At 52.7% G+C, this 57671-nt stretch carries 50 protein-coding genes (1 of these 50 running past the window's edge); 36 read left to right on the top strand and 14 right to left on the bottom strand.

The window, feature by feature from the left end; all coding sequences use genetic code 11:
• Positions 1-65: 65 nt before the first annotated feature.
• From guaD to xdhA, 4 genes are read right to left on the bottom strand one after another with little or no spacing between them, the layout of a single operon-like run.
• On the bottom strand, positions 66-1382 hold the full coding sequence (guaD, locus tag ACT3RP_RS07575) for a guanine deaminase (protein WP_483393566.1): 1317 nt from the start codon (positions 1380-1382) through the stop codon (positions 66-68).
• 1 nt (position 1383) lies between these two features.
• Positions 1384-2265, bottom strand: coding sequence for a xanthine dehydrogenase accessory protein XdhC (gene xdhC / locus ACT3RP_RS07580; RefSeq protein WP_096279821.1), 882 nt, complete (start codon positions 2263-2265; stop codon positions 1384-1386).
• Positions 2262-4700, bottom strand: a complete 2439-nt coding sequence (gene xdhB, locus ACT3RP_RS07585; RefSeq protein WP_483393567.1) for a xanthine dehydrogenase molybdopterin binding subunit — start codon at positions 4698-4700, stop codon at positions 2262-2264. Before xdhB ends, xdhC begins: the two co-directional genes overlap by 4 nt.
• On the bottom strand, positions 4684-6213 hold the full coding sequence (xdhA, locus tag ACT3RP_RS07590) for a xanthine dehydrogenase small subunit (RefSeq protein WP_483393568.1): 1530 nt from the start codon (positions 6211-6213) through the stop codon (positions 4684-4686). Before xdhA ends, xdhB begins: the two co-directional genes overlap by 17 nt.
• A 214-nt stretch (positions 6214-6427) precedes the next feature.
• Between xdhA and ACT3RP_RS07595 the strand changes: the two genes are divergently transcribed.
• Together ACT3RP_RS07595 and hrpB are read left to right on the top strand one after the other, a co-directional pair.
• The gene (locus tag ACT3RP_RS07595) at positions 6428-7090 is read left to right on the top strand and encodes a TetR family transcriptional regulator C-terminal domain-containing protein (protein WP_483393569.1); all 663 of its coding nucleotides are present in this window, start codon (positions 6428-6430) and stop codon (positions 7088-7090) included.
• Between the two features lie 7 nt (positions 7091-7097).
• Positions 7098-9542 (top strand): ATP-dependent helicase HrpB, encoded by a 2445-nt coding sequence (gene hrpB / locus ACT3RP_RS07600; protein ID WP_444672616.1) that lies wholly within the window; start codon positions 7098-7100, stop codon positions 9540-9542.
• Positions 9543-9588: 46 nt separating this feature from the next.
• Here hrpB and ACT3RP_RS07605 read toward each other — a convergent pair whose 3' ends face one another.
• The gene (locus ACT3RP_RS07605) at positions 9589-9807 is read right to left on the bottom strand and encodes a hypothetical protein (protein WP_096279829.1); all 219 of its coding nucleotides are present in this window, start codon (positions 9805-9807) and stop codon (positions 9589-9591) included.
• Positions 9808-10120: 313 nt separating this feature from the next.
• Here ACT3RP_RS07605 and ACT3RP_RS07610 point away from each other — a divergent pair, with 313 nt between their 5' ends.
• The 17 genes from ACT3RP_RS07610 to ACT3RP_RS07690 all read left to right on the top strand — a co-directional run bounded on the left by ACT3RP_RS07610 (position 10121) and on the right by ACT3RP_RS07690 (position 28923).
• A complete protein-coding gene (locus ACT3RP_RS07610; protein ID WP_096279831.1) occupies positions 10121-10588 on the top strand; it encodes a DUF2489 domain-containing protein in 468 nt (155 codons plus the stop codon).
• Positions 10589-10894: 306 nt separating this feature from the next.
• Complete coding sequence (locus tag ACT3RP_RS07615) at positions 10895-11764, top strand: OmpA family protein (protein ID WP_096279833.1); 870 nt, start codon at positions 10895-10897, stop codon at positions 11762-11764.
• A 220-nt stretch (positions 11765-11984) separates the two neighbouring features.
• Positions 11985-13907 carry a threonine--tRNA ligase gene (gene thrS, locus ACT3RP_RS07620; RefSeq protein ID WP_441685560.1) on the top strand — a complete coding sequence of 641 codons (1923 nt, stop codon included), beginning with the start codon at positions 11985-11987 and terminating at the stop codon, positions 13905-13907.
• Between the two features lie 60 nt (positions 13908-13967).
• Entirely contained in the window at positions 13968-14459 is a 492-nt protein-coding gene (gene infC, locus ACT3RP_RS07625; protein WP_141393037.1) for a translation initiation factor IF-3, read from the top strand.
• An 82-nt stretch (positions 14460-14541) separates the two neighbouring features.
• Positions 14542-14736, top strand: a complete 195-nt coding sequence (rpmI, locus tag ACT3RP_RS07630; RefSeq protein WP_009724291.1) for a 50S ribosomal protein L35 — start codon at positions 14542-14544, stop codon at positions 14734-14736.
• A gap of 64 nt (positions 14737-14800) precedes the next feature.
• The gene (gene rplT, locus ACT3RP_RS07635) at positions 14801-15154 is read left to right on the top strand and encodes a 50S ribosomal protein L20 (RefSeq protein ID WP_078087679.1); all 354 of its coding nucleotides are present in this window, start codon (positions 14801-14803) and stop codon (positions 15152-15154) included.
• Between the two features lie 159 nt (positions 15155-15313).
• Positions 15314-16333, top strand: a complete 1020-nt coding sequence (gene pheS, locus ACT3RP_RS07640; RefSeq protein WP_096279839.1) for a phenylalanine--tRNA ligase subunit alpha — start codon at positions 15314-15316, stop codon at positions 16331-16333.
• A gap of 26 nt (positions 16334-16359) precedes the next feature.
• Positions 16360-18741: a phenylalanine--tRNA ligase subunit beta gene (gene pheT, locus ACT3RP_RS07645; protein WP_096279842.1), complete on the top strand. Its 2382-nt coding sequence runs from the start codon at positions 16360-16362 to the stop codon at positions 18739-18741.
• 87 nt (positions 18742-18828) lie between these two features.
• On the top strand, positions 18829-19128 hold the full coding sequence (locus ACT3RP_RS07650) for an integration host factor subunit alpha (RefSeq protein WP_096279844.1): 300 nt from the start codon (positions 18829-18831) through the stop codon (positions 19126-19128).
• 243 nt (positions 19129-19371) lie between these two features.
• Positions 19372-19836: a flavodoxin gene (locus ACT3RP_RS07655; protein ID WP_096279846.1), complete on the top strand. Its 465-nt coding sequence runs from the start codon at positions 19372-19374 to the stop codon at positions 19834-19836.
• A 3-nt stretch (positions 19837-19839) separates the two neighbouring features.
• A complete protein-coding gene (locus tag ACT3RP_RS07660) occupies positions 19840-20217 on the top strand; it encodes a hypothetical protein (protein ID WP_483393570.1) in 378 nt (125 codons plus the stop codon).
• Between the two features lie 257 nt (positions 20218-20474).
• Positions 20475-21830 carry a trigger factor gene (gene tig / locus ACT3RP_RS07665; protein WP_096279850.1) on the top strand — a complete coding sequence of 452 codons (1356 nt, stop codon included), beginning with the start codon at positions 20475-20477 and terminating at the stop codon, positions 21828-21830.
• 66 nt (positions 21831-21896) lie between these two features.
• Positions 21897-22514 carry an ATP-dependent Clp endopeptidase proteolytic subunit ClpP gene (gene clpP / locus ACT3RP_RS07670; RefSeq protein ID WP_096279853.1) on the top strand — a complete coding sequence of 206 codons (618 nt, stop codon included), beginning with the start codon at positions 21897-21899 and terminating at the stop codon, positions 22512-22514.
• A 74-nt stretch (positions 22515-22588) separates the two neighbouring features.
• Entirely contained in the window at positions 22589-23869 is a 1281-nt protein-coding gene (clpX, locus tag ACT3RP_RS07675) for an ATP-dependent Clp protease ATP-binding subunit ClpX (RefSeq protein ID WP_096279855.1), read from the top strand.
• Positions 23870-24082: 213 nt separating this feature from the next.
• Positions 24083-26494, top strand: coding sequence for an endopeptidase La (gene lon, locus ACT3RP_RS07680; RefSeq protein ID WP_441685546.1), 2412 nt, complete (start codon positions 24083-24085; stop codon positions 26492-26494).
• Between the two features lie 211 nt (positions 26495-26705).
• Positions 26706-26978, top strand: coding sequence for an HU family DNA-binding protein (locus ACT3RP_RS07685; RefSeq protein ID WP_096279859.1), 273 nt, complete (start codon positions 26706-26708; stop codon positions 26976-26978).
• Between the two features lie 124 nt (positions 26979-27102).
• Positions 27103-28923: a SurA N-terminal domain-containing protein gene (locus tag ACT3RP_RS07690; protein WP_096279861.1), complete on the top strand. Its 1821-nt coding sequence runs from the start codon at positions 27103-27105 to the stop codon at positions 28921-28923.
• 70 nt (positions 28924-28993) lie between these two features.
• Here ACT3RP_RS07690 and ACT3RP_RS07695 read toward each other — a convergent pair whose 3' ends face one another.
• Together ACT3RP_RS07695 and ACT3RP_RS07700 are read right to left on the bottom strand one after the other, a co-directional pair.
• Positions 28994-29767, bottom strand: a complete 774-nt coding sequence (locus ACT3RP_RS07695) for a UDP-2,3-diacylglucosamine diphosphatase (protein WP_096279863.1) — start codon at positions 29765-29767, stop codon at positions 28994-28996.
• A 17-nt stretch (positions 29768-29784) separates the two neighbouring features.
• Entirely contained in the window at positions 29785-30285 is a 501-nt protein-coding gene (locus ACT3RP_RS07700; protein WP_096279865.1) for a peptidylprolyl isomerase, read from the bottom strand.
• A gap of 193 nt (positions 30286-30478) precedes the next feature.
• Here ACT3RP_RS07700 and ACT3RP_RS07705 point away from each other — a divergent pair, with 193 nt between their 5' ends.
• The 10 genes from ACT3RP_RS07705 to ACT3RP_RS07750 all read left to right on the top strand — a co-directional run bounded on the left by ACT3RP_RS07705 (position 30479) and on the right by ACT3RP_RS07750 (position 43110).
• On the top strand, positions 30479-32158 hold the full coding sequence (locus tag ACT3RP_RS07705; RefSeq protein WP_483393571.1) for a glutamine--tRNA ligase/YqeY domain fusion protein: 1680 nt from the start codon (positions 30479-30481) through the stop codon (positions 32156-32158).
• A 24-nt stretch (positions 32159-32182) separates the two neighbouring features.
• Complete coding sequence (gene cysS / locus ACT3RP_RS07710) at positions 32183-33571, top strand: cysteine--tRNA ligase (RefSeq protein WP_441685537.1); 1389 nt, start codon at positions 32183-32185, stop codon at positions 33569-33571.
• A gap of 162 nt (positions 33572-33733) precedes the next feature.
• Entirely contained in the window at positions 33734-34675 is a 942-nt protein-coding gene (gene osmF, locus ACT3RP_RS07715) for a glycine betaine ABC transporter substrate-binding protein OsmF (protein WP_483393572.1), read from the top strand.
• Positions 34676-34724: 49 nt separating this feature from the next.
• Positions 34725-35924: an ABC transporter permease gene (locus tag ACT3RP_RS07720; protein ID WP_441685535.1), complete on the top strand. Its 1200-nt coding sequence runs from the start codon at positions 34725-34727 to the stop codon at positions 35922-35924.
• Positions 35921-36883, top strand: coding sequence for an ABC transporter ATP-binding protein (locus ACT3RP_RS07725; protein WP_441685533.1), 963 nt, complete (start codon positions 35921-35923; stop codon positions 36881-36883). Before ACT3RP_RS07720 ends, ACT3RP_RS07725 begins: the two co-directional genes overlap by 4 nt.
• The gene (locus tag ACT3RP_RS07730; protein ID WP_441685531.1) at positions 36876-37616 is read left to right on the top strand and encodes an ABC transporter permease; all 741 of its coding nucleotides are present in this window, start codon (positions 36876-36878) and stop codon (positions 37614-37616) included. The genes ACT3RP_RS07725 and ACT3RP_RS07730 overlap by 8 nt, the downstream gene beginning before the upstream one ends.
• A 134-nt stretch (positions 37617-37750) precedes the next feature.
• Positions 37751-38953, top strand: a complete 1203-nt coding sequence (locus ACT3RP_RS07735) for a thiamine pyrophosphate-dependent dehydrogenase E1 component subunit alpha (protein WP_096279877.1) — start codon at positions 37751-37753, stop codon at positions 38951-38953.
• Position 38954: 1 nt separating this feature from the next.
• Positions 38955-39932, top strand: coding sequence for an alpha-ketoacid dehydrogenase subunit beta (locus tag ACT3RP_RS07740; RefSeq protein ID WP_441685529.1), 978 nt, complete (start codon positions 38955-38957; stop codon positions 39930-39932).
• Between the two features lie 38 nt (positions 39933-39970).
• On the top strand, positions 39971-41257 hold the full coding sequence (locus ACT3RP_RS07745) for a 2-oxo acid dehydrogenase subunit E2 (RefSeq protein WP_441685527.1): 1287 nt from the start codon (positions 39971-39973) through the stop codon (positions 41255-41257).
• 5 nt (positions 41258-41262) lie between these two features.
• The gene (locus ACT3RP_RS07750; RefSeq protein WP_483393573.1) at positions 41263-43110 is read left to right on the top strand and encodes a protein kinase domain-containing protein; all 1848 of its coding nucleotides are present in this window, start codon (positions 41263-41265) and stop codon (positions 43108-43110) included.
• A gap of 10 nt (positions 43111-43120) precedes the next feature.
• On the opposite strand, the gene ACT3RP_RS07755 is transcribed toward ACT3RP_RS07750, so the two are convergent.
• The 7 genes from ACT3RP_RS07755 to ACT3RP_RS07785 all read right to left on the bottom strand — a co-directional run bounded on the left by ACT3RP_RS07755 (position 43121) and on the right by ACT3RP_RS07785 (position 50418).
• Positions 43121-43750, bottom strand: a complete 630-nt coding sequence (locus tag ACT3RP_RS07755) for an ABC-type transport auxiliary lipoprotein family protein (RefSeq protein WP_444672606.1) — start codon at positions 43748-43750, stop codon at positions 43121-43123.
• Positions 43747-44688 (bottom strand): MlaD family protein, encoded by a 942-nt coding sequence (locus ACT3RP_RS07760; protein WP_096279888.1) that lies wholly within the window; start codon positions 44686-44688, stop codon positions 43747-43749. The genes ACT3RP_RS07755 and ACT3RP_RS07760 overlap by 4 nt, the downstream gene beginning before the upstream one ends.
• A gap of 6 nt (positions 44689-44694) precedes the next feature.
• On the bottom strand, positions 44695-45519 hold the full coding sequence (locus ACT3RP_RS07765; protein WP_444625886.1) for an ABC transporter ATP-binding protein: 825 nt from the start codon (positions 45517-45519) through the stop codon (positions 44695-44697).
• Positions 45519-46637, bottom strand: a complete 1119-nt coding sequence (locus ACT3RP_RS07770; RefSeq protein ID WP_444625885.1) for an MlaE family ABC transporter permease — start codon at positions 46635-46637, stop codon at positions 45519-45521. The genes ACT3RP_RS07765 and ACT3RP_RS07770 overlap by 1 nt, the downstream gene beginning before the upstream one ends.
• Before the next feature lie 92 nt (positions 46638-46729).
• Positions 46730-47551 (bottom strand): IclR family transcriptional regulator, encoded by an 822-nt coding sequence (locus ACT3RP_RS07775; protein WP_444625884.1) that lies wholly within the window; start codon positions 47549-47551, stop codon positions 46730-46732.
• Positions 47552-47654: 103 nt separating this feature from the next.
• On the bottom strand, positions 47655-48863 hold the full coding sequence (locus ACT3RP_RS07780; protein ID WP_444672603.1) for a 3-oxoadipyl-CoA thiolase: 1209 nt from the start codon (positions 48861-48863) through the stop codon (positions 47655-47657).
• A gap of 31 nt (positions 48864-48894) precedes the next feature.
• Complete coding sequence (locus ACT3RP_RS07785; RefSeq protein ID WP_483393574.1) at positions 48895-50418, bottom strand: 3-hydroxyacyl-CoA dehydrogenase; 1524 nt, start codon at positions 50416-50418, stop codon at positions 48895-48897.
• Between the two features lie 226 nt (positions 50419-50644).
• Here ACT3RP_RS07785 and ACT3RP_RS07790 point away from each other — a divergent pair, with 226 nt between their 5' ends.
• The 7 genes from ACT3RP_RS07790 to ACT3RP_RS07820 all read left to right on the top strand — a co-directional run.
• On the top strand, positions 50645-51796 hold the full coding sequence (locus ACT3RP_RS07790; RefSeq protein ID WP_096279900.1) for an acyl-CoA dehydrogenase family protein: 1152 nt from the start codon (positions 50645-50647) through the stop codon (positions 51794-51796).
• Complete coding sequence (locus ACT3RP_RS07795; RefSeq protein ID WP_444625881.1) at positions 51796-53397, top strand: class I adenylate-forming enzyme family protein; 1602 nt, start codon at positions 51796-51798, stop codon at positions 53395-53397. The genes ACT3RP_RS07790 and ACT3RP_RS07795 overlap by 1 nt, the downstream gene beginning before the upstream one ends.
• On the top strand, positions 53394-53870 hold the full coding sequence (locus ACT3RP_RS07800; RefSeq protein WP_483393575.1) for a PaaI family thioesterase: 477 nt from the start codon (positions 53394-53396) through the stop codon (positions 53868-53870). Before ACT3RP_RS07795 ends, ACT3RP_RS07800 begins: the two co-directional genes overlap by 4 nt.
• Entirely contained in the window at positions 53867-55255 is a 1389-nt protein-coding gene (locus ACT3RP_RS07805) for a hypothetical protein (protein WP_096279906.1), read from the top strand. Before ACT3RP_RS07800 ends, ACT3RP_RS07805 begins: the two co-directional genes overlap by 4 nt.
• 153 nt (positions 55256-55408) lie before the next feature.
• The gene (locus ACT3RP_RS07810) at positions 55409-56158 is read left to right on the top strand and encodes an electron transfer flavoprotein subunit beta/FixA family protein (RefSeq protein ID WP_483393576.1); all 750 of its coding nucleotides are present in this window, start codon (positions 55409-55411) and stop codon (positions 56156-56158) included.
• Between the two features lie 32 nt (positions 56159-56190).
• Positions 56191-57117: an electron transfer flavoprotein subunit alpha/FixB family protein gene (locus tag ACT3RP_RS07815; protein ID WP_483393577.1), complete on the top strand. Its 927-nt coding sequence runs from the start codon at positions 56191-56193 to the stop codon at positions 57115-57117.
• An 83-nt stretch (positions 57118-57200) separates the two neighbouring features.
• Positions 57201-57671: the 5' end (the start) of an NAD(P)H-dependent flavin oxidoreductase gene (locus tag ACT3RP_RS07820; protein WP_483393578.1), read on the top strand. Its footprint extends 489 nt past the window's final position; 471 of the gene's 960 nt are visible here — the first part of the coding sequence; the start codon lies at positions 57201-57203; its stop codon lies beyond the right edge, outside the window.

Below are 57671 nucleotides of genomic sequence, written 5' to 3' on the forward strand. Positions count from 1 at the left end.
TAGAGATTCATTTGCGAGATACACAAAGTCTTAAAGCCGCTTATGAAGCGGCTTTAAGCATGCTGTTATAGGTCTCTGCGATGCTGGCATTGACCACCGGCCCAGGTTTCATAAATAGCTCGATCATCGGCCAGCATCATCAAGGCAAAAAGCCGCTCCCCAAGCGTTGTGCAATGGCTTGCTCGTCGAGACAGTAATGGTGTCGCCCGAGTGTCGATGACGATGAAGTCGGCCTCCAGAGTAGGAGCCAGACGCCCAATATAGCTGTCCAAAGAGAGAGCTTTAGCGTTACCCAACGTTAAGCCATAAAATCCTTGCCATGCGGTAAGTGGTTGCCCGCCTAGTTGGCCCACCTGGTAGGCAGCTTTGAGCGTTGCAAAGCCTGATAGATCCGTTCCTGCGCCGATGTCACTGGCAAATGTAAATGCCATACCTGTTTGGTCGGCTGCTTCTCGGTCAAATAAACCGCTGCCAAGGAAAAGGTTGGAGCTAGGGCAAAAAGCAATGTTAGCGCCTCTATCCGCTAAGCGTTGACGCATGCCGTTAGTCAGATGAATGCCGTGTGCAAAAGTACTGCGAGGGCCTACTAAGCCTGCCTCTTCATAAACTGCTAGGTAGTCACGGCTGCCTGGGAAAAGTTCAGCTACCCAATCTAGTTCACCGCTATTTTCGGCTAAGTGTGTTTGTAGCCAAAGGCTTGAATCATTGCGTAGAAGAGCGCCGGCAGCATCCATTTGTGTCTTGGTCGATGTCGGCGCAAAACGTGGTGTTACGCTGTATCCCAACCGGCCATTGCCGTGCCAATCTTCAATGAGGCGCTCGCTATCTGCAATGCCAGATGCGCCGTCCATCAGCGCCTCTGGGCCATTGCGATCCATCAGCACCTTGCCAACGAGCATACGCAGCTGTCGTTTTTGGCAGGCTGTGAAAAAGGCATCTACCGAGCCAGGATGGCTAGAGCCAAAGACTTGGGCTGATGTAGTACCTGCTCGCAGCATTTCATCTAAAAACGCATTAGATAAAGCTTCAGCATGCGCATGATTGGCAAAGCGACACTCTTCCGGAAATGTGTAATCGTTTAGCCAGTCCAGTAGCTGTCGACCATATGATGCCATAATGTCGAGCTGGACATAGTGCACATGGGTGTCAATAAACCCAGGCATGATTAATTTATCGCGATAGTCCAGCACATGGCTACCCTCTGGCAGCGAGGGTGCTATCTCCGAAAAATGTCCTACGGCATGAATATGCTGGCCTTTTAACCAAAGTAATCCATCGCCATAGTGCTCGAGGCTACCCGGTTGTGGTGTGTCGCCGTTTCCAGGATCGCGTGCAAAGCTAATCAATTCGGCGCGAATAAGCGTATCGGTAGAGGAAATCATATCAACTCGTGGTAGTAGAGGATTCGTCAAATAGTGCTCGCAGCGCCTGAGGATCGAGGCCACGAGTGTCCTGTGGGGCAGGCGTGTCAGCCAGCCAGAGCAGCTCAGTGATCACAGTCAAAGCAATCGCATAGGGCGTCTTATTGCTCAACTTTTTACCATGAAGACAGCCGATGGGGCTGCGTACCCGCTGAATTTGTTCAGCGGTGTAATCATCACGTTGAAGGCGCCCACGGAAGCTTGCCCATTTGCTTTCAGAGCCAATTAACCCAATGGAACCTAGGTCATCTCGCTGAATAAGCGCTGCAATCAGTGCGTAATCTTCATCATGTTGATGCGTGAGTACCAGCGCATGTGCGCATGACGGCAGTTCGGCCACGCATTGCTGAGCATCATGTAGCGCTTGATAGGTCAGGCGAGGGTGACGTTGTGTGTTTTCACAAATATTATCAAAGGCATCACTGCGGCTGTCGTACCAATATAGCTGCCAAGGTAAGGGGGCGCTTAGCTTAACGATTTCACGGCCAACATGGCCTGCACCAAACACGGCAAGCATTGCTGATGACCCTGAAAAGGCTTCTAACAGTATGTTGACGAAACCGCCGCAGCACTGGCCGCTGCGTCCGCCTAATGAAAAGGCTTCTAAGCTGAGTCCGTAACACTGTTCTGCCAAGCGCGCACGTGCGGCAGCAATGGTTTGCCACTCAAACGTACCGCCGCCTAGCGTATCGAAGATAGCATCTTCGGTAATGATCATTCGAGCGCCAGGCTCACGGGGAGTCGATCCTGCACTGGTGATCTGGGTCGCGAGAACATGTGGTGTGCCTGTGCGCTGAAAGTAATCAAGCGCCGCATGCCATGTGTTGGCGATTTGTAGAGTCACAGCGCTTTCTTCCTAATCAAATTTGCCGCGAGCATGACGCGTTCAGGGGTTGCTGGAGTATCTAAATGAGGCGATAACTGGTAGTCCGTTAAGCTAGAAAGCGCATCGCGCAGCGCCGACCATACACAAATACCCAGCATAAAAGGGGGCTCACCGACGGCTTTGGAACGATAAAGGCTTGCCATGGAGTTAGGGTGGCCTTCCAGCAGGGCAACGTTAAAAACAGCGGGTAGGTCGCCAAAGGTAGGGATTTTATAGGTCGCAGGGCCATCTGTAACGAGCACACCTTTGTCGTTCCATTTTAGCTCTTCACTGGTTAGCCAGCCCATCCCTTGTATAAAGCCACCCTCTACTTGCCCCATATCAATAGCTGGATTCAGTGCTTCGCCCACGTCATGCAAGATGTCGACACGATCGACCTGATACTCGCCGCTGAGCGTATCCACGCTGACCTCGGCTACCGCCGCGCCAAACGCATAGTAGTAAAAGGGGCGACCCTGGCCGACTGAGCGATCATAGTGAATCAGCGGAGTGGCATAGAAGCCTTTTTCTGATAGTGAAATGCGATGGAGATAAGCCGTTTGAATCAGTTCACCCCATGGAATGCTGCGCTTACTTTCCCCGAAACCCGCGATCAGCATACCATCTGCCAGGCGCATGCCTTCACGGTCTAGTCCCTCAGAAAAGTGCTCGGTCGCAAAGTCAAAAAGGCGTTCACGCAGCTTGCTCGCCGCATCGCGTGCCGCCATGCCATTCAAATCAGCGCCGCTAGACGCAGCGGTGGGTGAGGTGTTGGGTACCTTGTCGGTACGTGTTGCGCTAATGCGCACATTGTCTAAATCAAGACCCAGTTCCCGGGCGACCACTTGGCAGATTTTAGTATGCAGTCCCTGGCCCATTTCGGTGCCGCCATGATTAATCATGACGCTACCGTCGGTGTATACGTGTAGTAGTGCACCGGCCTGGTTGAGGTGCTGGGCAGTGAATGAAATGCCAAACTTAACCGGAGTGAGCGCGAGGCCCTTTTTAATCACTGGGCTATTAACATTAAATGCGCTAATCGCTTTTCGGCGTGCCCAGTAGTCGCTGTCTTTTTCCAGCGTCTCGACCAGCGTATGCAAAAGCTGCTGCTGGTCGACTTGCTGGCCATAGTGGGTAACGTCACGACCTTTACGATAAAAATTGCGCTTGCGGATGGTTAGAGGGTCTTCGCCCACTTGGCGAGCGATATCATCCATGGCTGCTTCAATGATCATCATGCCTTGGGGGCCACCAAAGCCTCGAAACGCCGTGTTGGACGCCGTATGTGTTTTGGCGCGGTGTCCGGTTACTTTCACATCGCCAAGCGAGTAGGCATTGTCAGCATGAAACATCGCACGATCAACGATAGCGTCGGAAAGATCCGGTGAATACCCGCAGTCGCCAATAACGGTAATTTCACCGCCTTGGATAACCCCTTCCGCGTCAATCGCAAGCTTATAGCGATTATGGAAGGGGTGGCGTTTTCCCGTGGCGTGCATATCCTCGCGACGGGGCAGCCGTAAGCGAGTTGCTTTGCCAGTACGACGGGCGATGATGGCGGCAATGCAAGCCCATGGTGATGCCTGGGTTTCTTTTCCTCCAAAGCCCCCACCCATGCGGCGAACTTCGACCGTTACCGCATGAAAGGGAATGCCAAGCACTTCCGCAACGAGCTTTTGTGTTTCACTCGGGTGCTGGTTAGAGGTCTGGACAATCACGCCCTCATCTTCGGTTGGCAGCACAACGCAAGCTTGCCCTTCCAAATAAAAGTGCTCTTGCCCGCCGATGAACAGGTTGCCTTCGATGAGTTGCTCGGCATGATGTAAGGCTTGCTGCCAGTCCCCGCGCTCTTGTACGTGGGTTGGGCGCACAAATTCTTCGCGCTCGGTAGCCTCGACCGGATCTAGACGGGCAGGTTGTTCGTCAATATCAATCTTTGCGAGGATTACCGCTCGTCGGGCTGCTTGTAGTGACGTCGCTGCAACGGCAAACAGGCATTGGCCTGCGTAGCTAATGTTGGTATCAACAAAAATGGGGTCGCCAGGAAACACTGGCCCTATGTCAGTATGGCCAGGTACGTCGTGGAAGGTAATGACATCAATAACGCCTGCCGCTTGCTTCACTGCGTCGAGATTTAGCTTGGTCAAAGTGCCGTGCGCAATGGGGGACAAACCAAGAGCAATATGCAGCGCATCGGCAGGCGTTTTTAAGTCGTCGATATACGCCGCTTTTCCAGTCACGTGCTTCTCGGCACTTTCATGATAGCTAGGGTTGCCCGCTTGGCGTGAGCCCGTGTTGTCAACGGCATGGTTCTCAATGGTATGGCGGGCTAGCGGACCCGACCCTTGAATGTGGTCATGCAGTCCGCGGCGGGCGCGGCTGCTATCGCCATCCAGTTTAGTGAGCGTACGCATGGAGCATGACCTCCTGGTTGGGCGCTGAAAGCGTCAGGTAAAGCCGTTCCAGCAGGTTGGCAGCGGCCTGTTGACGGTAATGTTCGCTGCCGCGCACATCTCCCATCGGTTGAAAGTCGCTGGCGAGGGCTTGCTGGGCCGCTCTAAAGCCGCCTGGTGAAAGCGTTTGACCTTCTAATGCCGCTTCGCTGTTCAAGGCTCTCTTGGGCGTTGCGGCCATACCGCCAAAGGCAATGCGCACATCTCGCATAACGTCCTGTTCCAAGCGGTAGCTAAAAGCGCCAAGTACTGCAGATATATCATCTTCGCGGCGTTTGGATAGCTTCCACACCCGTAGTTGTTGGTTTTTAGCAGGTTGGGGAATGAAAATGCGAGAGATAACTTCATCTGCGGCTAATGCGGTTTTTTTATAGTCGAGAAAGAAATTCTCTAACGACAGACAGCGATGTCTTTTTGTACTGGCGAGCTCTACCTGGGCGCCTAATACCAGCAACACTGGCGGTGTATCACCGATGGGCGAGGCATTAGCAATGTTGCCACCGAGGGTTCCTCGGTTGCGAATCTGCTCAGAACCCAGCCGGTGTAGAAGATGAGCAAAGGCGGGGAAGTACTCTTTAAATAACGGATAAAGTCTGGAATAAGTGACCCCTGCGCCTATCCACCAGCCGGGCTGGCCCTCAAACGTTGTCTCTTCAATGATGAGAAGCTCGCTAACCCGGGAAATATCGATTAATTGATTAAGAGTTGCCAAGCGTTGAGTGGTTTCCAGCCACAGATCGGTACCACCCGCCACAAGACGTGCGTCAGGTGCTCGATGCCGTAGTTGTGTTAGTTCGACAAGAGACTCTGGCTGGGCAAAAAAAGAAGCGTTACCTTCTGAATCTATTGATAGCGTTTCACCTTTTTCTACAGGCAGCGCCGCGTCAAACCATTTGGGGCGCTCATAGGATATGTCATTCATACGTAACGCCGCATCGCGGATAGGGCGATAGCCTGTACAGCGGCACAAATTGCCACCCAGCGTTGCTTCAAGGCGCTCTTGAGATAGTCCTTGAGATAGTTCTTGAGATAGTTCTTGAAATAGCTCTTCAGATCTTCCTTGTGCTAGCTCCGGTGATAGCGGAGCAGAGCGTTGATGAATATCGTCATGCAGGGTAAAAAGAGACATGACAATGCCCGGCGTACAAAAACCGCATTGGCTGCCATGGCACTCAATCATTGTTTGTTGCGCCGGGTGTAGGTGCTTCTCTTTCGCCAATCCCTCAACGGTTACTAAATGCCGCCCCTGTAGTTGATGGGCTGGTGTAATACATGCATTAGCGCTATTAAACGTTTGCGTTCCAGTCGTTGATTCACCGATCGCCACGGTACAGGCACCACAATCGCCCGATGCACAGCCTTCTTTAGTGCCTGTTTGAGCCAAATGCTCGCGTAATAAGGTTAAAATACTCGTATCGGGTGAAACGTCACACCGCTGAAGGGTGCCATTGAGTAGGAACGCAATCGTTGCCATGACAAACTCCACTGTGATCGTATAGACCAGGATTGTGCTGACCGATCGGTCAATATGTATTGAGCTTGGGATAAAACATCTCACCTTGCAAGTGTTTGCTCACCGCACCACCTTGGGGCAGGCTGGTGTAAGATGTGACGTTTAAGTGCAGCCAATAACCCTGCCGAACAATGTGTTCCAGGTACGTTAGGCAATCATTTAAGGAACACGTTTGATGACCGCTGTATCTACCAGCTATGAAACTCCGAGTCGTGAAAAAATAGAGGCCAGTATTCTTACTGCCGCTGAGCTGGTCTTTTCTCAACACGGCTTTCGTGGCGCGAGTTTGCAAGTAATTGCTGATCAAGCCGGGCTTCCTAAAGCGAATGTCTTGTACTACATGGGAAGTAAGCAGGCACTTTATATGCGATTGCTTGACCGCATGATGCGCCGCTGGAACGAAGTCCTTGAAGACATTACTCCGGATAGTGATCCATCAACGGTACTCTCTGACTTTATTCGTACAAAAATGATACTTGGCCAGCGCTATCCAGCGGGATCAAAATTATTTGCGGCGGAAATTTTAGCGGGCGCGCCTTTTCTAAGTGATTATTTAGCCGGCGAGTTACGCGATTGGGTCGAGGCGCGCGCTGCTATCATTCGTCAGTGGTCTGCGCAGGGTAAAATGGATGCTGTGGATCCCCGGTGGTTAATTTTCTTAATCTGGTCAGCTACTCAGCACTACACTGAATATAGCGCCCAAGTTAGCGGCGTTCTAGGGCGAGATGCATTGACACCAGAGGACCTTGAGTCTATTTCCTGCTTTCTTGAGCACGTTATCTTAAAAGGGTGCGGCGTTATACAGGCCGGCTCTGGCGTCTCTTTGATGGATAAATGAACCTATCATGAGCGCCTTACCTATTGATCAGCATCTAGATTCTATTAAAACTGTTTTAGCCTCCAGTAATAGGCTAATGCTGATTGCTCAGCCGGGAGCGGGCAAAACAACGCGCGTTCCATTGATGCTACTAACGGCTGAGTGGGCGAAAGGTCAGAAGTTGCTTTTGTTAGAGCCGCGCCGTGTTGCCGCTCGTTTAGCCGCTAGCTTTATGTCTCAGCAGCTGGGTGAGCCGGTTGGGCAAACGGTAGGCTATCGCATGCGTGGCGACAGCTGTGTTAGCGCGCAAACTCGTTTAGAGGTAGTGACTCAAGGCGTGCTCACTCGAATGCTCCAGGATGATCCGCTGCTTGAAGGCGTTGCTGGCATCATCTTTGATGAATTTCATGAGCGCAGCGTCGATGCCGATGTTGGGCTGGCGCTGGCATTGGATGTTCAAGCCAGCATTCGTGACGATTTACGCCTGCTGGTGATGTCGGCAACGCTGGATGTTAATGCTCTTAAGCGAATTCTGGGCGATCAGGTTCCTGTCATAGAGTGTCAAGGTCGCCAGTATCCCGTAGTAACCGCTTATCGTCCTGGCCTGAGCGGTGAGAGTGATGCCAATCATACGCTGCGTGTTCTCAATGAGGCGCTTGCAATGCCAGGCACACAAGATGTACTGGTGATTTTGCCCGGCGTGGCGGAGATCAATCGCGTCGTTGCTGCTCTGAACAGCGCTATGCCTCTTATGGCGGTACGGCCGCTGCACGGAAGGATGAGTATTGCTGAGCAGCAGGCGGCCTTGGCACCGAGTGCATCGCAGCAGCGCATTATTGTTTCGACTGCCATTACTGAATCGAGTATTACCGTTGATGGAATGAACGTCGTCATCGACGGTGGCTTAGAGCGGGTACCTCTTTTTCATCCACGAAGCGGATTAACCCGACTCACGACGCGGCGCATTAACCGAGCGAGCGCTGATCAGCGCAGGGGGCGGGCTGGGCGGCAGCGTGAAGGGGCGTGTTTTCGGCTTTGGGCTCAAGAGCAGACGCTGGCGCCATACGGCGAGCCGGAAATCCAGCAAGCGGATCTTTCAGCCGTTGTGCTTGAGCTGGCCTGTTGGGGAGTCTCGTCGTCAGAGGATTTGCGTTGGGTCACACCGCCACCAAAAGGCGCTTGGTCTAGTGGTCAGGCGCTGCTGATACAGCTAGGCGTATTAGATCAATATCATAAGCTAACGCCGCTAGGTGCCCGTTGTGCCAAGTGGCCGGTAGCTCCCCGAATAGCCGCAATGCTAGAGCGCGCCGGTGATTTAAAAGCGCTGCCGCTGGCCTGTGGCTTGGCCGCACTGTTGGAGGGGCGTGAAACAGCGCAGAGTTCTCTGGCCGATGAATTAGCACAGCGGCTTCGCCATCCGAAGCGTTTCCCAAACTGGCAGCGTGAGGCGCTAAGGCTGGCTAAAAAAGCAGGCGTGCGCATTAGCGATGCGGTGCTAGAGCCCCTAGGGCCTCTTTTAGCGTTGGCCTATCCTGAGCGCATTGGCCAACAGCTAAGTCCTGGCCAATTTCGACTCGCCAATGGCAAAACGGCCACGCTGTCATTAAGTAATACCTTGGCGCATCAGGCATATATAGTGGCGATCGCGATCAATAGCGCGGCAAATGGTCCGGTGCGGATAGTAACCGGCGAGTCGTTGGCGCTAGCGTCACTGTGCTCCCTATATCCTGGCATTAGCCAGTGGCAGTCACGCGTGGAATGGTCGCAAGAGCAGGGCCGCTTAGTTGGTGAGGAAGTGCAGGCGCACGGTAGCCTTGTGATTGCCCGGCGGCCTCTAGCCCGCTTGCCCGAAGAGGCCGTGAAACAAGCGCTGTTGGGCGCGCTTCGACAGCAGCCCGGGTGGTTGCTAGGCGATCAGCTGCAGCAGCTGCGTGGGAGGATGTCACTACTGAGCGACAATATTGGAGCAGCGTGGCCGGATTGGTCGGAGGAGGCACTACTGGCATCGCTAGAAAGCTGGCTGGCTCCCTACTTGATCGGTATAAATCGGCTGAGTCAAATTGAAAAACTTCCGCTAGGGCGCTATTTGCTCAATACATTGACGTGGGAGCAGCAGCTTGAGTTTGAACAGCTAGCGCCGTTAGCACTCGATGTGCCCAGTGGTAAACATATTGGTTTGGATTATGCGCCTTGCCTTTCACAGCGCCCGCCAGTACTGGCTTTAAAGTTGCAAGAAGCGTTTGGTTGGCGGATAACGCCGACGGTGGCGAATGGAGCCGTTGCAGTGATGATTCATTTACTTTCGCCTGCGCGTAGGCCCGTGCAAGTCACCCAGGATTTAATCAGCTTCTGGCAAAATGGTTATCCAGATGTACGCAAGGAAATGCGCGGCCGATATCCCAAGCACCCATGGCCTGAAGACCCGCTAGCGGCACTTGCGACGTCGTATACTAAAAAACGAGGTCAGCCGTGAGCAGACCTCATTTATATTAGCCAAACTATGTTTATTCACTGCATATTTATTCACTGCGGGTGTCAGGGATTTCATCGGGAATGCGATAGCGTACGCCATCAGCTTGTTGCTCTTCATAGCGTTGATTTTCATCATCGGGTACCACACCAATGACGGTTTTCTTTGAGCCATCCGGCCAAGTATAAGTAGTGCAACCTGCCAACAATAAAAGCGGTGCAAGAGCTAAGCCGCTCTTAATACGCAGGGTAGGGCGACGCTTGATCATAAGGCACTCCATCGGGTGGCGCGATTCGTATAAGTTAGCGTCGATTATTACATATTTGAAGCTATAGATTGGCATCTGTCTGCATGTAAATGCACAGATTTCTTCCCTGATCTGCATATTATCCGCCTTGTTTGACTGTGATGCTGGCAGTCGGACATTCTGGCGTAGCGTAAGGGTTTTTATAAGCCTGTCTGTGGCCTGCCGGTGAGACTTATGGTGCCGTTAATATTCATCATTATATGCTATTAGCTTATTGGGGGTATAAGGGTGTACAATTTTCGTCAAGAAATTTACACGCTTAATGAGAGGTTTTATGAGCTCAACGGGGGCGTTAATTTTATTTGTGATGGCGCTTGCTGTCGTTATCGGTCTGTGCCTGTATGCATGGCGCTTGCGCAAAGAGGTTGGTCGCAGAGAAGCGTATCGACGCGATGAAGATAGCCGTGCGCTTCAGAACAGCTTAGAAAATCTCGACTATGTGGCGAGTGCATTAGTTCAGCAGCAAGTCGATATCACTGAGGGTGCATGGCGTTGTAAGGTACTACTAGAGATTGTTGACTCTAGCTTGGCTGAAAGGCCGGCATTTCAAGCGTTTAGTGAGCACTTTAATCGCACGCGACATTTGAACACTCACTCGGCTCGTCAGCAGCTGACAGCCCGTGAACGTATGCAAGAAGATAAAGAAAGATTAGCAGCAGAAGATGATATGCGAGAAGCAGTAGTGGCGGCGGCTAAAGCTGTATTAGAATGGCGGGCCAAAGGTGCAGATGTATTGCATTGAGATTATATTAAGAAGTATCAGTTTTGTGCGGCATGAGCCGCCAAAAGGCATCGCAAACTTTTTAGTGCCCATTGTGGCAATTTTGCTATGCTGAATGATGTCGGTATTGGCAAGAAGTTGATATCTTGGCATTGTTGCCTTCTTGCGCTTAAGCGTTAATGATAGGCACACCGTTTCGTTATGATTGAGTGCGCTGTACTTAGTAATGCGAAACAGGCGAAAAATGGATGCTCTCGCAAATAAGAAGCATTGGATAGATTTGGTCACTTAAGACCATTTCAGCATTGGATCAAGAAGGAGTTTTACATGAAAAAATCAACGACTGGCTTGCTAATCGGTTCCGCACTGGTAGTGGGTCTATCTGGCTGTGCCAGCTCGGCCTCTCAGTCTTCCGGCCAATCAAGCGCTAGCAGTGACAGCAGCTGGTACAACCACCCGTTTGTTTGCGGTTTGGCAGGCAGTGTTATCGCTGGCAGCATTGGCTATGCAGTTAGCGGCGATTCTGACGAAGAAAGTGGTGCCGCTACAGGCGCTGTTGTTGGTGGCGCTATTGGTGGTCTGCTGTGTGCTGATCGTACGCCTGAGCCTGTCGCTCCTCAGTGCCCTAGCTTCGGTGAAGTGCCTGCTGGCGTTGCAGTTGACGCACAGGGCTGCCCGCTAGATTCTGATGGTGATGGCGTGCCTGATTTCCGTGATCAGTGCCCAGGCACACCTGCTGGCGTAGAAGTTAACGCAAGCGGTTGCCCGCTTGATTCCGACAACGACGGTGTGCCTGACTACCGTGACCAGTGCCCGAACACCCCAGCAGGCGTAGAAGTTAATGCGCTGGGTTGCCCGGACAGCGTTGTACTCCAAGACGTTAACTTTGAATTCGACTCTGCAGAGTTGACTTCTAATGCACGTAACGTACTTAACGGTGTTGCTGAGCGTCTAGTAAACAACACCGACGTACGTGTAAGCATCGAAGGCCACACAGATTCTCGCGGCCCTGATGCGTACAACAAAAACTTGTCACAAGAGCGTGCTGAGTCTGTTGCGCGCTACCTAGCTAGCCGCGGCGTAGCTTCTAACCGCATGCAGTCTGTAGGTTTCGGTGAAGAGCAGCCAGTAGCCTCTAATGAAACTGAAGAAGGTCGCTTCCAGAACCGTCGCGTAGAATTGGACGAGTGGAAGTAATCACACCTATTTTTGCTGGTTTTGCTAATCGTAGATAGCGATTAGTCAGCAAGAGTTTGGTAAAGAAGCGGGAGGCCTTGGCCTCCCGTTTTTATTTTGAGGCAGCGCTCAGTCTGCTAGGCTGGCCGCTGTTTATATTGTTAAGCTAAGTGCCTCCCAAGACCATTGATAGCGATATGTGATCCTTGGTATGGATCACCACTGCGCTCAAGGAACCTGAATGCCTATTGTGACCCTGCCTGATGGCAGTCAAAAAACGTTTGAAGCGCCGCTAACCATTATGCAGCTTGCAGAATCCATTGGCCCTGGTTTGGCTAAGGCCTGCATTGCTGGAAAGATTGATGGTGTGCTGGTCGATGCTGCTGATTTGATTGAGCAAGATGCCCGCGTTTCTATTATTACTGCGCGGGATGATGAAGGCGTAGAAATAATCCGCCACTCCTGTGCCCACTTGATTGGTCATGCGGTTAAACAGATGTACCCGGCCGCCAAAATGGCCATTGGGCCGGTCATTGATGACGGTTTTTACTACGATATTGAGTTTGGTCAATCCATCACGCCAGATGACCTAGAAGCTATCGAAGCGCGCATGCAGTCTCTGATTGAGCGCGAGTACGATGTGGTGCGCGAATACGTAGATCGCGATCAGGCTATGCAGACATTTGTACAGCGTGATGAACCCTATAAGCAGGATATTATCAGCGCTATTCCCGATGACGCCTCCATTCGCCTTTATCATCATGAAGAATATACCGACATGTGCCGCGGTCCGCACGTGCCGAATACTCGCCATTTAAAGGCCTTTAAGCTAACAAAGCTTGCGGGTGCCTATTGGCGCGGTGACTCTGATAACACCATGCTTACACGTATCTATGGCACTGCGTGGGGCGATAAAAAACAGCTTAAAGCGTACATTAAGCGCCTCGAAGAAGCCGAAAAGCGTGACCACCGCAAGCTAGCCCGCCGACTTGACCTCTTCCATATGCAAGAAGAAGCGCCGGGCATGGTGTTCTGGCACCCCAATGGGTGGGCGCTATGGCAGCAGGTCGAGCAGTATATGCGTAATGTCTATAAAGAAGGTGGTTATCAAGAAATTCGCTGTCCTCAGATTATGGATGTATCGCTTTGGAAGAAATCAGGCCATTGGGATAATTACGCAGACGGTATGTTTTTTACCGAGTCTGAAAAGCGTGAGTATGCTCTTAAGCCGATGAATTGTCCTGGCCACGTTCAGGTGTTTAATTCCGGCTTGCGTAGCTATCGTGAATTACCCGTTCGTTTTGGTGAATTTGGTGGGTGTCATCGCAACGAACCCTCAGGTGCTTTGCACGGCATTATGCGTGTACGGGCCTTTACTCAAGACGATGGCCATGTTTTTTGTACCGAGGCTCAGGTTGAGCCCGAAGTCACTAACTTTCATCGTCAGGCGCTCAAGGTATATAGCGATTTCGGTTTTGAAGATATCGCGATTAAGATTGCGCTTCGCCCAGAAAAGCGTATTGGTAGTGATGACGTTTGGGATCGTGCCGAAGATGCACTGCGTAGTGCGCTGAAAGCTTGCGATGTTGAGTGGCAAGAGCTACCGGGTGAGGGTGCCTTCTATGGCCCCAAGATTGAATACCATATGAAAGACTGCTTGGGTCGTGAGTGGCAGGTGGGTACCATGCAGGTTGACTTCATGATGCCCGAGCGCCTCGGTGCCCAGTATGTGACCGAAGAAGGGCAGCGAAAGTCGCCAGTCATGCTGCACCGTGCTATCGTAGGCTCCATGGAGCGTTTCATTGGCATCCTGATTGAACATTATGCGGGGGCTATGCCATTATGGCTGGCTCCACAGCAGGCTGTCGTCATGATTATTACCGATTCACAGCGTGAATATGCGTTAGAATTGGAGAAACGCCTGCAAAAAAGTGGCTTACGTGTAAAAGCGGACTTGAGGAACGAGAAGATCGGCTTTAAAATCCGTGAGCATACGTTACAGAAAGTTCCTTACCTCCTTGTGGTAGGAGATAAGGAAGTCGAAGCTGACTCAGTGGCCGTACGAACACGTAGCGGCGAAAATCTCGGTACAATGACGGTCGATGAGTTTATTGAGCGCCACACCGCCGAGAGAGCAGCCCTGGCGACATCGTCAATTGCCTAAGGAGACGGAGCGATCAAGCGAAGCAACCAGCGAGGGCGTCCAGCAGATAAACGCCCACCAATGAACGAGCGAATCGTTGAAGAAGAAGTACGTCTTATCGGTAGCGACGGTGAGCAGTTAGGCGTAGTGCCTACCACCGAAGCGTTAGAGCGTGCTGAATCCGAAAGCTTAGATCTCGTGCAAATTTCAAATGCCGATCCCATTGTCTGTAAGATAATGGATTACGGTAAGTTCGTTTTTGAGAGCAAGAAGCAGAAAGCGGCTCAAAAGAAGAAGCAAAAGCAAATCCAGGTTAAGGAAGTTAAATTCCGTCCTGGCACCGATGAAGGCGATTATCAGGTCAAGCTGAAAAACCTGACGCGCTTTCTTGAAGGTGGTGATAAGGGCAAAGTCACATTGCGCTTCCGTGGTCGTGAAATGGCGCACCAAGACATCGGGCGTAAGCTGATGGAAAGGATTGCGGCTGACCTGGAAGAGATCGGTTTGGTAGAGTCTTTCCCGAAAATGGAAGGGCGCCAGATGATCATGATTATTGCCCCGAAAAAGAAGTGATCCAACGGCGATGCCAACGGGCCACCGATAACACGGTGGTCGGCCCTGGATTTTCTAAAAAATATCGAGCGGAGTATTCCTCATGCCGAAAATCAAAAGCAACAGCGGCGCTGCGAAGCGCTTTAAAAAGACCGCTAATGGCTTTAAGCATAAGCAGTCTTTTCGTAGCCACATCTTGACCAAGAAATCGACTAAGCGTAAGCGTCAACTGCGTGGTATGAAGCAGATTCACGCATCCGACAAAGCGCTTATCCAGCGTATGCTGCCGAATTTATAATTCGGGTTTTCGTTTTTCTGAGTGCACAATTTTTTTGCCTCAGCCTTAAAGTCAGGAGTGTGTTATGACTCGAGTTAAACGTGGCGTAGTAGCGCGTCGTCGCCATAAAAAAGTATTGAAACTTGCTAAAGGTTACTACGGTGCCCGTTCGCGTGTATTCCGCGTTGCCAAGCAAGCCGTTATCAAAGCTGGTCAGTACGCTTACCGTGACCGTCGTAACCGTAAGCGTCAGTTCCGCGCACTGTGGATCCAGCGTATTAACGCCGGTGCTCGCATCAACGGTATGTCTTATAGCCGCTTTGTTGGTGGCCTTAAGAAAGCTGGGATCGAAATCGACCGTAAAGTATTGGCCGATTTGGCAGTACACGAAAAGGCTGCATTTGCTGCCATCGTGGAAAAAGCCAAGGCTGCCCAATAAGGTAAATTGCACTGGGCACTTGCCCGTGTAACGTGCCTGAGGTCATTTCAGAGTGACCCATCCAGGGGAAGAGCAGCCGCTCTTCCCCTGTTTTTTTGCCACCTTCAACGTGCTACGCCATCTTCAGAGATGGACATCGCTTAATTCGGAGTGAAACGGATGGATCACCTTCCTACTCTGGTATCTGAGGCTCGCGACGCCATTCAGGCCGCGCAGAGTGTCGCTGCACTAGACGAGTTACGAGTAAGCTACTTAGGTAAAAAAGGTGAGGTAACTGCCTTACTGAAAGGCCTGGGAAAGCTGTCAGCAGAAGAGCGACCTGCTGCGGGTGAGCGTATTAACCAGGCTAAGCAAACGCTTGCCAGCGAAATTGATGCTAAACGCCAGCAGCTTGACAGTGCTGCGTTAAATGCGCGTTTGGCTGCGGAGAGCATCGATGTCACGTTGCCAGGGCGCAATCAGTCCCAGGGCGGTTTGCATCCGGTTACTCAAACGCTTGAGCGTATTGAAGGACTGTTTACACGCATCGGCTACGATGTGGCGATTGGGCCTGAAATTGAAGATGATTATCACAATTTTGAAGCCCTTAATATTCCGGCGCACCATCCTGCTCGTGGTATGGCCGACACCTTTTATTTTGATGCTACGCGGTTACTGCGTACTCACACTTCGCCAGTGCAAGTCCGTACGATGAAAGATTGCGAGCCACCCATTCGTATCGTCTGCCCGGGCCGTGTTTATCGCAGCGATTCAGACTTGACCCACACGCCAATGTTCCACCAGGTGGAAGGTTTGCTGGTCGACGAAGGGGTTAGCTTTGCAGATCTAAAAGGTACCATCGAAGATTTTCTGCAAGCATTTTTTGAGCGCGACGATCTCTCTGTACGTTTCCGTCCTTCGTACTTTCCATTCACTGAGCCTTCTGCCGAAGTGGATATTCAGTGCGTGATGTGTAGTGGTTCGGGCTGCCGCGTGTGTTCTCATAGCGGCTGGTTAGAGGTGATGGGATGCGGCATGGTGCATCCTGAGGTTTTCCGTCACGCAGGTATCGATGCTGAGCGCTACACCGGCTTTGCCTTCGGAATGGGGGCTGAACGTTTAGCGATGCTGCGCTATGGCGTTAATGACTTACGCCTGTTTTTTGAAAACGATCTGCGCTTTCTACGCCAATTCGCTTAAGACCGCTGCCGAATACAGGAAAAACCATGAAATTTTCAGAACAGTGGCTGCGTGAGTGGGTATCGCCGCAGCTTGATACGCAGACAATCGCTGATCAAATCACCATGGCCGGCTTGGAAGTCGACGCTATTGGAGCTGTGGCCGCTGCTTTTAGTGGCGTGGTGGTGGCAACGGTGTTGAGTAAAGAGAAACACCCTGATGCGGATAAGCTAAATGTGTGCACCGTTGACGATGGCTCCGGCGATCCTGTTCAGGTAGTTTGTGGTGCCGCCAATGTTGATGTAAACCAGAAAATTGCCTTTGCTCAGGTGGGTGGTGTGCTGCCGGGCGACTTTAAAATCAAAAAAGCGAAACTGCGTGGCGTTGAGTCGCGCGGGATGATTTGTTCAGCCTCGGAGCTGGGGCTTGAAGAAGATACGTCGTCTGGCATCCTGGTGCTGTCGGCATCAGCGCCCGTGGGTGCCGATTTTAGAGAGTATATGCACCTCAATGATATGACTATTGAGGTTGATCTGACGCCCAACCGAGGTGACTGCTTAAGTATTAAGGGGTTGGCGCGCGAAGTGGGTGTACTTAACCGTTTGGCGGTTAATGGGCCAGAAATCACGCCGGTGGCTGCCGATATTGACGATAATTTTGCTATCAGTGTCGAGGCGCCAGAGCAGTGTCCGCGCTATATTGGTCGCGTTATTAAAGGCATCAACGTGCAGGCTGAAACGCCGCTCTGGATGGTCGAGCGTTTACGTCGTAGCGGCGTGCGCTCCATAGATCCCGTGGTCGACATCACTAACTACGTGATGCTGGAGTTGGGGCAGCCGCTGCACGCTTTTGATCATGATAACCTGCAAGGCGGCATCGTTGTGCGTATGGCCAAGCCTGGCGAGCGTTTAACGCTGCTTGATGGCAGTGACGTGGCGCTGCGGTCTGAAACGCTAGTGATTGCTGATCATTCCGGTCCGTTAGCGATGGCAGGTGTGATGGGCGGAGAAAACTCTGGCGTTAATGAAAATACGCATACTATTTTCCTTGAGTCTGCTTTTTTTACACCGCTTGCTATTGCTGGCCAAGCGCGTTCTTACGGGATGCACACCGATGCGTCACATCGCTTTGAGCGCGGCGTCGATCCGCAGTTAGCGCCGCTAGCCGTTGAGCGGGCAACCCGGCTGCTTATTGATATCTGTGGTGGTCAGGCCGGGCCGGCGATTGACGTGCAAAGTGCTGGCAATATGCCTGAACAGCGATCGATAGTGTTGCGCAGTGCTCGTTTGGAAATGGCGCTTTCCAAGTCGCTTGATCGCGATGACGTGACCGATATTTTGCAGCGTTTAGGGCTAAGTGTCAGTCTGGATGAGGGGAACTGGAACGTGGTTGCGCCCAGTTGGCGCTTTGATGTTGCCATCGAAGAGGACCTTATTGAAGAAGTTGCGCGAATTCACGGCTACAACAATCTGCCGGTACGTCGTCCTGCGGCACGCTTAGCTTTGCGTTCTGCTGATGAGGCCACGCTCACCACATCACAGTTACGCCGCCAGATGGTTGCTCGGGGCTTCCAAGAGGCGATCACCTATAGTTTTGTTGCCCCTGAGCTGCAGGCCGCTATTTTGCCTGACGCTGTTTCTCCTGTGCTCGCTAATCCTATCTCGGCTGATTTGTCGGTAATGCGCGCGAGCTTGTTCCCAGGTTTAGTGCGTGCCATGGAATACAACCTTAACCGCCAGCAATCGCGGGTGCGTCTTTTTGAAACCGGTCTAGTATTTAACGGTGAGCTGGATGCATTGTCGCAAGTGCCGATGCTAGGTGCATTGGTCTGTGGTGCGCGGGAACCAGAGGGCTGGAGCGGTGCTAAAGCGCGTGTTGATTTTTACGATTTGAAAGGCGATTTGGAAAGTTTGCTGGCATTGGGCGGTGAGTCAGGCGCTTGGCGGTTTGAGCCTGCAGAGCATCCTGCACTTCATCCAGGGCAAAGCGCTCAGCTATTGTATAACGCCAAGCCGGCAGGTTGGGTTGGTACTCTGCACCCGCAGGTTCGTGCAACGCTGGGCTTAAAGATGGATGCGGTGTTGTTTGAGGTGCGTCTGGACGTTCTAAGCCAGGGTCAGATTGCAGCGTTTGAGCCGTTATCGCGTTTTCCTGAGGTGCGTCGCGATCTCGCGTTTATACTGAGCGATGCAACGCCCGTTCAGGCACTGCTTGACTGTACTAAGCAGAATGCCGGTGATTACTTGCAAAATATCAAACTATTTGATGTTTATTCGGGCAAGGGCGTCGCTGATGGATACAAGAGTATTGCGTTGGGCTTGACCTGGCAGCATCCATCGCGCACGCTAAACGATGAAGAAATCAATCAGTTGGTCGATTCAATCGTGACACAAGTGCGTGTCGAACTTGATGCTGAGCTGCGCGGCTGATAATAACTAAGGTTACGCTACGCCGCTTATCACGTTCTTGGCAATGCGTTTGCTGCTGTGTTTGCCTCAATGAAAAGGAGAAGCCCTATGGGTGCGTTGACCAAAGCAGAGCTGGCTGAACATTTGCATGCAGAGCTAGACCTGTCTAAGCGAGAAGCGAAGGCTATGGTCGAAGCTTTTTTTGAAGAGATTCGAGCCTGCCTGCGTGAGAATGAGCAGGTAAAGTTATCGGGTTTCGGTAACTTTGATTTGCGTGATAAGCGAGAGCGTCCTGGACGGAACCCTAAGACCGGTGAGGAAATTCCAATTTCTGCCCGGCGCGTGGTGACCTTTCGGCCAGGCCAAAAGCTCAAGCAACAAGTAGAGCACTATTTAGGTGCAGAGTGATTTTCCTGCACCTGAGCTTGTCGCCAAACCTTGCTCGTTAAATATACGCTTTTAAAATACAGAAATGAGCGCTTCTTGAGCGCTCTTTTTTTTGCTTGGATATCGTGGTGAAAGGGCTTTTCTGCGTTGTCTTGGCTGAGCGCGCTGGGGCGTATTTCATTTTATCTGGCCATGTTAATATTTGAGCGAATTCATCGGGTATCTGCCGACTTGATGGTGGGTACTTTTAACAGGGGAGTGACGATGCCGAAGCTGAATATTCTCGTGGGTACAATGTATGGCGGCGCGTTAGATGTTGCAGAGCAGGTAAAGCCGCTTTTTGAGCAGGCCGGTTACACGGTGACTATTTCTGAACAGCCAGCCTTGATTGACATTACCGAAAGTGACGCTGATTTGGCGCTATTTTGTGTATCAACAACGGGCAGTGGCGATTTTCCCGGTAACTTTGTTCCTTTTGTTCGTCACCTGCGCGATCAAAGCCCATCGCTCTCATCGTTGCGCTACGGTTTAATTGCGCTGGGCGATAGCTCCTATGGCGATACATTTTGTGGCGCAGGCAGAGCGTTAGACATGCTGCTAGAAGATCATGGTGCTACTCGGTTAGGTGAGCGGTTAGACATCGATGCGATGGAAACATTTATGGCCGATGATGCTGCCATTCCCTGGGTTGAAGAGTGGATTGTTGCTCAGCAGTTGAAGGTAGATTAAGTAATGCAGCGAGCCCCTACCTCACCGGAACGTATTAGCGTAGCGCTGGGTTTATGTGTGCTGATGCTGGCGGCACTGCCGCGCTATCTAGCCGGTGGTCACGAAACGCGTCAGATTCTGATCGTAGCTGCTTTCACCTTGGTGGCTGCGGCGGCTATCGTGCAGTGGCGAATGCTGTCATCCACTGCACGCCAAAAACTGCCTGCATTGCTCAAGCGTCTTGTTGTTATGATGCTCTTCGGAATGGTCGCCATGGGGTGCTGGCATGCGCTATTTACGGACTGGATCAGTTGGCAGGTGTTTATTTCCCATGGCGCGACCCTGGGCGTGCTCATGCATACGCTGAGCCTGTGGTGGAAGACAGAGCGCCAGGCAGAATAGTTTTGTCGGTAAAGATTGAAAAATTCGCTGCAAGAGGTACAAAGCAGTAGAATGGTACAGATTACGTAACATGGAGCTAATAACGGCCTTAAATACGTTCTAAAGCACTTAATTGCTCACGTATTGCCTTGTTTTTAAAATCACTGCCCCCATGTTGCGAGCATGGCGCTTGCGACCATGCGTCGGGGTTCTTAAAATTGCCCCCTTGAACTTATTACATGCAATCAACACAACGCCAAGCCGTTAGAGGACAATTCATGCAAGTTTCTGTCGAGACGACCTCCCAGATCGAACGCCGTATTACTATTCAAGTGCCGGCGGCCGAAATCGACGAGGCTGTTAGTGCTCGCTTGAAAGACACCGCGAAGAATGTTCGTTTGAACGGCTTTCGCCAGGGTCGGGTGCCGATGGCTGTCGTTAATCAGCGTTACGGCCAAGATGCGCGCAATGAAGTAGTAAACGAAGTGATGCGCGAACGCTATGTGCGTGCCATTACTGATGAAGGCCTAAATCCAGCGGGTTTCCCGAAAATTGAGCCTTCCGTCAACGAAGCCGGTAAAGATTTAGAGTTCGTTGCGGTAATGGAAATCTATCCGGAGATAGAGCTGGCTTCCATCGAAGGGACTGACATTGAGCGTCCTGTCGTTTCAGTTAGCGATGCCGACGTTGATGAAATGATCGATACGCTGCGCAAGCAAAATGCAGCTTGGGAAGAAGTTGATGCCGCTGCTGCGGATGGCGATCAAATCACTATCGATTTCCAAGGCTTTATCGGTGATGAGCCGTTTGAAGGCGGCAACGCCGAAGGTCACTCGCTGGTTATCGGTTCAAACAGCTTCATTCCCGGTTTTGAAGAGCAGCTGATTGGTGCTAAAGCCGGCGAAGATAAAACGCTTAGCGTTACTTTCCCTGCTGATTACCAGGCAGAGCATTTAGCCGGTAAAGAAGCGACGTTTAAAGTGACGGTTCATAAGGTCAGCAGTCAGAAACTACCTGACGTTGACGCTGAGTTCATCGAACGCTTTGGCGTTGAAGACGGCGACCAGGAAAAATTCCGCGCTGAAATCAAGAAAAACATGACCCGTGAAGCGTCGCAGGCCGTTGATAATCGCGTTAAGCAGCAAGTGCTTGATGCGCTTAAAAATGTCAATGACATCCCTGTGCCTAGCGGCTTAGTCCAGCAAGAAACGGACGGCATGAAGCGTCAAGCTGCGCAACAGTTTGGTTTGGGCGAAGACTTTGATGTCAGCCAACTGCCGAATGAGCTTTTTGAAGAGCAGGCTAAAGGGCGCGTTCAGGTTGGCTTGTTGCTGGCTGAAGTTATTAAGGCTAATGAGCTTGATGCTGATGATGATGCAATCAAAGCGAAAGTGGCCGAGCTTGCTGAACAGTACCAAGACCCTGACGAGGTTGTCAGCTATTACATGGGTAACGAGCAGCTGAAAACCCAGGTTAAATCTGCCATTCTCGAAGAAAAAGCGGTAGCCAAGCTGCTTGAATCAACGAACGTGAAAGACGTAGAAATGTCGTATCAGCAAGCCCTTGCCGCTGCGCAAAAGCAGGCAGAGCAAGATGAGGGTGCTGAAGAGGAAGGCGAGCAAGCTAGCGCCTAACACCCTGGAACGTGGCGCACCCATTTCGGTGCGCCTTTCCCTTCCCGGACGCAAGGAATCACCTGAATGAGTGAGTTCGATATTCAAAATGCCGGCGGTTTAGTGCCCATGGTGGTTGAGCAGAGCGCCAAAGGGGAAAGAGCCTACGACATTTATTCACGCTTGTTGAAAGAGCGTGTCATTTTCCTGGTAGGGCCTGTAGAAGATTACATGGCTAACTTGGTCGTCGCGCAACTGCTGTTCCTAGAGTCAGAAAATCCGGATAAAGACATTCACCTGTATATCAATTCACCGGGTGGGTCGGTCACTGCAGGTATGTCGATTTACGACACTATGCAGTTTGTTAAGCCCGATGTGTCTACCGTCTGCATTGGCCAGGCGGCCAGTATGGGCGCACTGCTGCTAACAGCAGGGGCAGCAGGAAAACGTTATTGCTTGCCTAACTCGCGAGTGATGATTCATCAGCCGCTAGGTGGTTATCAAGGCCAGGCGTCTGACATCGAAATTCATACCCGTGAAATTCTTGGTATTCGCGAGAAGCTGAATCAAATTCTTGCTCATCATACGGGGCAGGATATTGAAACCGTTTCGCGTGATACAGACCGCGATAATTTCATGAGCGCCAATAGAGCCAAAGAGTATGGCTTGATTGATGCAGTGCTGGATAAGCGGCCTACATCCTGATAGCGTGATAGGATTCTGCTTTTCTAACGAGCTTTTTCGGCGGCGTTAGCCGCCGCAGTGACAGAGGTATACGAATGGCCGACGGCAAAGGCAAGGACGAAGGTGGCAAACTGCTGTACTGCTCGTTTTGTGGCAAAAACCAAAACGAAGTACGTAAGCTGATTGCGGGCCCGTCCGTCTATATCTGCGATGAGTGTGTCGACTTATGTAATGACATCATTCGCGAGGAAGTTCTCGAAGCCGATGCCGAGAGCGACGAGGAGCGTTTACCTACGCCCCGCGAAATACGTCATACTCTGGATGATTACGTCATTGGGCAAGATCGCGCCAAGATGGTGCTATCCGTAGCGGTATATAACCACTACAAACGCCTGAAAACAGATGGACGCGACGGTGATGTTGAACTAGGCAAATCAAATATTCTGCTGATTGGACCTACTGGTAGTGGTAAAACGCTGTTGGCAGAAACCATGGCGCGTCTATTGAATGTGCCGTTTACTATCGCTGATGCAACAACGCTAACGGAAGCCGGCTACGTCGGTGAAGATGTTGAAAACATTATCCAAAAGCTGCTGCAGAAGTGCGATTACGATGTCGAAAAAGCCGAGCGCGGCATCGTTTATATCGATGAAATCGACAAGATTTCACGTAAATCTGACAATCCTTCTATAACGCGGGATGTGTCGGGTGAAGGCGTTCAGCAGGCGCTGCTCAAATTGATTGAAGGGACTACTGCGTCAGTGCCTCCGCAGGGTGGCCGCAAGCATCCTCAGCAAGAGTTTGTCCAGGTCAACACGAGTAATATTCTGTTTATCGTCGGCGGTGCATTTGCAGGCCTCGATAAGGTTATTCGTGACCGTGCGGAGAAAGGCGGTATTGGTTTCAATGCTGCGGTTAAGAGCAAAGAGTCTTCTCGTGGCGTGGGCGAGCTTCTCGCTGACGTTGAGCCAGAAGATCTGGTGAAATTCGGTCTGATTCCTGAGTTCGTAGGTCGTTTACCGATTATTGCAACGCTGATGGAGCTGACCGAAGATGCATTGGTACAGATCCTTACCGAGCCGAAAAACTCGTTGATCAAGCAGTACGCTAAGCTGTTCGACATGGAAGGCGTAACGCTTGAGTTCAGAGACGAAGCATTGCGTGCGGTTGCTGAAAAAGCCATGGAACGCAAAACAGGTGCACGCGGACTACGCTCTATTTTAGAGTCGGTACTGCTGGACACTATGTATGAAATCCCATCGCTTGAAGGCGTCAGTAAGGTGGTCATTGATGGCTCAGTCATTGCGGGTGAAAGTGAACCTCTGCTGATCTACTCTCAGCAAGAAGAAGCCCTTGTTGACGGCACGGATGGCTAATGCGTTAGTCAAGTGTCGTGGCCCAGCTTAACCGCTTGCGCTAATCCAAGGGGTCGCCTAGGCGGCCCCTTGTTTTTATGAAGCGCTGTTGTGAAGTGTTACTACGTAGTCTGCTCAATGCGAATGCTTAATTAGGCAAGCGTTGTTAAGACTATGCAGTACTTTTCCAAGTACTCCTTAAGTACTCATCCGATTTGCCGAGGAACGTCTGCGATGCAGCAGAACGCCGAACAGACTCAGTGTCTACCCCTTTTGCCATTGCGTGATGTCGTTGTTTATCCGCAAATGGTCATACCTCTTTTTGTAGGTCGTGAAAAGTCTATCCAGGCGCTCGAAGCGGCGATGGAGGCTGATAAGCGTGTATTGCTGGTCGCTCAACGAGAAGCTTCTCAGGATGATCCAGATAACGCCGATCTTTATTCCATGGGTACCGTGGCTGACATTATGCAGTTGCTTAAGCTGCCAGATGGAACGGTTAAAGTACTTATTGAGGGTAGTTTTCGCGCGGATGTCTTGGACGTTGAAGAAAACGCGGCTGGCTATACCCAGGCATATTTGATGCCCCGGGAAAGCGAGCCGTTGACCTCTCGTGAGCAAGAAGCGCTGGTGAGGGTGCTGCTCAACCAGTTCGAACAGTACGTTAAGTTATCTAAAAAAGTCCCCAATGAAGTATTGAATTCGCTGTCAGGGATTGAGGATCCAAGCCGCTTGGTAGATACCATCTGTGCACACTTATCGCTCAAAATTGGTGATAAGCAAGAGCTATTGGAGATGGATCGGGTGCGTGATCGTATAGAGCATTTGATGGCTCTGATCGAATCTGAAATTGATCTGCTTCAAGTGGAGAAGCGCATCCGCTCTCGAGTGAAAGAGCAGATGGAAAAGACCCAGCGCGAGTACTATCTCAACGAACAGATGAAGGCCATCCAGAAAGAGATGGGGGACCTTGATAATGTACCTAATGAGGCTGAGAAGTACGAGAAGGCGATTAAAGAATCAGGCATGCCCAAAGACGCCTCTGACAAAGCCACTCAAGAGCTTAATAAATTAAAAATGATGGCTTCTAATTCTGCAGAAGCCACCGTTGTGCGTTCTTATCTAGACTGGTTAGTAGCGGTGCCGTGGAAAAAGCGCACCCGCGTTAAGCATGATCTGGTAAAAGCTCAGCAGGTGTTGGATGAGGATCATTACGGTTTAGAAGAGGTCAAAGCGCGGATTCTCGAGTATCTCGCTGTACAGAAGCGTGTGCGTAAGATGAAGGGGCCTGTACTATGCTTGGTTGGCCCGCCAGGGGTGGGTAAGACCTCGCTTGGTCAATCGATTGCCCGTGCCACCAACCGCAAATATGTGCGTTTGGCACTGGGCGGCGTACGCGATGAGTCAGAAATTCGTGGGCATCGGCGTACGTATATTGGTTCGCTGCCTGGTAAATTGATGCAGCGTATGAGTCGTGCTGGTGTCAAAAACCCACTTTTCCTATTAGACGAAGTCGATAAGTTAGGTATGGATCATCGTGGTGATCCTGCTTCTGCGCTGCTCGAAGTGCTGGATCCTGAGCAGAACAACAGCTTTAGTGATCATTATCTAGAGCTGGACTATGATCTTTCTGAGACACTGTTTATCTGCACGGCAAACTCGATGAATATTCCCAGTGCGCTGCTCGATCGCATGGAAATTATTCGTCTGCCGGGTTACACCGAAGATGAAAAACTGGCAATCGCAAAGCGCTATTTGTTGCCGAAGCAGTTAGAAGCTAACGGTTTGAAAGGCGATGAGCTGACGTTGGAAGACAGCGCGTTGTTAGAACTTATCCGCTATTACACCCGTGAAGCGGGTGTGCGCGAACTCGAACGACAAATTGCAAAGGTGTCGCGTAAAGTTCTGCGCGAACGGATTGAAAACGAAAATGACCCGCAGGCTAGCCAGGCGGGACAGAGCTTAACTGCTGAGCAGATTGAGCACTATGCTGGCGTGCGTCGCTATAGCTACGGCCTGGCTGAGCAAGAAGATCAAATCGGCCGAGTTACAGGCTTGGCTTGGACATCGGTGGGTGGTGAGCTGCTTAATATTGAGTCCGTTGTTACGCCCGGTAAAGGGCGAATCAACAAAACGGGCTCTCTTGGCGATGTGATGAAAGAGTCGGTAAGTGCTGCCCAGACAGTGGTTCGCGCTAGGGCCGAAGCTTATGGAATTGATCCCGATCGATTTGAGAAAGAGGATCTGCATATCCACGTGCCCGAAGGAGCTACGCCGAAGGATGGCCCCAGTGCCGGTATTGCGATGGTAACGGCGATTGTTTCCGCTTATACCCAGCGCGCAGTGCGCTGTGATGTTGCCATGACCGGTGAGGTTAATCTGCGCGGTGAAGTGTTGCCCATTGGTGGGTTGAAGGAGAAATTGCTGGCAGCTCGCCGCGGTGGTATAAAGACAGTGCTGATTCCTGAAGAAAACCGCCGTGATCTCAAGGAAGTACCAGATAATATCAAAGGTGCACTGGATATTCGTCCTGTACGTTGGATTGATGATGTCTTAGCCGTAGCGTTAGCTGATAAAGTAGAAAAAGGTGCGCAGTTAAAAAATACTGAAGCATCGTTTAACAGTGACGTCGTTGCTAGTACCCATTAAGCGGTTAAAGCTCTTTTTGATCTTTAACTTTACTTAATATTTTGGCCCGCTGTCTTGTGTGGCGGGTATTTCGAGGCATGGTTGCTCGACATGGGTTGCTTGACATAGCTTTAGAGGCATTGCTATAAAACGCAGCTATGCTTTGATAGTGATACCCATCGGTGCCATGCCGTTCAGAGCCATTTTTTTTGAAATAGTCAAGGGGTGAAGAGTGAATAAGTCCGAGCTGATTGAAGCCATTGCCGCATCTGCCGATATTCCTAAAGCAGCGGCAACCCGTGCATTGGATGCCATGGTAGAGTCTGTCACCGGTAGCCTGAAGAAAGGTGAAAGCGTATCGCTGGTAGGTTTTGGTACCTTCGCAATCAAAGAGCGTGCCGCTCGAACTGGTCGCAACCCTCAAACCGGTCAGCCGATCCAGATCAGTGCTGCAAAAGTACCCAGCTTCAAAGCAGGTAAAGCGCTGAAAGACGCCGTTAACTAATTTGGCAGCGTTTGTTGTAACCAATGGGCGCATCGCACTGGCGATGCGCCCATGTTATTTTCTGGCCCCTATTTGTTAAGATTTGGCGGGTCGATGTGTTTGGCTGTGACTATCTGAGGCTAGCATGCTGCAAAGTATTCGAGATGGCTCCAGGAGCTGGGGTGCCAAAATTATTATCGGTGTTATGGTCGCGGCCATGGCATTTTTCGGGATTGAGTCACTGTTCGGGCTTTTTGGTAGTGATCCGAATGAAGTGGCGAGCGTTAATGGCCAGCCAATTATGCGTCAGCAGGTTGAGCTAGAGGTGCAGCGAGCGCTCCGTTCAGGGCAGGTGCCACCAGAGCAAGAGCGCGCCTTGCGTAGCGATATGCTCGATCAGCTCATCACTCAGCAACTGCTATCTCAGTATGCTAAAGACGGTGGTTTTAGCGTTTCTGATGAGCAGTTAGATCAGATGATTGTCGGCCTGCCTGAGTTTCATGATCAGGATGGACGTTTCTCCGCTGACGTATTTCGTAATCGCTTAGCGGGTGCCGGCTATACGCCGATGTTGTTCCGCGATGAATTACGCGTTGATATCCAGCGCCAGCATTTGCAGCAGGGCCTCGCTTTTAGCGACTTTAGCCTACCTAATGAGCAGAGCCGCTTGGCAGAGCTACAGCGTCAGCAGCGTAATTTCCGCTATGTCGTATTAGATGGCTCAGATTTAGAAGCTGATATCGCCGTCAGCGAAGAGGCAATGCAGACTTATTACGACGCTAATCAAGCCCGCTTTGAACGGCCTGAGCAGGTACGCCTTGAGTACGTATTACTTGACCGTAGCGCGATGGCGCAAGAGAGTGAGGTCGATGAAGGCGCGCTACTGGATGCATGGCGCGAGCAAAATCGTGATGCTGACCGCCGCGTTTCGCACATCATGGTTACCTTTGGTGGTGAACGCTCCCGTGACGAGGCTCAGGCCTTAGCCGAAACCGCACGCGATGCACTGGATGGCGGTGAGTCTTTTGAGGAAGCCGCGTTACGCTACTCTGACGATACCGCCAGCGCTGAAGAGGGCGGTGATCTTGGGGTTATTAGCCGCGGTTTCTTTGGCGATGCGTTTGATGAGGCTGCCTTTGGCCTTGAGGAAGGTGGCATTTCTCAGCCTGTAGAGTTGGACGGTGCTTTCCATATTATCCAAGTAACGGATATCCAAGGCCCTTCGTTTGAAGAGCAGCGTAATGAGCTAGCGCGTGAAGTAGCCCTGCGTGATGTTGATAGTGATTTTAATCAGCAGGCTCAGAAGCTAATCGATGAAAGCTTTGCCGCGGATGACTTGCAAGGCGTTGCCGACCAGATTGGCTTAACGCTCAATGAAAGTGACTGGCTTGGCCGCGATGATCAAAGCGAGGGAGTGCTGTCTGAACCTGGCGTGATGTCGGCTGCTTTCAGTAGCGACGTACTGGAGGAAGGCTATAACAGCGAAGTGATTGAGCTCGATCCGGATCGGCGCATGGTGCTGCGGGTTGCCGAACAGCGCGATGCTACGCTGCTATCGCTTGATGATGTGCGAGAAGAGGTTGAGATTTCTGTAGCAGCCGAACAGCAGCAGCAGGCGTTACGAGAAGAAGCACAGGCGTTAATCACCCAGCTGAAAGGTAGCGGCCAAGCCGATATTGACTGGCTAGAGGCTGATAACGTTAGTCGCCAGGCCGATACCACGGTGCCTCAATCCATTGTGCAAGAAGCTTTCCGCATGAAGCACCCTGAAGAAGATCAGAGTGTCTATGCATCGGTTGAACTGCCGCAAGGCGTCGCCATTGTGGCGCTCGATAGCGTTAGCGATGGGGAAGTCGATGAGCAAATGCAGACGTTTGTCACCCAAATGTCTGAGCAGCTACGCGCTCAATCCGTTCTACAGGGGTTGATTGAGGATCTGCACAGCGATGCAGACATCGAGCGTTAAAATCGTATTGCCTGTTTGCAAAAAAAAGCCGATCTTCGTGATCGGCTTTTTTAGTGAAGCGACTCAATAATCAGGCGCTGGGCAGTTGGGCCAGTGTGAATTGGCGTAGCTGTGGCGTAGCTATGCCAGTGGTCTCAATAACGATATCCCAGCCATGCTGGGCATCCCAGTCGCCCAGCACATAGCGCTTGGCTGGAACGCCTTCCACCGTCACATCATGTACCAATGGGCGATGTGTGTGGCCGTGAATCATGGTGGCAACGCTGTAGCGCTCCATCAGCGACGTGACCTCTTGCTGCGTAACATCCATGATTGCCTCGGCCTTCGTTGCGTTGGCTTCCCCTGACTGCAAACGCAGACTTTTGGCTAGCTCCAAGCGCTGCTCTAAAGGCAGGGCAAGCATCTGTGTTTGCCACTCTGGATTACGCGACTGTGCTCGAAAAGCCATATAGGCCTGATCCATGGTGCACAGGCTATCGCCGTGCAGTAATACAACGGGGATGCCCTGAATTTCCACCTCGTGAACATCAGGCAGCAACGTTGCCTGGCAGGCCGCTACGAAGCGCTCACCCAGCAGGAAGTCGCGGTTACCGTGCATCAGATAGATGTGGGTGCCATCGTCACTCAGCTTACGTAAGCGCTGAATAACTTCTTGTGCAACCCGGCTGAGCGGATGGGCGGTAGCGTCAAGAAGGTCATCGCCAATCCAAGCATCAAATAAGTCACCCAGAATATATAGGGCATCGGCGCCAGAGGCGGTGTGTTCTAGGTAGTCATAAAACCCCTGATTAAGCTCAGGGGTATCGCTACTCAGATGCAGATCTGCAACAAGCAGTGTGCGCATAAAGCTCCCGGCCTTCGTTATTCAGCGTCTTTGACGTAGGCACGCTCAATAATGACATCTTCAGCAGGCACATCGGCGTGCATCCCGCGGCGAGTAGTCGCTACGTTTTTAATCTCGTTCACAACATCCATACCATCAACGACTTCACCAAATACCGCATAGCCCCAGCCTTGCAGGTTTTTGCCGCTATGATTTAGGAAGCTATTGTCGCCTACATTAATGAAAAACTGCGCAGTAGCAGAATTTGGGTCCTGGGTGCGAGCCATGGCCAGCGTGCCAACAGTGTTTTTCAAGCCATTGTCAGCTTCATTGTCAATGGCGTCACGGGTAGGTTTTTGCTCAAAGTTCTTATCAAAACCGCCGCCTTGAACCATGAATCCGTCGATTACCCGGTGAAACAACGTTTCGTCATAAAATCCGTCGCGGACGTATTGTTCAAAATTCGCCGCGCTAATCGGCGCTTTTTCATGGTTAAGAGCGATGGTGATGTCACCGTGGTTCGTCTGTAATACGATCATTGATAAATTCCTGTTCAATAAAGGCGTTCGCCTTGGCGCTGTGCATCGGCGTCACGTTATAATAGCTGTTTTGCCCTGCACCGCGAAGGCCCATAGTAGTATCCTATGTTTTTAAGGGATGTTTTTACGGGATGTTTTCACGGCATGCCTTCATTGCTTAGTACGCCATCCACCAGAGGTTATCAACACAATCATGACCAACGAGACCACCCCAGCGCCGAACTTCATTCGCAACCAAGTACGCGACGAAATCGAGGGCGGCCAGGTCACTAAAATCGTGACACGTTTCCCACCGGAGCCAAACGGCTTTTTGCATATCGGCCATGCGAAGTCGATCTGTTTAAACTTTGGGTTGGCGGAGCAGCTGGGTGGCGAGTGTCATTTACGTTTTGACGACACCAACCCGGCGAAAGAAGAGCAAGCCTACATTGATGCGATTAAAGAAGACGTCAGTTGGCTAGGCTTTGAGTGGGCAGGCCCCGTGCGTTTTGCTTCGGACTACTTTGATCAGCTTTACGCCTGGGCGCAGCACTTGATGCGTGAAGGCAAGGCCTATGTCGACGATCTTTCACCCGATGAAATTCGTGAGTACCGCGGCACGCTGACGTCGCCAGGCAAGCCTAGCCCTTATCGCGAGCGCAGCGCCGAAGAGAACCTGGATTTGCTAGCGCGCATGCGTGAAGGTGAGTTTGGTGAAAGTGAAAAAGTCGTGCGTGCAAAAATTGACATGGCGTCTCCTAATATCAATCTTCGCGACCCCATCCTTTATCGTATTCGTCACGCCAGCCATCACCAAACGGGCGATAAATGGAAAATTTATCCCTCCTACGATTTCACCCACGGCCAGTCGGATGCCATCGAAGGCATTACTCACTCAATCTGCACCTTGGAATTTGAAGATCACCGCCCCCTTTACGAGTGGTTTTTGAACAACCTGCCGGTGCCTGCCAAACCGCGCCAAATTGAGTTTTCCCGGCTAAATCTGGATTATACGCTTACCTCCAAGCGCAAGCTGAAGCTGCTGGTCGATGAAAACATTGTCAATGGCTGGGACGATCCGCGCATGCCGACTATTTCTGGCATGCGTCGTCGTGGCTACACGGCGGCGTCTATTCGAAAGTTCTGCGAGATGATTGGCGTTACTCGCGCTGATGGTGGCTTGGTTGATATTGCGATGCTAACCCACGCGATTCGCTCGGATCTTGAGGACAATGCACCGCGAGCCATGTGCGTATTGAAGCCGCTGAAAGTCGTGCTGACCAACGTTCCGGCAGACCACGAAGAAATGTACGAAGTGCCTGGGCACCCAGCGCGCGATGATATGCCGATGCGCAAGGTGCCGTTCACTCGGGAACTCTACATCGACCAAGAAGACTTCATGGAAGATGCGCCCAAAAAATTCTTCCGCCTGGCGCCAGGTAAAGAAGTCCGTTTGCGCAATAGCTATGTGATTCGCTGCGATGAGGTCATTAAAGACGCCGCCGGTGAGATTGCCGAGCTGCACTGTTCGGTTGATTTTGACACCCTGGGCAAAAACCCTGAAGGGCGTAAGGTTAAAGGTGTGATTCATTGGGTTAGCGCACCTCACGGCGTGCCGGTAGAAGTGCGTCTGTATGACAACCTGTTCACCATTGAGCAGCCTGATCGTGATAAAGATGTCGATTTCCTTGAGCACTTAAATCCTGAGTCTTTGGTGGTGTGTTACGCCATTGGAGAGCCTAGCCTTGCTGAAGCTACTCCTGAGTCACGCTTTCAATTTGAACGTGTCGGCTACTTCTGTGCTGATCGTCACGACACCACGCCGGAAAAACTCGTGTTTAACCGTACCGTGGGTCTGAAAGATAGCTGGGCTAAAATCAAGCAGAAGGGTTAAGGGCTGAGAAACATGGATAGGCATATGCATATTTACAATACGTTGACGCGACGCAAAGAACCTTTCACCCCGCTAGTGGCGGGAAAAGTGAGCATGTATGTTTGCGGCATGACGGTGTATGACTATTGCCACCTTGGGCATGCCCGAGTGATGGTCGCCTTTGATGTCATCACGCGCTATTTGCGTGAGCGTGGTTTCGAGGTCAACTACGTACGCAATATTACCGATATCGACGACAAAATCCTCAAGCGCGCTGATGAAAATGGTGAAAGCATCTCGGCACTGACTGAGCGTATGATCGCAGCCATGCACGAAGATGAGGCGCGTTTATTCGTCTTGCCGCCGAGTCACGAACCGCGCGCCACCGGGCATATTGGCGATATCGTGGCCATGATTGAAACGTTGATTGAAAAAGGTTATGCCTACGCGGCTGATAATGGAGATGTCTATTATCGGGTACGTAAATTTGCAAATTACGGCAAGCTTAACAACCGCCAGCTTGACGATATGCGCTCAGGTGCGCGGGTTGATATTGATGTCAACAAAGAGGACCCGCTCGATTTCGTCCTCTGGAAAGCGGCTAAACCGGGCGAGGCTCACTGGGCGTCGCCCTGGGGCAACGGTCGCCCTGGCTGGCATATTGAGTGCTCTGCGATGTCGACCTGCTGTTTGGGCGATACGTTTGATATTCATGGCGGCGGGCCGGATTTAACCTTTCCGCATCATGAAAATGAAATTGCCCAAAGCGAAGCGGCCACTGGCAAAACTTACGTTAATACTTGGATGCATGCTGGGGCAGTGCGTGTGAATCAAGAGAAGATGTCCAAGTCGCTGGGCAACTTCTTTACCATCCGCGACGTGTTGGCCGAACACGACCCCGAAGTAGTGCGTTTTCTGCTGGTGGCGAGCCATTATCGTAGCCCTATTAACTATTCAGTAGATTCACTGACGGAAGCAAGAAAATCACTGACTCGCTTATACACGGCGCTGCAGGATGTGGAAGTTAGCGTCGCAAATAGCACAGCGTCGACCTATCGTGAGCGTTTTACTCAGGTCATGGACGATGATTTCAACTCTCCAGAAGCGCTGGCCGTATTGTTTGAATTAGCGCGAGAACTCAATCGCGCCAAGCAGGAAAAGCCTGAAGAAGCGCCTCGCCTGGCCGCTGAGTTAAAGCAGCTTGGCGCTATTTTGGGGCTGCTTCAGCAAGTGCCACTAACCTTCTTGCAGGGCGCGCAGCTGGCTATGCCACTTAGCGAAAGCGAGATTGACGCTAAAATAGCGCAGCGCATAGCGGCCAAAGCGAATAAAGACTTTGCCCAGGCCGATGCAATCCGCGATGAGCTTGCAGCGCTAGGCATTATTCTTAAAGATGCTCGGGAAGGCACGTCTTGGATCTTTGAAGCGCCTTAGCGTATATCCATTAAATGGCTTGGCTGAGATAGGCTCTGACTTAAACGCTAAGGGTCTTTTTATATTCAAGACGCTGAAGGCTCTTATACTCAAGGCGCTGAAGGCTCTTATACTGGATAAGAGCCTTAGTCGACAAAAGCCCACTGCAAAAGGAATTCCAAGATGCGCTTTTCTGCTAATTCTTTCATGGCTAATTGCTTCACTGTTAAGCCCTTGATCGGTGCCTGTGCCGTATCTTTGACGGCATTCTCTTACGCCAGCGCTAATGAGCCGGTGGTCGTCTCATCAAAAATCGATACGGAAGGTTCCGTGCTGGGTGAGCTGATTATTCAGACTCTTGAGCGCAATGACATTGCTACCGAAAACCGCTTGCAGCTAGGCGCTACCAGCGTGGTTCGTACAGCCTTAGAAGCTGGTGAAATTGATGTGTACCCAGAGTACACGGGGAACGGCGCCTTCTTCTTTGATATGACCGACAGCGGCGTGTGGAATGACGCTGACAAGGCGTATGAAACCGTTCGAGAACGCGATGCCGAGCAAGGCTTAGTGTGGTTACAGCCTGCTAGCGCTAACAACACCTGGGCAATGAGTATCCGTGAAGACGTCGCCACCGAGAATGATCTAGTAAGCCTCGATGATCTGGCCGCCTATTTAGCTGACGGTGGCGCGTTCAAATTTGCGGCTAGCGCTGAGTTTGTAGAATCAGCGCTAGCGCTTCCAGCGTTCCAGCAAGCCTATGGCTTTACATTGGGCGATGATCAGCTGCTGGTGCTTTCCGGAGGTAACACTGCCGCTACTATGCGCGCCGCAGCGCAGCAGACCAGCGGTGTTAACGGCGCTATGACGTATGGCACGGACGGCGGATTAAAAGCCTTGGGTTTAGTGGTTCTGGAAGATACCAAGGGCGTACAGCCCGTTTATCAACCTGCGCCCGTAGTACGTGAAAGTGTCCTGTCCGAGTATCCGGAAATGGAAGCGTTACTTAACGAAGTGTTCGTCACTCTCGACTTAGATACGCTGCAAACGCTTAATGCCGATGTGGCGGTTAACGGCTTATCGCCGGCCCAAGTGGCCAGTGACTATCTTGACACGCTGGATCAGTAGCGCCTGATCTCGTTAATCACTAGTCTTTGATGCTCAGGATGATTCATTAATGTCGCTACGGGATGCACTGCCGACCCCCCGCATCCACCGAGATGGGCTGAACCCTAATGCTGTGCTGATTAGCCTTAGCATTGTCATGCTGGCGGCATTCTGGACATTAGACATGGTGAGCATGGCCCCCAATCGAATTGTATTGGGAACCGGCTATAGTGCCCCGGCAGCGTTTGGCTGGCCCGGTGCACTGTTAGCCACGCTACTGTTCTGCGCCATTAGTTTTTTAGCGTGGCAGCCAAGTCAGCGCCACTACCAAGCGCTGCTAGCGGTGGTGGTTATGCTAATGGCCTTAATGCCGTTCGGATTAATAGTCAGCAGCTTTTTATTAATTGAGCCTGAACTTGCCCAGGCGCGTTTAGGCCTGGGAGCCGGGTACTGGGTGACGCTGTTCATACTGTTGCTGTGCTTGGTAGAGCTGCGTTTACGCCTAAACCTAACACGCCTATGGCCCACTCTGTTGCTCAGTGGCATTGCCTTAGTGTGGTGGCTGTGCGCCACGCTCTGGTTAGATAGTCTTGCTTTGGTGCAAGAGTTTAAAGCGCGTGATCAGCTGTTTATCCGTGCTGTTGGCCAGCATATGACGCTGGTGGGTATTGCCGTTAGCGTGAGCATTGTATTGGGGCTTGCGCTGGCGCTATTAATGCGCCGCTACGCACGGCTACAGAAAGTCGCCTTCACGGTACTCAATTTCCTTCAAACGATTCCTAGCATTGCACTGTTTGGCTTACTGCTGGCACCGCTTGCCTGGCTTGCCGTGAACGTGCCTTTTTTAGCCAAGCTTGGGGTTAGCGGTATTGGCACAACGCCTGCTTTAATCGCATTAATAGCCTACAGCCTGCTTCCCATGGTACGTAACACCTATACCGCGCTTGAAGAGGTTAGCCCTGTGACATTAGAGGCTGCCAAAGGTATGGGCATGCGTGCTAGCCAGCGATTTTGGCAGGTACGGCTGCCGCTGGCGCTACCGGTGCTGTTAGAGGGCGTTCGCATTACCACAGTTCAAGCTATTGGATTGACCGCCGTGGCGGCGCTGATTGGTGCAGGAGGCCTTGGCACCTTTATTTTTCAAGGTTTAGGTCAGGCGGCAATGGATATGGTTTTGCTTGGCGCATTGCCTATTTTAATGCTGGCTCTCGTAGTTGATGCAGGTTTGGGGGCGCTGGCTGAAGCGCTGAGCCCCGGGGGGACAAGATGATTGAGCTTGCGCACGTCTCTAAGCGATTTGGCAGTGAAATCGCGGTAAACGATATCTCGTTACGGATACCCAAAGGCAAGTTCTGCGCATTAGTCGGCACCTCCGGCTGCGGTAAATCGACGACGCTGCGTATGGTTAATCGCTTGATCGCGCATAGCGAGGGCGAAATCATCCTCGATGGAGCGTCGATCGAAACGTACGACCCGGTAAAACTACGCCGCCGGATTGGCTATGTTATTCAACATACGGGGTTATTTCCTCACTGGAGCGTGGCGCGCAATATTGGCCTGGTTCCGCGGTTGTTAAAGTGGCCATCAATAGACGTTCAGGCGCGTGTAGAAGAGCTGATGCAGTTGCTGGGCTTGCCGGTCGAAGAGTTCGGGCATAAATATCCCCACCAGCTTTCGGGTGGCCAAGCGCAGCGGGTAGGCGTTGCGCGCGCACTCGCTGCCAATCCCGATATTATGCTGATGGACGAACCCTTTGGCGCGCTTGATCCTATCACCCGTGAAAAACTGCAGGATGAACTAGCAAAACTGCAGGCGCGAATGCACAAAACCATTGTGTTCGTGACTCACGATATGGACGAAGCGCTAAAGCTAGCCGACCACTTGGTTGTCATGCGAGATGGGCGGATTGTCCAGCAGGGCTCACCCCTTGCGCTGTTAAAGCATCCCGCCGATCCTTTTGTTGAATCGCTGCTAGGCGGCCTTGAGCGGGGCTTGAAACAAGCGGCACTAACGCGGGTTAAAGACCACATGAACTCGCTGGGTTCAGCGCTGCCTGCCCAGTCACGTATTCCCGCGGACTTTTCACTGCGCCAGGCGCTATCTATGATGCTACGCGACCATAGCGATCGGCTAACCGTTGTCGATCAGCATGATGTACCTGTCGGCGAGCTTTCGTTACGCAAAATTGTAAAAGAAGCCCATCTGGACAAAGGCAGTTCGCGTGAGTAATTCGCTATGGCGATGGCCGCTGCTGTGGATCTCGCTACTGCTTATCAGCGTTGTGGGAATGTCTGCTGCTGAGCCACTTTTTCACTGGGTAGAACCCGATGCTCGGCAGGTGATTTACAGTCGCGCCGATTTTTATGTGCTACTCGGACGCCATCTTTTTGTTGTCGGCATCGCGGCGCTGGTGACGATTAGCGTTGGTGTCTCAGCGGGGATTGCCGTCACCCGCAAGCGGGGGAGCGACTTTCTCCCTTTGGTAGGCCAGGTAGCATCATTGGGCCAAACCTTTCCGCCGGTGGCCGTCTTAGCGCTGGCAGTGCCGGTACTGGGCTTTGGTACGCTGCCTATCATTGTGGCGTTAATGCTTTACGGGCTGCTTCCCATTGTGCGTAACACTCTTACGGGGCTGCAAGAAGTTGATGCTGAGCTTATAACCGCGGCTCATGCAATGGGCATGACGCCGTTACAAATATTACGCCAAGTAGAGCTGCCTTTAGCGGCCCCAGTTATATTGGCAGGCATCCGCACGTCGGTGACGATTAATATCGCCACGGCCGCACTAGGCGCGACCGTCGGGGCCAGCAACCTGGGCGACCCCATTATTTCCGGCATCGTTAATGGCAATATGGCCTATGTCGTTCAGGGGGCACTGACGATTGCGTTATTGGCGTTATCGGTCGATAGTCTGTTTGAAGTGCTGCAACGCCAGCTGCGTTCTCGTCTCTCTGCGTCTTAAGTAGCATCCCTAAAATCCTTGTGCTGCGTTACTGTCGCAGTAGTTGTGTTGGCCAATGGCAGATAAATCCACTGGCATGAATGGTCTTAACCAGCAACACTGCCCTCATAAGGGGTAAAACAAGGACAATATTCATGACAAAGTACGTACACCAGCCGGATTTTATGACCGGTGATGAGCTTTCGATACCCACGTTTAGCCTGCTTGATCCCGAAGGTGATCTTTACCCAGGTGCCGTAGAGCCCGCCCTTGAACGTGACCACGCTCGGCGTATTTATCAAGCGATGCTCGCTACGCGTATTTTAGACGAGCGGATGCTGGCGGCTCAGCGCCAAGGGCGTCTCAGCTTCTATATGCAGTGCACCGGGGAGGAAGCGGCCGTTGTGGGAGCCGCTGCGGCTCTTAATGATGCCGATATGATCATGGCACAGTACCGTGAGCAGGGCGCCTTGATGTATCGCGGCTTCTCAATTGACGAGTTTATGAATCAGCTCTTCGGCAATGACCTGGATTACGGCAAGGGTCGGCAAATGCCAATTCACTATGGGTCGCGTAAGCTTCACTACATGACCATCTCGTCGCCTTTAGCGACACAAATCCCACAGGCAACGGGCTATGCGTATGGGCAAAAGCTCGCGGGTAACGGTCACTGCACGCTAACCTTCTTTGGCGAAGGTGCCGCATCAGAAGGTGATTTCCACGCCGCGTTAAATATGGCGTCGGTGCACCAGGTCCCGGTTATTTTCTTCTGTCGTAATAACGGCTATGCCATTTCAACACCTGCCGTTGAGCAGTTTGCGGCTGACGGCATTGCACCGCGTGCCTTTGGCTACCATATGCACGTTATTCGCGTTGACGGTAACGATGTGCTGGCCGTCTATGAAGCGACCCGTCAGGCACGCAAAATCGCCGTGGAGCGCAACCAGCCGGTACTGATTGAAGCGATGAGCTATCGCCTGGCGGCACACTCATCCTCTGATGACCCTTCTGGCTATCGTTCTAAAGACGAAGAAGAGCTGTGGCGCGCCAAAGATCCGGTGCTACGGCTTCACAAATGGCTTTTGAAAAAGCAGTGGTGGAGCGAAGAAGAAGAGACCGCTCAGCAAGAAACACTGCGTCGTGAAGTACTGGAAACCATGAAGCGCGCTGAAAAACGCTCATCCCCGCCCCTTGAGAGTTTAATCAGTGATGTATATGCCGACATTACCCCCGAGCTGCAGCGTCAATTTGATCAGCTTAAGCGGCATATTCGTCGTTATCCGGATGCCTATCCTCGTGGCGCCAAGTCGCTAGATTTGGGCGTCGGCTCAGGCACTGATTCTCAGGGAGAGGCGTAACATGGCCACAATGAATATGCTCCAGGCGATCAATAACGCTCTGGATATCGCCATGGCAGAAGATGAAAAAGTCATTTGTTTTGGCGAAGATGTGGGTATTTTTGGCGGGGTGTTTCGTGCCACTAGTCATCTGCAGGAGAAGTATGGCAAATCGCGCTGCTTTAATACGCCGCTGGTTGAGCAGGGCATTATCGGGTTTGCCAATGGCTTGGCAGCCCAAGGCTCGGTGCCCGTAGCGGAAATTCAATTTGCCGACTACATTTTTCCGGCATTCGATCAAATCGTCAATGAAACTGCCAAATTCCGTTACCGTTCAGGTGACCTATTCAACGTCGGTGGGCTGACCATTCGCACTCCATACGGTGGCGGTATTGCGGGGGGGCTCTATCACTCCCAGTCGCCAGAAGCCTATTTTACCCATACGCCAGGTTTAAAAGTGGTGGTGCCGCGTAATCCTTATCAGGCCAAAGGATTGCTGCTGGCTGCTATTCGTGACCCGGACCCAGTGCTTTTTCTGGAACCCAAACGTCTCTATCGCGCCGCGGTAGGCGAAGTGCCCGAAGAGGACTTTCAGCTGCCCATTGGTGAAGCTGAAGTAATCAAAGAAGGTACGGATATCACTGTGGTCGGCTGGGGCGCGCAGATGGAAGTTATTAGTAAAGCCGTTGAATTGGCCGAAGAGCAGGGGATCACCTGTGACGTCATTGACCTGCGCACGCTGCTGCCTTGGGATGCCGATACGGTTGTGGAGTCGGTGCTTAAAACAGGCCGCCTAGTCGTGAGCCATGAGGCGCCGTTAACTGGCGGCTTCGCCGGTGAAATTGCTGCCACCATTCAAGAACGTTGTTTTCTCTACCTTGAATCGCCCATCGCCCGGGTGACAGGGCTTGATACGCCTTTTCCGCTGGTATTGGAAAAAGAGTACATGCCTGATCACCTGAAAATCTTTGAAGCGATTCGCGAAAGCGTTAACTTTTAGCGGCTGAAAGCGCCTAAAAACGCATGGGGAGAATAACAATGAGTGATTTTTTACTACCTGATATTGGCGAAGGCATTGTCGAGTGTGAAGTCGTCGAGTGGCACGTTGCTGAAGGTGACGTCATCGCTGAAGATCAGCCGATCGTTGAAGTCATGACCGATAAGGCACTGGTTGAAATCACCGCGCCTGAGGCGGGTATTGTTACCAAGCTTTACGTTCCTCAAGGCCAAATTGCTAAAGTGCACGCGCCGCTTTATGCCTACCAAATTGACGCTAAGCATGAGCCCGCTGGCTCTGTAACCTCGTCGGTAGCCGACCAATCCGGCACTGATGAAATGCCGGTAGAGCTACCTGAACATGGTTCAGACTTGTCGACGGACACGGCCGCTCACAAGTCCGGCGGCGAGTACGCGGGTGGCTATAAAGTCCCTGCAAGCCCTGCCGTTAGGCGCTTAGTGCGTGAGCACTCCCTAAAGCTTGCGGACATTGCGAGCAGCGGCAAAGATGGCCGAGTGCTAAAAGAGGACGTGCTGGCGCATTTAGACCAAGCGTCGCCAACTACTGCCTCTGCTAACGCGGCATCGAGCCAATCGGCGCTAGCAATGCCCGGCAACGGCACCGAGCCCAGGGTCGAGCCGTTACGCGGCATACGGGCCGTCATGGCGAAACGTATGGTGGAGGCGGCCAGCACTATTCCGCATTTCCATTATGGCGAAGAGATTGATGTTACCGCGCTACTATCGTTAAGGGAGCGCTTAAAACCGCTGGCAGAGGCTCAGGGCGAGCGGCTAACGTTAATGCCGTTCTTTATGAAAGCGATGGCGCTGGCGGTTGCTGAAACGCCTATTCTCAATGCGCAGTTAAATACGGCGGGCAATGAACTGCATTACTACCCACAGTGCAATATCGGTATGGCGGTGGATAGTAAAGCGGGCTTGATGGTGCCCAACGTTAAACGCGTTGAGCGGCTAACCTTGCTGGAAATAGCCCGTGAAGTAGGCCGGTTAACGACGTCAGCCCGCGAGGGGAGAGTCGATCAAGCCGACCTGAAGGGTGGCACCATTAGCATCTCGAACATCGGCGCTTTAGGTGGTACCTACGCCTCACCGATTATCAATGCACCGGAAGCCGCCATTGTTGCTATTGGCAAAACCCAGTGGCTGCCGCGTTTTGATGAAAGCGGCGCGGTTGTGCGTCGTGCCATCATGACCATTACCTGGGCAGGTGATCATCGCTTTATCGATGGCGGGACGATCGCGCGCTTTTGTAATACTTGGAAGGGGTTTCTGGAAACGCCGGACGCCATGCTGCTCCATTTGGCGTAACGTTGATGTCTCAGGCACCGCTTCAGCAGTTTTATATACCCGAAGAGCAGTCGGTATATCTGCTGAGTCACCACGATGCCCGTAAGCTTAAAGACTGGGTGGCGCTGTGCCAAGCGCAGCTCACTCAGTTAGGTTACCAAGGCATTGAGTTAATTGGTAAAGGGGCTTACGGCTTCGTATTTGGCGGTAGCGCCACGCGGCAGGGTGCTACCGCTCATTACGTATTTAAGTTTTCACGCATCACCTTGCCAACCCATCTGCAAGAGCGCCTTGAAGAAGAGGCGTTTATGCTTGATCAGGTCTCGCATCCGCGAATCCCCGGCTTGATTACCTATCAGCGCTCCCGCGGCCAGTCTATTCTGGTGATGAAGCGTGCACCCGGCTGGAATTTAGAGCAGATCTCGCTTAAGCAGGGGCGTCTCTCTGCGCGCTTGATCGTGCGCATTGCCGCTCAGTTGGCCGATATTGTTATGGCTCTGCGGCGGGAATCTGGGCCTAAGTCTCGGGCGGTGGTTCATGGTGATATCAAACCCTCCAATTTGGTGTATGACCCTGAGCACGAATCGATTGCGCTAATCGACTGGGGCTCATCGGTGTTTGCTCAGCTAGATGCCGAGCTGCAGTTTGTTGGCGCCAACGTGATGGAGCTAATGTCGGACAATCTGCAGCAAACCAATGCCCGCCTAGGAGATGTTTACTTTATCGGAGAGGAGCAGTTGAACGGGGCGCTCTCATCGCCGCGGTTTGATGAGCAGGGTGTTGCGGGCACTCTGTATGCTCTTGCTTCTGCTCAGTCCTGCCGCTTTGGCCACCGGGCTATTCCTGCCTGCTCGCTGGGCTTACCTATGGAGTTTGCGCGTACTTTGGACGGCATGTTGGATCCGGATGCTTACGTTCGGCGTAAAGCCGGCGACTATTTTTTACATCATATGGCGCGAATGGCCAGAATAGTGATGATCGATCTGCCCACATCTCTCGATGTGCCGCTGGTACCTGTTTGGGGCCGCCCGGCTCAGCAGGAAATTGATACCGTTGTGTATAGCTCACGCAAAGCTTTTCTACGCGAAGCCAATGCCCAAGAAACCCTTAATGACGTCAATGATGTACAGCTGGATCGCTATTACAAGCAGTTTATGCAAGGCATGGGCGAGACTGAAAAGGCATTTTTGGCCTCGGTAAGCCGCTTGGGCAAATACCCGGTAGTGGGTGGTTTGGCGGTGCGCTGGGAGCGGGAAGGGGTATATATCGACTCTTCGCTAAACCTTCACGACCCGGCACTCAAGCCTGCCTTTATAGAAGCAGTCAATAACATGGTGCACTTGGCTCGAGCCATTCATCGCCAGGGGGTATTTAAAAGTTGCCTGTTTAATGCTCGCCAGACCCTGCACTTAGAGCGTGCTTCAGCAGATGACGTATTTGTCCGCGAATCAACGATGACCATCAGCTATGAGCTAAGTGCGATGCCAGAGCTTGAAGACCGTACGCGCCAGCACAGCTATTTTGAAGACGGTCCTGACCCTGAAGAGCTACTGGTGCTGCCTGCCTCAATAATGCGAGTGCTGCAGCAGCTCAACGATATTCACCACACCGGTATGATTATTTTTGAAGCACTGCCTCAGCACCTCAAAATCCACAGTTACTACCGGTTACTAGACCCTGGTAAAGAGCGTGAGTTTGGCACGCTACTGGACAACATTCTGGCATCGGTTAGCGAAATTGAAGGCCTGGGAGTATCTGGGTTTATGAAAATGCCCTATAAAGACACCCGCTATTTTACTCACCTTGAGAAGCAGCCTGAGCGCTTTTATCCTCGCGACCCGCGGGAATATGTCAAGAAACAGGCAACGCAGTAACGGCCAGGCATTAGTGGCTGTGCGCATTAGCAATTACGTCTGACTGCTGTGCCAACCAGGCTGCCAACTGCTCTGTCAGCTCATCGCTGGCAAGGCCAAAGGCATCCACCACATCAGTAATGTCAACGCTGGTAGCTTGCGCGCTGGCGCTAAAGTCCATGGCAGCCAGAGGCGTTCGGTTTTGAGTGCCTAGCAGTTGCACGTCAAGCTGCACCTTCACCGTCGGTGGCTGGGTAACATAGTCGCTTTGGAAATGGCGAAGCTCGCTGAGTAGCAGCAAGTCATGCGGTAATCGATCACTGCCTACGCCAGCAAACAGCTGGCTCTGCTGTAGCCCATCTATCAAACGCGCCTGCAGCAGCTCAGGCGTATCTTCGTGCCAGCGGGCATCTTCATAAACATTGACAATAGCGCGCTCGGGATAGACCACAATCCGGTTGCTGCTCAATAAATAACCCGCTTCCGGTGCCGCAATACCAAGACGCTGGTTAGCTAGCGGCGCATGAGAAGCGGCGACAGCTATAGGGGCCGCGGGCAAACGATAAAGCGTTGCAGGTTCACTTTCGGGCAGTATTGAACAGCCGCTGGTGAATAGCAGCGCGGTGCTAACTAAGATGAACGCCGTGTGCCGATAGTTCATGGGCGGAACTCCTTTATCTGATCTCGGCCCAGAAGGAAGTCCGTCGGGCTGTCTTCTAACTGACGTGTAATACGGTCAAGGGTATTCAGCGTAGAGCGAAGCGACGAGAGCGCCGGCGCAATATCTTGTGCGCCTTGCAGGCTGCCTTCAATGGCGCCAGCATTGGTCTCTACTAATTGTTCGACGCGCTGTGCCGCGCTGGCCACATCGCGGCTGGCGTCGGCGGCGCTTTGCATCACTAATCGGCCATCTTCGCGTAGTAGCTGCGTGGCTTCTTGGCTAAGTGCATCGATGCTTTCAAGGGTCGTGGTCGCTTGCCGAGACACATCACTGAACAGCGCCATGTTTTCGTCCAGAGCACTCTGCTGATTCGCGATCATTTCAGTGATTCGGGCGATGTTGTTGAGAATCGTGCCTGCCTGTTCACGGTTGTTATCATCAAACAGGTCGTTAACGCTTTTTAGAATGGCGTTAATGTTCTCGATCATATCCTCACCTTCATCGAACAGTGTTGCGATGGGGGAAGGGTCTGACTGAATGAAGGGAGCATCGGCATCAGTTTGATCAATCAGCCGTTGGCTTTCCGGCGTGCCGCCGTAAAGCTGTACCGACATGCTTCCGGTAATGCTCGCAAACGCAAGCTTCGCTCGCGTGTCGGTTTTTATCGGCGTGTCTTCGTACACCCGGATATTGGCAACCACTTGGCGCGGGTCAGCAGGGTCTAGCGTAAGCTCGGTGACATCGCCTACTTCGATGCCGTTATACTGTACCGTGCTGCCAATGGATAAACCGCTAACGCTACGTTCAAATAAAATGCGATAAGGCTGGTAGTCACGTTGCCCGGATGCATAGCTCATCCATAGTGCAAACAGCAGCGCTGCGGCCACGGTCGCCAGTGTGAAAAAACCAATTAAAACGTGGTGCGCGCGCGTTTCCATGTGCTGTCACTCCGGGCTGTCTGTAGTAGGCGAAGACGCGGTATGAGCATGTTGTGCGGCTCGACCACGTGGCCCGTGAAAATAGTCTTGCACCCATTCATCGTCCGTTTGCGCTACTTTATCGATGGTATCTACCACCAGCACACGTTTTTGCGACAGCACGGCAACTCGATCACAGACGGCGTACAGTGTATCCAAGTCATGGGTAACCAAAAACACACTGAAACCTAACGCATTGCGAAGTGTTACCAGCAGTTGATCGAACGAGGCAGCGCCGATGGGGTCAAGCCCGGCCGTCGGTTCATCGAGAAATAAAATGTCGGGATCAAGTGCTAAGGCACGGGCTAGGGCGGCACGCTTTATCATGCCTCCTGATAGTGATTCGGGAAATTGCAGCGCTGCCTCAGGCGGTAAACCGACAAGTGAGAGCTTCACTCTGGCGAGATGCTCTGCATCTTCACGTGGTAGCTTGGCGTGTTCAATTAGCGCCAGCGCAATATTCTCTTGCAAGTTTAGTGAGCTAAAAAGCGCCCCTTGTTGAAAAAGCACGCCAAAGCGCCGCTCTATTCTACTGCGTTCTGTTTCACCAAGTTCATGAAGTGCCGTGCCAAGCACTTTGATCGTGCCCTCATTGGGTCGCCTCAATCCTACAATGCTGCGCAAAAGCACTGATTTACCGGTACCAGAACCGCCCACCACGCCGAGAATTTCTCCACGCTCAAGCGTTAAGTCCAAGTGATCATGAACAATGTGAGAGCCAAAGCGGTTGACGAGCCCAGTTACGTTAATCACCGAGCGGTCTTTGTCCTGTTTCGGTACGTCTGAGTGCATCACCAGCCCATCTCCATAAAGAATAGCGCGGCCAGTGCATCAATCAGAATCACCATGAAAATCGACTGCACTACGCTAGACGTCGTATGTGCGCCCACCGACTGGGCACTGCCGCTAACCTTAAAGCCCTCTAGGCAGCCGATAACGGCAATTACAAAGGCAAATATCGGTGCCTTGCTAAGGCCAACTAAAAAGTGCACCACGGACACATCTTTTTGCAGCGTGCTCATAAATTGCGTCAGCGAAATATCCAGTGACAGTGTCGCTACCATGGCACCACCGGCTAAGCCGCTGAGCATACCCACAAACGCCAATATTGGTAGGCTGATTAACATGGCCATCACTCGGGGAATCACCAAAAGCTCAATGGGGTCTAGCCCCTGTGCTTGAAGGGCATCAATTTCCTCGTTGGATTTCATGGCGCCAATTTGGGCGGTAAAGGCGCTGGCGGTTCGTCCCGCTAAGAGTATTGCAGCAAGCAAAACGCCAAATTCACGTAAGAATGAGAACGCGACAAGATCGATGGTATAGACCGTGGCGCCAAAATCTGCCAACACGGTCGCGCCAAGAAACGCCACCACGGCACCGACCATGAAGGTTAATAACGCAACAATAGGCACGGCGTTAAGGCCGCTTTGCTGAATATGGGCAACCGTCGCCGTTAATCGCCAGCGACGTGGCCGCAACAGTAGATGACATAGCGTGGCCACCACAAGGCCAATAAACGCCAGTAGCTGGCGCTGCTGCGACCACAGCGCCACCATGTGCTGTCCAACGCTTGCAAGCGCCTGGCTGATGCGTGAATAAGAGGGGGGCTCAACGTCAAGCGGCGCGTCCATAGCTTCAGCAATACGAATGAGCAGCGCCTGCTGCTCTTTTGGCAGTTCATCTGCCCATTGCGCAACCGTGCGCGATTTCTCAATGCCGATAAGCTCAACAATCAGGGTCGCACCGGCTGTATCTAGCCGAGTAATAGCCTTTAATGAAATGTGCTCCTGTGACTTTTTACCAATCTCACTTCGAGCAATCGCTGATTTGATAGAGCGGTAATTGGCAAGCGTCCATTCGCCCTGTAGCGCCCGTGCTTGATCATCACCTGCTATCCACTCGCTTGGCATCCCCACTCCTTGGCGCTCATTATGTTAATGCGCTTCTTTAGAAGGCTATGATGCATTCAAACGAGCGTTAGTTAAAGCCTCTCGCGTTGCCTCTATCGCGCAGAGCGGGATCTAGGCGCTAGCTCTTGCTTAATGTAGGCGGCCACTTCTTTTAAGCGCGGGCCTAAGTTATTCACCAGCCGATCATGATCAAGACGCAGGCTCGAGCCGCCGCAGTTAATGGCCATTACCTCCGCGCCATCTTCTAATATTAGCGGCATAGCGACTGCGCTAATATCGCGCTGCCAATCCTGCTCGGAAAGACAAAAGCCGTATCTTTCAAAATCTTGCATGCTCTGCTGAATGCCCGCTTGATAGCGTGGCCATTCGCTGCCATACGCTTCGGCCAGTTCCTGGAGAACCTGCTGGCGACGCTCTTCTGACAGGCCACACAGCCAGGCGCGACCAATGGCGGAGGTGGCGATGGGTAGTCGGGAGCCTGTATCTAGACGAATAATAAGCGGGCCGTGGCCGTGGCAGGTTTCCAAATACACCATATCGCTTCGGTCCGCGCCGCCCAGGCTAACGTTGCAGTCGGTAGCATCGGCAAATTTTTGCAGATGTGGGCGGGCAATTTCGCGAATGCCCATATTAGCCAGAAAACGGTAGCCCAGCGCCAATACGCCGGGGCCGAGTCGATATTTCTCCAAATGAGTGTTGTGCTGAAGATAGCCCAGCTGAGTAAGCGTATAGGTTAAACGTGAAACGGTAGGGCGCGGGATATTGGTACGGTTTGAGAGTTCGGCATTGCCTAAATACTCTTCTCCAGCGCCAAAGGCGCGCAGCAGCTCTAAGCCGCGCGCAAGCGCGGTGACAAAGTTACGATCTTTTCCAGACAGTTGCAGGTCGTCGGCATCAGTGTCAAAGGGTTGCATGCAGTGTCCCAACAATAGGTGGCTTATTGTGCCCAGTATCGCATATCTATTTAGGCACATCTTTGCAGCCAGTCAGCGAAAAGCTGGCCGTTATAAAACTATCTCAGCCATCAAGGCGTTCAATGATCGTCGCGATACCTTGGCCAACGCCAATGCACATCGTCACCAGCGCATAGCGCCCGCCGTTGGCTTCTAGTTGACGCAGGGCTGTGAGCGCCAAGCGCGTGCCTGATGCGCCTAGCGGGTGGCCGATAGCAATCGCGCCGCCGTTAGCATTTAAACGTGGGTCGTCGGCGGAAAGCCCTAGCTGCTGAACGCAGCCAAGTACCTGAACGGCAAACGCCTCGTTAATTTCAATAACATCCATCTGCTTTAGGGTCAGGCCTGCGCGAGCCAGAGCTTTTTGCGAGGCAGGTACCGGCCCTAGCCCCATCACGCGTGGCGCAACGCCAGCAACGGCGCTTGATACAATCCGCGCGCGTGGGCGCAAACCTACGTTTTGGCCAGCCGCCTTGGTACCCACAATCATTGCCGCGGCGCCATCGTTCAGCCCCGAGGCATTGCCAGCCGTCACGACACCGCCTTCAAACAGAGCAGCTAGATTGCCCAGCTTGTCTGCGGTGCTTTGTGGGCGAGGGTGTTCGTCTTTATCTACCAGCAGAGGCGGTTGTTTACGACCTTGGGAAACCTCAACGCCAACGATTTCGTCATCGTAAAAACCTGCTGCCAGTGCTTGGGCATAGCGTGCCTGGGATCGGGCTGCAAAGGCATCGCTGGCGTCACGATCAATATGTAGGTCGTGGGCAATATTGTCAGCGGTTTCGGGCATGCTGTGACTGCCATACTCTTTGCCAATCCATGGATTGGGGAAGCGAGAGCCGATCACCGTGTCGTACATAGGCTGAGTGCGTGCATAGGCGGTATCCGCTTTGCCTAAAACGTAGGGCGCTCGAGACATGGACTCTACGCCGCCGGCCAGAAACAGCTCACCCTCACCTAGCCGCGCTGCGCGTGCAGCGTCCATGATGGCCGCTAAGCCACTGCCGCAAAGCCGGTTGACGGTTTGCCCCGCTACTTCGACAGGCAAACCGGCCAAGAGGCCAGCGTGGCGTGCTACGTTGCGCGAATCTTCACCGGCCTGGTTGGTGCAGCCCGCTAACACTTCTTCATAGCTCTCGGGTGCGAAAGGGTTGCGCTCCACCAGTGATTTCAATGCCAATCCCAGTAATTCGTCAGGACGAACGGTGGCTAAACTGCCGCCGTGTCGGCCAAAAGGGGTGCGTAAACCGTCATAAATATAGGCGTCTTGCATAGTGATGCTCCTTGTTTTTGATATGAGCCAACTACGCCGCGGTGAGCGACATGTTAAGCGCAGCGCGGCGGCGCAGCCACGGGCTAGGGCGATAGCGTGGGTCACCGGTGGCATCACATAGATTTGTGAGTATGGTCATAATGCGAGCAGCGCCGTAGTGGTCACCCATACGCAGCGGCCCGAAGGGGTAGCCTAAGCCCAGCTCAACAGCGCGATCGATAGTGGTCGGGGCCGCCACACCCTGCTGGGCAATGTCGGCACCCACGTTGACGATGCAGGCAATTACACGCTGAAGAACAAAGCCGTTACTGTCCTGAAGAACGCTCACAGGCGTGCCGTCGTGATTGAGTAAACTAGACGCCGCTTGAAGATAGGCAATTTGAGTTATCGGTGTGGCCATCAGGCTGCGGCGATTATTGAGCCCGGCTAGCATATCGACCGCGACGCACTGCTGGGCTTCTAGCCCCTGGCGGAGTGCACAGGTGGTGGTATCTTCACCAAACGGCGTTAGCAGGCATAGTGCTTTCGCTGTGGGCTGCGCCCCGGCTTCCAACGGCCAGCCAGCCGCGGTAACTAATTCGGTGAGCGCCGCTGCGCTTTGTGGGTCGTCCTGGCTGATCCACACAGGGCAAGGTGGCACAGACTCAATAGTGGGCTCGTCAGGCAGTTGCTGCTTGCCATCTACGTAGCGATAAAAGCCTTCGCCCGTTTTACGACCCAGTAAGCCTGCGGCCAAGCGTTGCCGCGTTAATGGCGAAGGGCGAAAGCGCGTTTCTTCGTAGTACTGATGGTATATCGATTCCATCACTGCATGGGAGACGTCTAGTCCAGTGAGATCAAGCAGCGTAAACGGGCCCATCCGGAAGCCGCCCTGGTCGACCATAATACGGTCAATGGTCGCCGGGTCTGTGACGGTTTCACCAAGAATTCGCAGCGCTTCGGTGCCGAAGGCGCGGCCGGCATGGTTTACCAGAAACCCCGGCGTATCGGTTGTTTGGGCCGTGAAGTGGCCCATGGCTTTACCTAAGGCATTGACTCTTTTGGTCACGTCTTCGCCCGTGCGCAGGCCTGGGATGACCTCGGCAATTTTCATCAGCGGAACGGGGTTGAAAAAGTGAAAGCCGATGACCCGCTCGGGTTGCTGGCAGGTCGCGGCAATGGCCGTTACCGATAGCGATGAGGTGTTAGTCGCTAACACTGTCTGCAGGCTAACGATTGCTTCTAAATCGCGAAACAGCCCCTGTTTGGCTTCCAGTTTTTCGACAATAGCCTCGACGACAATATCGCAGGGGGCGAGATCGGCAAGTTCATGTGCTTCAATCAATCGCTCACTGTATTGCTGTGCTTGATCGGTGCTGATGCGCTGCTTTTCAGTGTTTCGCTGCCATAGGCCGTTGATAAATGCGTTGGCTTCTTTTACCGCCCCTTCTTTAACGTCGAATAGCATGACTTGAAGACCCGCCTGGGCCGCCAACTGAGCAATGCCACGGCCCATGGCGCCGGTGCCCACAATGCCAAGCGTGGTGAAGGGGGATACTATTGGTTCGCCAGACATACGCCAAATCCTCTCTGCCATTAGGTGCTTATTTTGCGATCAATCGTGCTTTTGTTTTGCATTGCAAAATAGTGTTTCAATTATTGACTGCTATCCTAGGCTATGCAAAAGTGCCTGACAAGCAATGTGGACACTAGTTTTGCATAGCGAAACTATTTGATTGTACATCTAATATCAGCATTAACGTCTAACGATAAAAAGCCATCTTTTGCCTCCTGGAGCCGTCATGATCCGCGATCCCGAATTGATTAATCAGCTTGTTGATACCATCGCTCGCTTTGTCCGTGAACGCCTAATTCCTAATGAAGCGCGGCTAGCTGAAGAGGACGCGGTTCCCGCAGAGATTCTAGCTGAAATGAAAGAAATGGGGCTTTTCGGGCTGTCTATTCCTGAAGAGTACGGCGGCCTGGGCCTGACGATGGAAGAAGAAGCCCTGGTGGCAATGGAAATTGGTAAAACGTCGCCAGCATTTCGTTCGGTGTTTGGTACCAATAACGGTATTGGTGCTCAAGGTATTTTGATTGATGGCACTGAAGAGCAAAAAGCCAAATACGTACCGCGCTTAGCCACCGGTGAAATTCTAAGTTCCTTCTGCCTGACCGAGCCCGACTCAGGCTCTGATGCTGCGAGCCTGCGTACCACCGCCGTGCGCGATGGCGATGACTATATTTTGAATGGTACCAAGCGCTACATAACAAACGGCCCAGAGGCCGATTTGTTTACGGTAATGGCGCGTACCGACCCTAATAATAAAGGCGCTGGCGGGATTTCTGCCTTTATTGTTGAAGGCGATACCCCAGGGTTAGTGCGCGGGCCTGCGGATAATAAGATGGGTCAAAAAGGCGCTCACACTTGCGATATTATTTTTGATAACTGCCGCGTGCCTGCTGACAATATTATTGGTGGAAAAGAGGGGCAGGGTTTTAAAACAGCGATGAAGGTACTCGACCGCGGTCGGCTGCATATTTCAGCAGTCTGCGTCGGTGTGGCTGATCGCTTAGTGGAAGAGTCACTGCGTTACACCATGGAGCGCAAACAGTTTGGCGCGGCGCTGTCCGAGCATCAGCTCATCCAAGCGATGCTGGCAGACAGCAAAACGGAAGCCTACGCAGGCAAGGCCATGGTAATGGACGCGGCAAGGCGCAAGGATGACGGTGAAAACGTCTCTACGCTGGCCTCTTGCTGTAAGCTGTTCTGTGCTGAAATGGTAGGTCGTGTTGCCGACCGCGCGGTGCAGGTTCATGGCGGCGCGGGCTATATGTCTGAGTATGCGGTGGAGCGTTTCTATCGCGATGTGCGGTTATTTCGTATTTATGAAGGCACGACGCAAATTCAGCAGCTGGTGATCGCTCGTAATATGGTGCGGGAGGCGTCCTAATGGCTTTGTCGGTTTCCTATCAAGCGCCAGATGAGGCCATTTTTGGACGTCTTGCTAGCGAGTTAATTGCAGAGCTTCCTGAGCGACTCAGTACCCGTGTGCTTGAAAATGCACGGCTTTTTGGCGATCAGCCTGCGATTGTGGATGGTCACGTCCGCTGGAATTATGCAGAGCTTGGCCAAGAGATCAACGCCGCCTGTGACTGGCTAACAGCGATGGGCATTCGCCCTGGCGATCGTATTATGACGGTGAGTGAAAACTGCCGGGCCCTCGTGGTACTGCTGCTGGCTGCCAGTGAGTTGAATGTATGGGTCGCCATCGTCAATTCGCGCCTTTCGGCCCAGGAGGTCGATCTTATTCAGGGCAACTGCCAGCCGCGGCGAGTTTTTTATACCTGTGATGCTTCGCCAGAGGCTTGCCAACACGCCGATCGACATGGTGCGGATCGCTATCAGCATCCTCAACTGGGCGGGCTGGCCATCTCATCGCTATATGAAAGCGAGCCAGAGCCGGTCAGCGCGAGCGGTGCCGAACAGGTGGCTGCAATGATTTACACTTCGGGCACCACCGGCACGCCCAAAGGAGTCATGCTGACGCATCGCGGGATACTTTATATCGCGTCGATTTCCGGTGGCATGCGCCATCTAAGCCACGGGCAGCGCGTGTACGGCGTGCTGCCGATTTCTCACGTTTTCGGTCTTGCCTCGGTGTGTATGGGGTCGCTGTACAACGGAGCCTGCCTCTACACCGTGCCGCGTTTTGATGCCGCTCAGCTGCTAATAGCGCTTAAGCAGGAGCGCATTACCGTTCTTCAAGGCGTGCCGGCGATGTATTCCCGCGCGCTAGAGTTTTTAAAGCGTGAACAGCGCCCGCTAGACGCTCCCGCGTTGATTTACATCTCCGCCGGTGGCTCTCCTCTGGATAGCGATACCAAAAAGCGTGTGGAAGCGGTCTTTGGTCAGACGCTGCACAATGGCTACGGCTTAACCGAAGCGAGCCCGACGATTAGCCAAACGCGTATAGATGATAGCCACGCCACTAGCACCGTTGGCCGCGTACTGCCTTTACTTGAGTATCGTCTTGAGCCGCTTAGCGACAGCGGTACGGCCGAGCAGCCCGACGATGAGGTCGGCGAGCTATGGGTTCGTGGCCCCAATGTTATGAAAGGTTACTTCCGTCAGCCAGAAGCGACTCGCGTCACGCTCAGCGATGACGGCTGGCTGAATACGGGTGATATTGCTCGGCTAGACCATGACAATCAGCTGTATATTGTAGGGCGTAGCAAAGAGCTGATTATTCGTTCGGGGTTTAATATTTACCCCCCGGACGTAGAAGCGGTTATTAACGAACATCCTGCGGTTACCCTAACGGCCGTCGTGGGACGCCAAATCGCAGGCAATGAAGAAGTGGTGGCGTTCGTGCAGTGCGAGCCAGGCGTTGAGGTTGACATGGCAGAACTCAAAGCCTTCATCGCCGAACGGCTGGCGCCCTATAAGCGTCCCACTCAAATCGTGTTAATGGATGCTTTGCCTTCCACCGCGAGCGGCAAAATTCTGAAAGGTCGACTACGCGATTTAGCACAGCAGGAGAGCGACTCATGAGTGATTCGCACTGCGATAACACGCCTCAACAGGCGCTAATGGGCTATCACGAACTGCTGGGTATGCACGTGGTGGAGTGGCAGTTGGGACGCGTCGTGGTTGAGCTCATCATTGAACCTAAACATCTTAACCGCAGTGGCAATGTTCACGGCGGCGTGTTGGCCTCAATGTTAGACAGCGCCTTAAGCCTGGCAGGTTTGCATTGCGACGTGCCGGGCAATATTCGCCGTGGCATGACGCTTTCCCTGACCACCACCTTCGTAGGGCCTGCTAAGCAGGGCGTGCTGCGGGCAACGGGAATGCTGCGCGGAGGCGGGCAGAAAACCTATATGAGCAGCGGTGATATCGTTGATGCTGCCGGGAACCTAGTGGCGATGGGTGAGGGGTCATTTCGTCGCCGTAGCGGCAGCGAATCGCCGCAGGGCCTGCCTGACGATACACCGCAAGCTCAGACCAACGTGCCCGTAGAGTGAGCAAAGCCCGCCTGCGGGTGTCTTATTTGCTGGTGGTGACTCTCGCGACGCTGCTCCATTTGGTGATCGGAAGCCTTTTTTGGCAAGCCGTTGGCATTGCCGCGCTGCTGCTGTATTTGTCGACACTTGCTGGCCAGCTGACGCGCATGGCAAAGGGGCTATTGTTAGCCGCGGGCGTGCTCACAGCGTTAGCATTTTGGCGTTCATCCACGCCTGGTCAATTACTGTTTGAAGCCAGCGGTCGTTTTGCATTTTTCGCAACCTTCGTAGTGGCGTTAAGCATGCTGCGGCTGCCTGCCTATCGTTCACGCTTGGTGCGCCGGTGCGGCAAGAGCATGCTGCTTCAGCCGCCTAGTCGGCGCTATCCGATTTTATCGCTTGGCTCAGCGCTATTTGGCATTATTCTTAATATCGGCGTGCTCAATCTGTTCGCCGCCATGATTGAAAAGAGCAATACGCTGAGTGCGGCCCAGGGGCGTGTTTGGGTGCAAGAGGCCCGTCAACGGCGCATGATGTTGGCGCTGCTGCGAGGATTTTCACTGGCCCCGCTGATTTCTCCTATGGGTATCGGCGTGGCCGTGGTGCTATCGAGTCTGCCCGAGCTTAGCTGGCTGGCGCTGGCGCCGTATATATTGGGCGCGGCGGTGCTCATTTTCCTAGTGGGATGGGCGGTTGATTTTTTGACCGGGCCGCATCCTCCGGCTAATCGAGATCAAGTGTCTACGCCATCGTTGCGCCCGTTGGCCCAGTTTAGCGTGTTGCTGATGGGTATCGTGGCGCTGGTATTTACGATTGCATGGCTGTTAGCACTGCGCCTGCCGATTGCGGCGCTATTAGGTGCGCCCACCGGCGCATTGCTTTGGCTTGCCTGGCAGCGGCGAAAGCTGGGGTACGCGGGGCTGCCTGCCGCGCTTAGCGCTGTACATCGTCAGTTGCCCTGGCTGCTGTCACCCAGTGCTAATGAGATTGTGGTGCTGGGGGCTGCGGGCTATTTAGGGCATCTATGTGTTGGTCTAGTCGATACCCAGCAATTGGCGCCGCTGCTGGTGGTGCTGAACCAGTGGGGAGCATTTAACGCGGTGCTGGGTATGCTAATGGTGGTCGGGCTTGCCCAGGTAGGCGTTAATCCTATCGTAACAGTGACGTTATTGGTCGGCCTGCTGCCAACCTTAGGCATTGAAGGGCTAACGCCTGCATTAATTGGCGCATCGTTAATGGTGGGCTGGGCGCTGGCGCTAATGTCCTCGCCGATGACGGCCTCTATGCTCATCTTGTCGAGGTTTACGGGCGTGCCCGCGACGCAGATAGGCTATCGCTGGAATGGGCGGTTTTTGGTAGCCTCGATTCCTTTGCTGGCAGCGTGGTTTGCCTGGTCTCCTTTTTGAGCAGGCGGGTTAACTAGCACTACTCTAACTAGCAGTACTCTGTGAGTAGCGCTTGACCTTTGCTGACCAATTTTTTATTGTTTGTTCTATAAATTGGAATAACATTCCGCAGTGCGGAATTTGATAATTTATTAATCGCTCGGAGCATCTCGTATGAAAGTACTCGTCGCGGTTAAACGCGTCATCGACTACAACGTCAAAATTCGCGTTAAAGCGGATCATTCAGACGTTGATCTGACGAATGTCAAAATGGCCATGAACCCCTTCTGCGAAATTGCCGTGGAAGAAGCGGTGCGTCTTAAAGAGAAGGGCGTGGCCACGGAAGTGATCGCCGTTTCTGTCGGCCCTAAGGCCGCGCAAGAGCAGTTGCGTACCGCGCTGGCGCTGGGCGCCGATCGCGCTATTCATATTGAAACCGATGAGCGCGTGGAATCCCTGGCGGTAGCCAAGCTGCTGGCCAAGGTCGTCGAGGAAGAGCAGCCCGGCCTAGTGATTCTCGGCAAGCAGGCGATTGACACCGACAATAACCAAACCGGCCAAATGCTCGCCGCGCTGACCGGCTTGCCCCAAGGCACGTTTGCCTCTGAAGTGGCGGTCGACGGCGACAGCGTTAACGTCACCCGCGAAATCGACGGGGGTCTGCAAACCATCGCCCTGACGTTGCCCGCGATTGTGACCACCGACCTGCGCCTCAACGAGCCCCGCTACGCCAAGCTGCCCGACATCATGAAGGCCAAGAAAAAGCCGTTGGATGTTAAAACCCCCGCCGACTACGGCATTGAGGTGGCCTCCAAGGTCAGCCTGCTCAAAGTGGAATCGCCGCCTGAGCGCAAAGGCGGCGTCAAAGTTGCCTCGGTAGACGAGCTGGTCGACAAACTAAAAAACGAAGCCAAAGTACTTTAATAAACCAAGGTACTTTAATAGGAGCTGACTTTATGAGCATTTTGGTACTTGCCGACCTGCATGAAGGTCAACTGGCTGGCGCCACCGCCCACGTTGTGGCAGCCGCGAAAGAGATGGGTGGCGATATTGATGTTCTGGTTGTCGGCGAAGGCGTACAAGCCGCCGCTGAGGCTGCCGCTAAGCTGGATGGCGTGAGCAAAGTGCGCGTAGCCGACAATGCCATCTACGCCCATCAGCTAGCCGAGCCCATGGGCACGCTGCTGGTTGAGCTGGCCGGTGATTACACCCACATCCTCGCCAGCGCCTCCACTACCGGCAAAAACGTGCTGCCCCGTTTAGCGGCATTGAAGGACGTCAGCCAGCTTTCTGACATTATCGCCGTCGAAAGCGCTGACACCTTCAAGCGCCCGATTTATGCCGGTAACGCCATTGCCACGGTAAAAAGCGATGACGCGCTTAAAGTGATGACCGTGCGCACCACCGGCTTTGATGCCGTGGGCGAAGGTAACAATGCTCCTGTAGAAGCGGTCGATACGGTGGTTGAAAACAGCCAGTCGCGCTTTGTCAAAGAAGAACTGGCGACGTCCGATCGCCCCGAGCTAGGCGGCGCCAAGGTGGTGATCTCCGGTGGTCGCGGCATGGGCAACGGCGAGAACTTCAAGCTGCTCGACGGCATTGCTGACAAGCTGGGCGCGGCCATTGGCGCATCTCGCGCCGCGGTAGACGCAGGCTTTGTGCCTAACGACATGCAGGTTGGGCAAACGGGCAAGATCGTCGCCCCAGACTTGTACATCGCGGTGGGTATTTCTGGCGCTATTCAGCACTTGGCGGGCATGAAAGACTCTAAGGTGATCGTCGCGATCAACAAAGACGACGAAGCGCCGATCTTCCAAGTGGCCGATTACGGCCTGGTCGGTGATCTGTTTGAGATCCTGCCTGAGCTTGAGAGTAAGCTGTAAGCGTTTGAGTAATACATCAGGGCCCCGATGCGGGGCCTTTTTGCTATTGATACTCCTGAAAATAATAACCAGTGAGCCGTTCCATGCTATCGCGTCTAACCGCTTCGTTAATTCTGCCGGTCATCGGCTCCCCGATGTTTATCGTTTCAGGGCCAGAGCTGGTCATTGCTCAGTGCCAGGCAGGTATTGTCGGCGCGTTCCCTGCGCTCAATGCGCGCCCAGCCGACGTACTCCGAGAGTGGTTGAGTCATATTACGCAGAGCTTAGCTGACTATGACAAGCAGCATCCGGAAAGCCCGTCGGCGCCGTTTGCCGTTAATCAAATCGTCCATCCCACTAATGATCGTCTGGAGCACGACATAGCGCTATGCGCCGAGTTTAAGGTGCCGCTGGTTATTACTAGTCTTCATGCGCCTAATCGAGTAGTTGAACAGGTGCATGCGTACGGCGGCCTGGTTTTCCACGATGTGACTACCCTGCGACACGCTCAAAAAGCCATTGAGGCCGGTGTCGACGGCCTGATTTTGGTATGCCACGGCGCTGGCGGCCATGCA

The organism is Halomonas sp. AOP5-B2-8 (assembly GCF_052376475.1).
Taxonomy (GTDB): Bacteria; Pseudomonadota; Gammaproteobacteria; order Pseudomonadales; family Halomonadaceae; genus Vreelandella; species Vreelandella casei.

Coding starts and splice junctions, on each gene's coding strand:
- ACT3RP_RS07750 (WP_483393573.1), top strand. CDS start 41,263: ATGTCTCAGGCACCGCTTCAGCAGTTTTATATACCCGAAGAGCAGTCG.
- ACT3RP_RS07660 (WP_483393570.1), top strand. CDS start 19,840: ATGCAGCGAGCCCCTACCTCACCGGAACGTATTAGCGTAGCGCTGGGT.
- infC (WP_141393037.1), top strand. CDS start 13,968: ATGAACGAGCGAATCGTTGAAGAAGAAGTACGTCTTATCGGTAGCGAC.
- clpX (WP_096279855.1), top strand. CDS start 22,589: ATGGCCGACGGCAAAGGCAAGGACGAAGGTGGCAAACTGCTGTACTGC.
- osmF (WP_483393572.1), top strand. CDS start 33,734: ATGCGCTTTTCTGCTAATTCTTTCATGGCTAATTGCTTCACTGTTAAG.
- clpP (WP_096279853.1), top strand. CDS start 21,897: ATGAGTGAGTTCGATATTCAAAATGCCGGCGGTTTAGTGCCCATGGTG.
- xdhA (WP_483393568.1), bottom strand. CDS start 6,213: ATGGCAACGATTGCGTTCCTACTCAATGGCACCCTTCAGCGGTGTGAC.
- lon (WP_441685546.1), top strand. CDS start 24,083: ATGCAGCAGAACGCCGAACAGACTCAGTGTCTACCCCTTTTGCCATTG.
- pheS (WP_096279839.1), top strand. CDS start 15,314: ATGGATCACCTTCCTACTCTGGTATCTGAGGCTCGCGACGCCATTCAG.
- ACT3RP_RS07780 (WP_444672603.1), bottom strand. CDS start 48,863: ATGCAAGACGCCTATATTTATGACGGTTTACGCACCCCTTTTGGCCGA.
- ACT3RP_RS07795 (WP_444625881.1), top strand. CDS start 51,796: ATGGCTTTGTCGGTTTCCTATCAAGCGCCAGATGAGGCCATTTTTGGA.
- ACT3RP_RS07810 (WP_483393576.1), top strand. CDS start 55,409: ATGAAAGTACTCGTCGCGGTTAAACGCGTCATCGACTACAACGTCAAA.
- ACT3RP_RS07785 (WP_483393574.1), bottom strand. CDS start 50,418: ATGTCTGGCGAACCAATAGTATCCCCCTTCACCACGCTTGGCATTGTG.
- ACT3RP_RS07725 (WP_441685533.1), top strand. CDS start 35,921: ATGATTGAGCTTGCGCACGTCTCTAAGCGATTTGGCAGTGAAATCGCG.
- ACT3RP_RS07775 (WP_444625884.1), bottom strand. CDS start 47,551: ATGCAACCCTTTGACACTGATGCCGACGACCTGCAACTGTCTGGAAAA.
- ACT3RP_RS07765 (WP_444625886.1), bottom strand. CDS start 45,519: ATGCACTCAGACGTACCGAAACAGGACAAAGACCGCTCGGTGATTAAC.
- ACT3RP_RS07610 (WP_096279831.1), top strand. CDS start 10,121: ATGAGCTCAACGGGGGCGTTAATTTTATTTGTGATGGCGCTTGCTGTC.
- guaD (WP_483393566.1), bottom strand. CDS start 1,382: ATGATTTCCTCTACCGATACGCTTATTCGCGCCGAATTGATTAGCTTT.
- ACT3RP_RS07655 (WP_096279846.1), top strand. CDS start 19,372: ATGCCGAAGCTGAATATTCTCGTGGGTACAATGTATGGCGGCGCGTTA.
- ACT3RP_RS07720 (WP_441685535.1), top strand. CDS start 34,725: ATGTCGCTACGGGATGCACTGCCGACCCCCCGCATCCACCGAGATGGG.
- ACT3RP_RS07815 (WP_483393577.1), top strand. CDS start 56,191: ATGAGCATTTTGGTACTTGCCGACCTGCATGAAGGTCAACTGGCTGGC.
- ACT3RP_RS07695 (WP_096279863.1), bottom strand. CDS start 29,767: ATGCGCACACTGCTTGTTGCAGATCTGCATCTGAGTAGCGATACCCCT.
- ACT3RP_RS07735 (WP_096279877.1), top strand. CDS start 37,751: ATGACAAAGTACGTACACCAGCCGGATTTTATGACCGGTGATGAGCTT.
- ACT3RP_RS07700 (WP_096279865.1), bottom strand. CDS start 30,285: ATGATCGTATTACAGACGAACCACGGTGACATCACCATCGCTCTTAAC.
- rplT (WP_078087679.1), top strand. CDS start 14,801: ATGACTCGAGTTAAACGTGGCGTAGTAGCGCGTCGTCGCCATAAAAAA.
- ACT3RP_RS07615 (WP_096279833.1), top strand. CDS start 10,895: ATGAAAAAATCAACGACTGGCTTGCTAATCGGTTCCGCACTGGTAGTG.
- rpmI (WP_009724291.1), top strand. CDS start 14,542: ATGCCGAAAATCAAAAGCAACAGCGGCGCTGCGAAGCGCTTTAAAAAG.
- ACT3RP_RS07800 (WP_483393575.1), top strand. CDS start 53,394: ATGAGTGATTCGCACTGCGATAACACGCCTCAACAGGCGCTAATGGGC.
- ACT3RP_RS07705 (WP_483393571.1), top strand. CDS start 30,479: ATGACCAACGAGACCACCCCAGCGCCGAACTTCATTCGCAACCAAGTA.
- ACT3RP_RS07740 (WP_441685529.1), top strand. CDS start 38,955: ATGGCCACAATGAATATGCTCCAGGCGATCAATAACGCTCTGGATATC.
- ACT3RP_RS07745 (WP_441685527.1), top strand. CDS start 39,971: ATGAGTGATTTTTTACTACCTGATATTGGCGAAGGCATTGTCGAGTGT.
- tig (WP_096279850.1), top strand. CDS start 20,475: ATGCAAGTTTCTGTCGAGACGACCTCCCAGATCGAACGCCGTATTACT.
- hrpB (WP_444672616.1), top strand. CDS start 7,098: ATGAGCGCCTTACCTATTGATCAGCATCTAGATTCTATTAAAACTGTT.
- ACT3RP_RS07755 (WP_444672606.1), bottom strand. CDS start 43,750: ATGAACTATCGGCACACGGCGTTCATCTTAGTTAGCACCGCGCTGCTA.
- ACT3RP_RS07605 (WP_096279829.1), bottom strand. CDS start 9,807: ATGATCAAGCGTCGCCCTACCCTGCGTATTAAGAGCGGCTTAGCTCTT.
- ACT3RP_RS07595 (WP_483393569.1), top strand. CDS start 6,428: ATGACCGCTGTATCTACCAGCTATGAAACTCCGAGTCGTGAAAAAATA.
- ACT3RP_RS07770 (WP_444625885.1), bottom strand. CDS start 46,637: ATGCCAAGCGAGTGGATAGCAGGTGATGATCAAGCACGGGCGCTACAG.
- ACT3RP_RS07760 (WP_096279888.1), bottom strand. CDS start 44,688: ATGGAAACGCGCGCGCACCACGTTTTAATTGGTTTTTTCACACTGGCG.
- xdhB (WP_483393567.1), bottom strand. CDS start 4,700: ATGCGTACGCTCACTAAACTGGATGGCGATAGCAGCCGCGCCCGCCGC.
- cysS (WP_441685537.1), top strand. CDS start 32,183: ATGCATATTTACAATACGTTGACGCGACGCAAAGAACCTTTCACCCCG.
- thrS (WP_441685560.1), top strand. CDS start 11,985: ATGCCTATTGTGACCCTGCCTGATGGCAGTCAAAAAACGTTTGAAGCG.
- pheT (WP_096279842.1), top strand. CDS start 16,360: ATGAAATTTTCAGAACAGTGGCTGCGTGAGTGGGTATCGCCGCAGCTT.
- ACT3RP_RS07690 (WP_096279861.1), top strand. CDS start 27,103: ATGCTGCAAAGTATTCGAGATGGCTCCAGGAGCTGGGGTGCCAAAATT.
- ACT3RP_RS07650 (WP_096279844.1), top strand. CDS start 18,829: ATGGGTGCGTTGACCAAAGCAGAGCTGGCTGAACATTTGCATGCAGAG.
- ACT3RP_RS07790 (WP_096279900.1), top strand. CDS start 50,645: ATGATCCGCGATCCCGAATTGATTAATCAGCTTGTTGATACCATCGCT.